This is a genomic window from Luteimonas sp. A478, from assembly GCF_054052025.1.
Window position 1 is genome coordinate 111,201 of record NZ_JBSVRF010000006.1, and the last position, 57,671, is coordinate 168,871.

The window sequence follows — 57,671 nt, forward strand, 5'->3', positions numbered from 1 at the left end:
GAAGCAACCACCCTGGATCGCATCGAGGTCACTGGCTCGCGAATCAAGCGCGCCGAGATCGAAGGTGCCGTACCGGTCACCGTGATCGACCGTGCCCAGCTGGAAGCCACCGGTGACATCTCCGTCGCCGACTTCCTGCGCGACACCACTTTCAACTCGTTCGGTTCGTACCAGTCGAGCTCCGGCTCCTCGTGGGGCGGCTTCACCGGCGTGAGCATGCGTGGTCTGGGCGAAGGCCGCACGCTGATCCTGGTCGACGGCCGCCGCGCTCCGGTTGCCCCGATGCACGGTTCGGCACAGGACCTGAACACCATCCCGATGGCGGCTGTTGAGCGCATCGAGATCCTGTCCGACGGCGCATCCGCGGTCTACGGTTCGGACGCACTGGGCGGCGTGATCAACATCATCACCCGCAAGGACTTCGACGGCGTCGAAATCTCCTACGGCCAGGGCTTCCCGACCCGTCAGGGCGGTGACACCCAGGAAGGCCACGTGGTGTTCGGCACCGCCGGCGACCGCGGCCGCATCCTGGCTGGTGCTTCGTACAACAAGCGTGACGAGCTCTACACCCGCGACCGCGATTTCTGGATGACCACCCCGGGCGCATCGGTCTACTCGAACAACTTCTGGCGTCCGGGTGTCAACGACGACGGTTCGAACTTCTTCGACGGGCGCGCGGTGATGCGTGACCAGATCCACCCGACCTACGGCGCCGCCGTACCGGGCGACTGCATCGACGGCACCAACCTGTTCTACACCAGCGGCAGCGGCTACGGCACCACCTGTCAGTACAACCACACCATGGTGTCGGCCACCGCCACCAGCGTGGAGAACAAGTCGGCCTTCATCCGCGGCGACTACCAGATCAACGACGACTGGAGCACCTACTTCAACGCCACGATCTCCGGCTCGGAATCCTTCGGCCGCTACGCCCCGGTGCCCTCCAGCCCGTGGCCGGGTGGTGCGATCGTTCTTGAAGATGGCAGCCCGAACCACCCCGGCACCATCGGCGGGAACAACCCGTACGCAGCTGAGTACGCGCACCTGAACGGTGCACCGGTGTACCTGACCCACCGTTTCGCCGCCGCTGGCGCGCGTGACGGCCTGGTCGAGAACACCGTGTACGACTACATGCTGGGCTTTGAAGGCCGCGCAGGCATCTTCGACCTGGAGTTCGGCGTGCGCCGCTCCGAGTCGCGCGCAACCGACATGGGCCAGAACTACGTGGTTGGCGGCCTGGCACAGAACGCGATCGATAGCGGTGCGTACAACGTCTACGATCCGATGAATGCCGATCCGGCCGTGGTCAAGGGCTTCACCTCCACGATCCTGCGTGACCTGAAGACCACCAGCAAGGAGTTCTTCGCCAGCGCCGCATTCGACATGTTCGAGCTTCCGGGTGGCACCTCCGCCGCCGTGGTCGGTGGTGAGTACCGCGAAGATTACTACCAGGACAACTACGATCCGCTGTCCGAAGCAGGCCAGATCGTGGGTTCGGCCGGCAACTCGGCCTCCGGTAGCCGTGACCTGTCCGCCGCCTACGTCGAAATGCTGTTCCCGATCGTCGACGGCTTTGAAGTCAACGTTGCGGCGCGTCATGACCGTTACAGCGACTACGGCAGCGACACCTCGCCGAAGGTCTCGCTGCGCTGGCACCCGATCGACAGCCTGACCTTCCGCGCCTCGTGGGGCGAAGGCTTCCGCGCGCCGGCCCTGGACATCCTGTCCGCCCAGCCGTCGTTCAGCGCTTCGTACGTCACCCACCCGGCCACCTGTCTGTCGCAGGGCCTCTCCGCCACCTGTGAGACCCAGATCAACGAGTGGCGCATCGCCAATCCGAACCTGGAGTCCGAGCAGTCCGAGCAGTTCGGCCTGGGCGTGGTGTGGGATGCCACCGACTGGCTGAACATGTCGTTGGACTACTACGACATCGAGATCACCAACCAGATCGCGTTCATCGGTGCTGGCACCATGATCGCCTGTCTTGAGGGCACCGGCACCCTGTGCCCGAGCGATCTGGCCGAGCTGCCGGCTAACGCCGGACTGCCGAACCAGCAGCTGGGCCTGGGCGTGATCTTCGGGCCGGACGGTTCGGTGTTTGCGGCGCAGGCCGGCTACACCAACATCGGCATGATCGAGACGTCGGGTTACGACTTCAACCTGCGCACCAACTTTGACCTCAATGACTGGGGCACGATGCGCAACCACCTGACCGCCAGCTACGTTGCCGAGTACTCCAGCAACGGCGCGCAGAGCATCTCCGGTCGTCCGGGCTACCCGCGCATCCGCGCCGGCCTGAACAACCAGTGGAGCTTTGGCGACTTCTCGGCCACGTGGAACATCAACTACATCCACGGCACCCAGTCGACCGCGTTCCGTCAGTTCCGCGCTGGCAACAATGACTTCGGTCTGCCGCACAGCCTGCCGTCCTGGACCACCCACGACGTACAGGTGACCTACAAGGCACCGTGGAACGCCGACATCACCCTGGGCGTCAAGAACCTGGGTGACAAGGAAGCTGTGATTGATCCGTGGTACGAGGACTTCGACGATTACGTGTATCACACGTGGGGTCGCATCCCGTACTTCCGCTACACCCAGCGCTTCTGATCCACGCTGGTATCTGCAACACGGAGGGAGGTCTCGCAAGAGACCTCCCTTTTTTATGCGCCCTCGCCGGCATCGGCACCGCGCCTAGCCAGGTGGCGCCTGTTCGGACAGCGCGCGTTACTCGCTTAGACTGTGCTCCCGGGCATCGCCCGGCAGACCTTTCCCAAGCTTGGCGTAACCGTGATCAATCCCGCTGACAGCAATCCGGCAGACCGTGCGCAGGCATGGTCGGACTACTGGCGCCATGGTGCGCTGCATTCGTTGCCCACCTCCTACGCGGGCAATTACGAGGGTGCAATCAGGCAGTTCTGGGCGAATGTGCTCGCCGGGACACATGCCGGGCAGCGACTGCTGGATATCGGCACCGGCAACGGCGCATTGCCGCTGCTGGCGCTGGAGCTGCGCTCGGGCGAGTCGCCCCTGGTGGATGCCGTGGATATTGCTACCGTGGCACCGGACTGGCACAGCGCCCTGCCTGCTGCACAGCGCGACCGGATTCACTTCCACGGATCAATCCGCGCCGAACACCTGCCGTTTGCCGACGCCTGTTTCGACCTGGCTTGCAGCCAGTATGGTTTCGAGTACACCGATACCACCGCGGCCGGCATGGAAGCAGCGCGTGTACTCCGTCCCGGAGGCACGCTGGCCCTGGTGATGCACCACGCCGACTCGCAGCTGGCCGCTGTTGCAGCTGCGGAAGCATCCGGGGCGGCAACTTTATGCGCTCCCGACGGCCTGCTGGAGCTTGCGCAGGCGATGGTGCCGTGGATGGGCATGGCAGGTCGGGGCGAGCTGGAGCAGTTGCGGGCTTCGGTCCAGGCGACGGAGGACCGGGAACGCTTCAATACACTTGCCCAGGAGCTGGCAACACGATCCCGATCCGAAGGCGGCCTGCTGGCGGAGGCGCTGCAGCGGGTCTTCGGACTCATGCAGGCATTGCAGCAGGGCCAGGTGGACACGGACACCGCCACGTCCCACCTCGCCAGCTATGAGGATCAGCTGCGCCAGGCACGGCTGCGCAGCGATGAGCTCTGCCATCATGCGCTGGATGATGAAGGAATGAGCCGGCTGCGGGAGAAGCTGGAAGCCTCCGGCTTCCGCGACATGGATCCAGGCCTGGTGCACCACCAGGACATGCTGATGGGTTGGACCCTGCGCGCCACCCGCGCCTGAGCACGGGCAGCGCTGGAAGGTCAGCCTTTCGCGAGGCTGGTCAGTTGGGCGGGCGCGCGCTCGCCCAACTCCCCGAAGTAACTGGAGATGGCTTTGAACTCGTCCGCCCAGCCGTCCTGGTCGATCGCAAACAGTTCGGCGTGGCTGACTTCCAGACCTTCGAAATTGATGTCCTGCCCGTCGGGAACCAGACCGACCCGGGTTTCCACCGCGCCGGCATCCCCATCCACCCGGCCGATGATCCACTCCAGCACGCGCAGATTGTCACCAAAGCCCGGCCACATGAAACGGCCGTCGGCGTCCTTGCGGAACCAGTTGACATGGAAGATCCCCGGCAGCTTTGCCCCCGGCTTGTCGAACGACAGCCAGTGGTTGAAGTAGTCGCCGAAGTGGTAGCCGCAGAACGGCTTCATCGCCATCGGATCGCGTCGCACCACGCCCACGGCGCCGGTGGCGGCGGCAGTGGTTTCAGAGGCCATGGCCGCGCCCACCATCACCCCGTGGGCCCAGTCGCGGGCCTGGAACACCAGCGGCACCAGTGAGGCACGGCGGCCGCCGAATACGATGGCCGAAATCGGCACGCCCTGCGGGTCCTCCGCATGCGGGGAGAAGGTGGGGCACTGGCTGGCGCTGACGGTGAAGCGCGCATTGGGGTGCGCGGCGGGGCCATTGGCGGGGTCGTACGGACGCCCCTGCCAGTCGAAGGCCGGCACGCGATCGTCCAGGCCCTCCCACCACGGCTGGTTGTCATCGGTGACCGCCACGTTGGTGAAGATGGTGTCGCGCTGGATCGAGGCCAGTGCGTTGGGGTTGGATTTGGCCGAGGTGCCCGGGGCCACGCCGAAGAAACCGGCTTCAGGATTGATCGCCCACAGCCGGCCGTCTTCACCGGGGTGCATCCAGGCGATGTCATCGCCCACCGTCCAAACCTTCCACCCATCCTGCCGGTAGCCTTCCGGCGGGATCAGCATGGCCAGGTTGGTCTTGCCGCAGGCGCTGGGGAAGGCGGCGGCGATGTAGTGCGTCTCGCCCTGCGGGTTCTCGATGCCCACGATCAGCATGTGCTCGGCGAGCCAGCCTTCCTGGCGTGCCTGCCAGGAGGCGATGCGCAGGGCGTGGCACTTCTTGCCCAGCAGCGCGTTGCCGCCGTAGCCGGAGCCGTAGGACTTGATCGCCAGCTCCTCGGGGAAATGCATGATGTAGCGGCGCTCCGGATCCAGCTCTCCGGTGGAGTGCAGGCCCTTTACGAACGGCTTGCCCTGGGCACCCTCGCGCTCGATCCGCTCCAGCGCAGCCGCGCCCATGCGGGTCATCAGGCGCATGTTGGCCACTACGTATGGCGAGTCGGTGATTTCCACCCCGCAGCGGGCCAGCGGTGAATCCACCGGACCCATGCAGTACGGGACCACATACAGGGTGCGGCCCTGCATGCAGCCTTCAAACAGCGCATCGAGTTTGGCGTGGGCCTCGTCCGGGGCCATCCAGTGGTTGTTCGGACCGGCATCTTCGCGCTCACGGCTGCAGACGAAGGTCAGGTGTTCCACCCGCGCCACGTCGTCCGGGTCGGACCGGTGCAGCCAGCAGCCTGGGTGTGTATCCGGGTTGAGCGGCAGCAGGGTGCCATCGGCTTGCATGGCCTCCAGCAGCGCCTGGTACTCGGCATCGCTGCCATCGCACCAGTGGATGGCATCCGGGCGCGTCAATGCGGCAACCTGCGCCACCCACTCGTTGAGCGCGGCAAGCGCGCTGGCGTTTGCAGGCATGGCCTGCGGGCTGGGAACTGCGTTCATCGAACCTCCGGAAAGCGGCACTGCTCCGCCCAACGGCGGAAAAGCGGCCAGTTTAGCCGCTGCGACCGGAGCTGGCCCCGCTGCAGCGCAACATTGCGCTGCGCTCAGACCGGGATCAGGGTTTCCATGACGTGGCCGATGTATTCCTCGTAGGTCTCGTGATCCAGCCGCGACTGCGGCAGCTGCGAGGAGAGCTGCAGGAAACCGACGTAGGCGCTGTAGGCCAGCCGCGCCCGGTGCTTCGCCTTGGACTGCGCAAAGCCGACCTGGCAGAACGCACTGGTCAGGTACTGCAGCCGGCGCTCGGACACGCGACCGATCACCGGCTGCACGATCGGATGGTCCAGCGCCTGCAGCAGCGCGCTGTAGATGACGTGCGACTGTATCTCCACCGCCACCATCTGGATCAGGTTGCGCAGCCGTTCGTGCGGATCGGTGATGCGCTCAAGCGCACCAAACAGGGCCTCCTGCTCCACGCTCTCCCAGCGCTCCAGCGCTGCCTGGAGCAGCGCATCGCGGGATGGGAAGTGCCAGTAGAAGCTGCCCTTGGTCACCCCGAGCCGGCGGGCCAGGGGCTCCACGGCCACGGCGGCCACGCCCTGCTCGGCGATCAGGTCGAGGGCGGCCTGGGCCCAATCATCGGTGCTCAATCGGGCATTGCGCTCCCGCGACTTTGATTTCGGCGCCTTGCCGGGAGCTGTTTTTTCCATGACGGCAGTGTATCCATACGCTGCCGTCTCGTCATGCGCACGCGGCTCCGTACCGCGCGATTGACACGGCCTGGCGGCATTCCCATACTGGCCCGTATGGTTATATTGCGGCGCGCAGGCACCCTGCCCGGCACGCCCTCCCCAGGAGTCCGTAATGAGCGTTGCAATGCCGTTCCTCGTCCTGATCCTCACCGGTGCCTTTGCCGCCTACCACCGCCTGCGGCTGGCCACGTGGATCGCCATCGGCGCCACCGGCCTGGTGGCCTGCTGGCTGCTGGGCAGCCATCCCGGCGCCACCGTGGTGGCCGCGGCGCTGCTCGCCCTGGTTGCGGCACTGCTGCTGATTGGTCCGGTGCGCAAGGCGCTGATCACCGCGCCGCTGCTGAAGTTCTTCCGCAAGGTGTTGCCGCCGCTGTCGCAGACCGAGCGGATCGCGCTGGAAACCGGCTCGGTCGGCTTCGAGGGCGAGCTGTTCACCGGCGACCCGGACTGGAACATCCTGCTGAACTATCCAAAGCCTGAGCTGACCGCCGAAGAGCAGGCCTTCCTGGACGGACCCACGGAAGCGCTGTGCCTGATGGTGGACGAGTGGCAGATCAACCACGTGCACGCGGATCTTCCACCGGAGATGTGGGACTTCATCAAGACCAACCGCTTCTTCGGCATGATCATTCCCAAGGAGTATGGCGGTCTGGGCTTTTCCGCCCTGGCCCACCACAAGGTGATCCAGAAGCTGGCCACGGCTTCCAGCGTGGTCAGCTCCACCGTCGGCGTGCCCAACTCGCTCGGGCCTGGCGAGCTGCTGATGCACTACGGCACCCAGGAGCAGAAGGAGTACTACCTGCCGCGCCTGGCGTTGGGAGAGGAAGTGCCGTGCTTTGCCCTGACCGGTCCGTTTGCCGGCTCCGACGCCACCTCCATCCCCGACTACGGCATCGTCTGCAAGGGCGAGTGGAATGGCGCCCAGGTGCTGGGCGTGCGCCTGACCTTCGACAAGCGCTATATCACCCTGGCCCCGGTGGCGACCCTGATCGGCTTGGCCTTCCGCATGTATGACCCGGACGGACTGATCGGCGACACCCGCGACATCGGCATCACCTTGGCATTGTTGCCCCGTGATACTGCTGGCGTGGAAGCCGGCCGCCGCCACTTCCCGCTCAATTCGCCGTTCCAGAACGGCCCGGTGCGCGGCAAGGACGTGTTCATCCCGCTCAGCCAGCTGATTGGCGGCGTGGAGAAAGCCGGCCTGGGCTGGAACATGCTCAACGAATGCCTGGCCGTGGGCCGCTCCATCACCCTGCCCTCGACCGCCAGCGGCGGATCCAAGTTCGCTGCGGTGGTGGTCGGCGCCTATGCGCGGATCCGCAAGCAGTTCGGGCTGTCGATCGGGCGTTTCGAGGGTGTGGAGGAGGCACTGGCCCGGATCGGTGGGCGCGCCTATGCCGCCAGTGCCCTGTCGCAGGCCACCGCCGCGGCGGTCGACCGCGGCGACGTGCCGTCGGTGCCTTCGGCGATCGCCAAATACCACTGCACCGAAATGGGCCGCCAGGCCGCCAGCGACTTCATGGACGTCGTGGGCGGCAAGGGCATCATCCTCGGGCCGCGCAACCTGGGCGGGCGGGCCTGGCAGGCCTCGCCGATCGCGATCACGGTGGAAGGCGCCAACATCATGACCCGCAGCCTGCTGATCTTCGGGCAAGGCGCGATCCTGTGCCATCCGTGGGTGATGAAGGAGATGAAGGCCGCCCAGGATCCGGACGAGGCCGCCGGGCTGCGCGAGTTCGACCGCAACCTGTTTGGCCATATGGGGTTCGCGATCTCCAACGCCGTGCGCTCGTTCTGGTTCGGCATCACCGCGGCCAAGATCGGCACGGCCCCGGGCGATGACTACACCCGCCGCTACTTCCGCAAGCTCGACCGCTACTCCGCCAACCTGGCGCTGATGGCCGACGTGTCGATGCTGATGCTCGGCGGCAAGCTGAAGTTCAAGGAGTCGCTGTCCGGGCGCCTGGGCGATGTGCTCAGCCACCTGTACATGACCAGCGCCATGCTCAAGCGCTATCACGACGAGGGCACTCCTGAAGCCGAGCAGCCGCTGTTGGCCTGGGCCTTCCACGACAGCGTGCACCGCATGGAAACCTCGCTGTCCGCGGCACTGCGCAACTTCCCGATCCGTCCGGTGGGCTGGCTGATGTGGCTGCTGGTGTTCCCGCTGGGCCGTCGCGCGGTGCCACCGGGTGATCGCCTGAGCCATCGCGTGGCCGCGCTGCTGATGTCGCCCAACGCCGCCCGCGACCGCCTGGCCAAGGGCGTGTTCCTCACTCCCGGCCCGAACAACCCGGGTGGCCGCATCAACAGCTACCTGGCCAAGGCCATCGCCGCCGAGCCGGTGGAACGCAAGCTGATGAAGGCGCTGAAGAACAGCGATATCGAGGCGCTGGACTTCGCCTCGCAGCTGGACGAGGGCTTGCGCGAGGGCTGGATCACCACGGAAGAGCGCGCCCAACTGGAAGAGCTGCGCGAGCTCACCCTGGACACCATCACCGTGGACGACTTCGATTCCGAAGAGCTGCGTTCAGCGGGCTACCGTGTGCAGCAGGAAAAGCGCGAGGCGGCCTGACGGGCGGGCCCTTTCGGCTTGGGTGAGCGCGCTGTGATCTGAAGGGCCCCTCCGCGACCGGGAGGCCTTTGCGCTCCATGTCCCCCGGCATCCGCCTTCCGGCGGTTGCCTCCTCCTTTACCTACGCGCAAAGGCCTCCCGGCCACGACGGGACTCGGCTTCGGCGCGCTGTGTCCGCGCCACCGCGGCTGGATTGACCCGCCGACGGGCAGGCCAACTTGGCGATACCGGACGTCGATCCCATTTTACGCAGGCGCGGTATTGACACGAACTGTTAAAAGTGGAACTTGATCGCCAGGAGGCCGGCAAACGGGTACGGTCATGCGTCAAGCCAACGCTACGGAAGGCCAAGGGGGAAGCGTGCGTCTCAATCTATTCGTCGGACTGGCGGCAATCGGATTCGCTTGCGTGGTGTCGAACAGTCACGCGCAGACCACCGTACGTTATTTTCATACTGACGCGATGGGCAGTATCGTCGCCGTTTCCGACGAGAGCGGGAACGTCGTGGAACGCCGGGAATACTAACCCTACGGTGCCCAGCTGACCCCTGCCCTGCAGGACGGCCCCGGATTCACTGGGCATGTGCAAGATGCGGCCACCGGCCTCACCTACATGCAGGATCGCTATTACGATCCAGTCTTGGGGGTATTCCTGTCGGTCGACCCAGTCACCCCATACAGCCGCCCCACGCAGTACTTCCACCGGTATCGCTACGCCGCCAACAACCCGTACCGCTATCATGATCCTGATGGCCGGGAGTTCCGATCAATCAATCCAGCCAACAATGCGAAGCTTGCGGGCTATATTAATGCGAGGGCCGCTGGGCACTATCGGTTCAATGAGACCAACTTGCTGGTCCGAACCGGTGACAACCCCGGGGGCGGAGGATCGGTAACTTACGATTCGGCGCTGCAGCATGGGATTGCCTCGGAAAAGACGATTCTGCTGGCCGTCCAGCAGATGGTCGGTAACGTCAACGTCAACGATCACGGGGGTGGGTTGACGGGTACGCAAGGCAACGACGTCGCCGCAGTCATTAGCGACAACGTCTTTAATACAGTCGACGCACAAGGGAACCTGTTGACCAATCTGCCGGCCTATATTCTGGCGCACGAGATTGCCGGCCATGCAGTACAGCAGGTACTCGGCAACCACGAAGCCAACGCAATCGACATTGACAACCAGATCCGGACGGAAATGAGAGAGCCTTCGCTTCCGCGCGACGAAAACCACCGGGCTTTCGACCCATGATCCGCATACTATTGGCCTGCATGATCGTGATCGTCCTGCTGTGCGGCAACGCGTTCGCCAGGGAACTTCGTGAGTACTCCCTGACCGAGAAAGTGGAAGCATCAGACCTGATCGTTGTCGGCCGGGTTGTCGGGGTCGAGCGCCCGGGCAGCATCGAGGGAGTGAGGGCGTTCGCCCGCGTGGAAGTGAGCGACGGCATCAAAGGGGCAACCGCGGGAGACGAACTGCGCTTCGTGATCCGCGGCAGCATTGCCGAGGCCGATCCGGATTGCTGCAAGGTGGGCTGTGAGTACCTCTTCTTTGCTGTTCGGGGGGTACAGGTCTTGCTCGTCGAGGGAACGGAGATCGGCGGCAAGATGAGCCGACAGGACCAATTCGCTTCCGCTACCAACGGCAGGTTCAGCACGTATCGCCTCGGGTTTGAAGGGGTCAAGGACTGGCCACGAGACGGTGAAGGCCCCACACCGCTGGCCGAGGTCCGCAGTGACATCGAATCGCTGCTTGGCCGGTAGCAGATTATTCAAGACATCTTGGGACGCCACCTGACTTGCAAGTGGCGCGGCTTCGAAGGTGTCGACGTTGTGACCGGAGCCGTTACAGCCGCGCTTCGCTGGACTTCTCGGGCAGCCGGCGCTGCTCGCGCACCACCCGCCAGGCGCTGAAGCTGAAGCCCAGCGCGACGCCGATGCCGGCCAGGAACACCACCCCCGAGCCAAACGCCGCCAGCCCCTTGTGCACCCACACGAAGGTGACGTCGCCACCGCGGTAGATCGCGGTGTCGATCACCGCCTTGGCCTTGTAGCGGGATTCGCGGTCCATGCGGGTGTACAGGGTCTCGCGCGCCGGCTTGTTGAGCGAGAACTCGCTCGCCCGGGTCATCACCTGCACCATCGCCACCAGCATGGGCAGCGGCGAGGCCGACAGCATGCAGAAGCCCAGCAGGATCGCCACCGCCGGCAACAGCAGCAGCGGCGCCACGCCGTAGCGGCGCAGCAGCCAGCGGGTGGCGAAGAGCTGGATCAGGATGGTCAGTCCGTTCACCGCCCAGTCCAGCGTGGAGTAGTAGCGGGTCGCGCCCTCGGCGGTCGGGAAGTACTGGCGCACGATCGCCGCCTGCTCGTTGTACAGCAGCGTGCCGATGCCCACGCCGAAGAACATCAGCATCGCCAGCGCGCGCAGCAGCGGGTCGTTCCACACCCGCACCAGCCCTGCCCACACCGAGCCGCCCATGGCCTGCTCGCCGCTCTGTTCGTCATGCTCGATTTCGCGCCGCATGGCCCAGGGCCGCAGCTTGATGATGCACAACACGCACACGCTGAGGAACGCGGCCGACACCAGCAGCAGGTTGGCTACGCCGATCTGCTCCACCAGAAGGCGGGTGATCGCCGGACCTGACAGCGCACCAATGGTGCCGCCCGCACCGATGTAGCCGTACACCAGCTTGGCGTGTTCGTTATCGAACACGTCGGCCATGAAACTCCAGAACACCATCACCGCGAACAGGTTGAACACCGCGATGAAGATGAAGAACACCGCGCCGCGCCCGGAAGCGCCGGTATCAAATGCCCACCAGAACCCCAGCAGGCACGTGATGAACACCAGATACACCACCGGCAGGAACACCCGCCGCGGAAACCGGGCCACCAGCCCACCGTAGACCGGCTGCAGCAGCAGCATGACCAGGAAAGTGCCGCTGAAAAGAGCCTGCAGGGTGTAGTCGCCAAGCGCTATCCCGCGCCCCGCCGTCCACTCCAGCAGCCAGGCCGGGAACACGGTGGCCGGATCGCTGGATGCGCCCATGGCGTCGCGCACCGGACGCAGTACGTAATAGCCGCACAGCAGGCAGAAGAAATACACCAGCGCCCACCACAGCGGCGGGGAAGCCGACAGCGCCGCCCGGAAGCGCGCAAGGCGTGAGGTCGAACTGGGGGGAGTGGTCAAGGCGCGGCAGTGCTGCTGATGCGATCCGGGCACGGTACCTGATGCACTGCACAATCGGCAATCATCCGCCCCTTCCGGCGTGCGGCCTGCCTGGTGTCGGGCGAGACTCAGACGCCGGGAGCAGCGTCGGCCTGATATTCCTTTTCGTCGATGAAGGTCGAGCCGACCAGGCGGTTGATATCGTTCTTCAGCCCCACCCGCACCGCATTTTCCCGGCCCACCGCACAGGCAAGACGGACGAACTCTTCATCGAAGTTCTTTGCTGCCTCGCGATCGCGCAGGCCGTCCTGCACGTCCCACATCGCCTCGTTGGCAACCTTGAGCTGCTGCTTGAGTTCCTCGACCCCGGGGTGACGGTCACGCAGGCCTTCCCAGATCGCGGTCAGCCCCTGCAGTTCAACCATCACGTTGCCGCGCTTTTCGGCGTCGGCGATGCGCTCGGACTTGATCTCCAGGATGGTGATCTTGTCCAGCAGCTCACCGATCGACATCGGCATCAGGATCGAACCCAACTTCATCTCCCAGGCAATACTGGAGCGGGTGAAGGGAATCGAACCCTCGTCTTAAGCTTGGGAAGCTTCTGCTCTACCATTGAGCTACACCCGCCTGTGGCCCGCAGTCTAGGGTGCGGGGCCAGTGTTTGCCAAGCGGCCGAGGCTCAGAATCCGCGGCCCAGGCTGAGGAAGACGGCGGTGTTGCCACCGCCCGCATGACTCACCGTACCGGTGACCCCGAAGTTGGCATCCAGCCCGAACAGCGCGGTACGTGCGCCCAGGGTTACGGTGCCGTAGCTGTCGTCGTGGCCGTAAGTGGGTACGGCGTACGGGCCGCTGCCGGCCAACGTCTGGGCGATGGCGAAGGCCTCCTCCGGCGCATCCTCCAGCTCGTTGTCCCAGGTGAATCGCGCATACGGGCGCAGCGCGCCCTCGCCTGTCACTGCAAGCTGCCAGCCCACGCTGGCGATGAGTGAATCGAAATCCTGGTCCGGATAGGCCAGCGAGGTGGACAGGGCCGGATCGCTCTCGGCAAAACCATCCATGTCGACCTGCTGCCACACCAGTCCCAGCACCGGGCCGTGGCGCAGGTTGCCGCGCTGGAAGTCCCAGCCCAGATGGGTGGCTACGGTCAGGATTTCGCCGTCGGTCGAGCCGCGATGGCTGCGCTCGCCCTGCCCCAGCCGCACCCGGCGGTGGCTGTCGAAATCCAGCTGCGACCAGCTCAGCTGGGTCACGCCCCAGCCGCCACCATCACTGAACCAGCCGGCGTAGCCGCCGATGGCAAGGTCTTCGTAGCGGAAATCACCGCGGTTCAGGCCCCACTGCTGGCGGGTCGTGCCATAGCCGCCAAAGGCGCCGAACACCGCATTGCCGCGCACCCAGTCCAGGCCCACGGTCAGCGCGGGCCCGAAGCCGTCGTGGAAGTCACCGTCATCGCGGCGCAGGTAGTTGCCAGCCACATCGACCCACCAGCCGCCGGTTTCCGGCCTGCCCTCGACGTGCCAGGCCACCCGTTCGGCGCGGGCGCGTCCGGTGGCTGCCGCAGCCTGGGGCAGTGCCGCCACCAGCGCCGGCGCCTCCAGCACCGAAGCAGCGAAATCCGCCAGCGCGGCGTGGCCTGCATCGGTCGGGTGCACGCCGTCGGCAAAGAGATAGGTCTTGGGCGCATCCGGATGGGTGTAGCTGGCCGGGCTGCAGGTCAGCGACTGGGCGGTGATCTGCGGCTCACAGGCAGTGCCGGTGACGTTCGAGAACCCGAACTCTCCCGGGCTGGCCGCTATTTCGCGCAGGAAACTGAAGGTATCCAGCGGGATCACCCGCAGCCCATTGGCAGCCAGCCCGCCGAACAGCGCATCGTTGTACGCCCCGGCCAGCGCGCTGAGCTGCGCCTGGGCCATTGGCCCCTGGGCGCGCGCAGCCGGGGTGATGCCCATATCGGGCAGCGCGGGCACCAGCACGTAACGCGCCCCGGCGCCCTGCAATGCGCCCACCAGGCCGATCTGCGTGCTTACCGCCGTACCGATGGTCTGCTCCGGCGGCGCGCCAGCCGCGATGGCGAACACATCGTTGGCGCCGCCCCACAGCGAGTACAGCGCATCCGGATCCACGCCGCCCGTTCCCATGAAGCGCTGGACCTGGCTGGCCATCGATGGCGTCGGCCCGAGCGCGCCGATCACGTCCGAGGCCACTAATGCACCACCCACGGCGTAGTTGTCACCCGACTGGCCGTTGCCGTTGGCCGAGGCATCGGTGCCCCAGCGCGCGCCCAGATGCTGCGCCCAGACCCAGCCCGGGTTGGTGGTGAACTGACCGGTGACCGCCTGCACTTCCGGCGGCAGCAGCGGACGGAAAAAGCCGGCGTCGGTCAGGCTGTCCCCAAAGAACACCGTGCGGGAAAACCGGTCGTCCTGCGCGAACGCCGGTGCGGCTGCCAGCGTGGCGGCGGCGACGGCGAGAATGGTCGGTACGAAACAGCGCAGGGTCATGGGATCCTCCTGATCAATGCGGCTGGCCTGGACGCGCTGCGGGACATACCCCGGCGCATGGGGCGTCATCGTTCCACGATCATTCGCAACCCTCACGCCGCAGTGCGTCATCAATCTGTCATCAATGGCCTCCGCAGGCACAAACGGCGACAATGGCGGCATGGAAATCGTACTCAATGGCGACACCGTATCGGTGGACGCGAACTCCACGGTGGCTACCCTGCTGCAGGCCAAGGGCCTGGGCGAGCGTCGCGTAGCGGTGGAAGTGAACGGAGAAATCCTGCCCCGCGGCCTGCACGCGGAACACGTGCTTGCCCCCGGTGACCGGGTCGAGATCGTGCACGCGCTGGGCGGCGGGTAAACCGACCCGCGCGCACGCGACACGTTCCGTTGGGTCGCATGAACCGACCTGCAGGAAGATGCAGCCGAAGCGCCCCATCTGCGCGATAATCGGGCGATGACCGCACAGCACACCTCCAACCAAGACGACGCCCTTGTCATTGCCGGCAAGGCCTATTCCTCGCGCCTGCTCACCGGCACCGGCAAGTTCAGGGACCTGGACGAGACCCGCCGCGCCACCGAGGCAGCAGGCGCCGAAATCGTGACGGTGGCCATCCGCCGCACCAACATCGGCCAGGATCCGGGCGAACCGAACCTGCTCGATGTGCTGCCGCCCGACCGCTACACCATCCTGCCCAACACCGCCGGCTGCTATACCGCCGAAGAGGCGGTGCGCACCTGCCGCCTGGGGCGCGAACTGCTCGACGGCCACCAACTGACCAAGCTGGAAGTGCTGGGCGACCAGCGCACCCTGTATCCGGACGTGGTGCAGACCTTGAAGGCGGCCGAGATGCTGGTGGCCGATGGTTTCCACGTGATGGTCTACACCAGCGACGATCCGCTGCTGTGCAAGCAGCTGGAAGAGATCGGCTGCGTGGCGGTGATGCCGCTGGCCGCGCCGATCGGCTCGGGCCTGGGCATCCAGAACCACTGGAACCTGCGCGAGATCGTGGACAACGCCAAGGTGCCGATCCTGGTCGACGCCGGCGTGGGCACCGCCTCGGACGCGGCGATCGCGATGGAGCTGGGTTGCGACGGCGTGCTGATGAACACCGCCATCGCCGGGGCAAAGGATCCGGTACGCATGGCCCGGGCGATGAACTACGCAGTGCGGGCCGGGCGCGATGCGTTCCTGGCCGGGCGCATCCCGCGCCGACGCTACGCCAGCGCCTCTTCGCCCGAAGACGGACTCCTCGGCTGATGGACCTCCCCTCCTCCTCCTCACGTAGGAGCGCGCCATGCGCGCGAAACCGCGTGATTTCCGGGATCACGCAGGGGCTCCGGTTGCGTCGCTCGATCCGAAGCCCCGCGGCGCCGATCGGTGTCACGCGGCTTCGCGCGCATGGCGCGCTCCTACGGGTCAGGGCATGAGCCAGGCGGGGCCCGGGAAGCCGTACACGCAGGACCCCGAGCGGCGCAGGATCCGCAGCTTCGTGCTGCGCCAGGGCCGCTTCACCGATGCCCAGCAGCGCGCGTTCGACGAGCTCTGGCCGCGCTTCGGGCTTGATTTCACTCCGCCTGGAAGCAGGGGTGCGCCGCGCGACTTCGACGCAGTCTTCGGCCGCGTTGCGCCGCGGGTGCTGGAAATCGGCTTCGGCAACGGCGAGGCCCTGCGCTGGGCCGCGGCCCGCTATCCGGAACGCGACCACATCGGCATCGAGGTGCACGCTCCGGGCGTGGGCCGGCTGCTGAACGCGCTGGCCGAAGACGAGGCGAGCAATGTGCGCGTCTTCCACCACGACGCGGTGGAAGTGCTGGAAAACGAAGTAGCCGACGCCAGCCTGGACGAGGTGCGCATCTGGTTCCCCGATCCCTGGCACAAGAAGCGCCACAACAAGCGCCGACTGGTGCAGCCCGCATTCGCCGACCTGCTGGTACGCAAGCTTGCGCCGGATGGCCGCTTGCACCTGGCCACTGATTGGCGGGACTATGCCGAACACATGTGGGACGTGCTCGAAGCCACCGAAGGACTGCGCAACCGCGCCGGCGAGCGGGGGCATGTACCGCGCCCCGAATGGCGCGCCCAGACCCACTTCGAGACCCGCGGCCAACGCCTTGGCCATGGTGTCTGGGACCTGATCTACGACCGCACCACCTGACCAGCTGAGACCAACAACCGGGCATGGACACCGCTCTCGCGCTCACCACCGATATGCAGATCGTTCTCGGTCTGGTGGCGCTGACCATGCTGCTGTTCCTGTTCCAGCGCGTCCGCGCCGACCTGGTGGCGCTGGTGGTGCTGGTGCTGCTGGGTCTGACCGGCCAGGTGGCGCCGGAAGACGTCTTCAACGGCTTTTCCTCCAACGCGGTGATCAGCGTGATCGCCACGATGATCCTGGGCCTGGGCCTGGACCGTACCGGCGCCCTCAACCGGCTGGCTGGCTGGCTGCTGCGCCGCGCGCGCGGAGTGGAGGAAAGACTGCTGCTGCTGACCGCAACCGTGGCCGGCCTCAACTCCTCGATCATGCAGAACCCGTCGGTGATGGCGCTGTACCTGCCGGTGATCTCGCGGCTGTCATCGCGCACCGGCATCAGCCTGGCGCGGATGCTGCTGCCGGTGGGGGTGGCGATCGTGATGGGCGGCACCCTGACCATGGTCGGCAACTCGCCCTTGATCATGCTCAACGACCTGCTGGTATCGGCCAACGCCAACCTGCCCTCGGGTGCGGCCACGCTGACCCCGCTGAACATGTTCGCCCCCGCGCCGATCGGCCTGGCCCTGCTGGCGGCGGGGCTGGCCTACTTCCACTTCCACGGCAACCGCCAGCTGCGCGGCGGCAAGGATGCCGGCGTGGCACCCGGGCGCACGCAGAGTTACTTTGCCCGGGTCTATGGCATCGACGGCGATATGTTCGAACTCACCGTCAGCGCCGACAGCCCGCTGGTGGGCATGACCTTCGGTGAAGCGGAATCGCTGCACAACGCGCCGGTGCTGCTGGCGCTGAAGGTGGAGGACGAAGCGCGCCTGGCACCGGCGGCCGATGTGCGCATCTGGGTGGGCAGCGTGATCGGGGCGATGGGCACCCGTGAACAGGTGTCTGATTTCGCCCAGAACAACTTCCTGCGCATGAGCACCCGCCTGCGCCAGTTCGGCGACCTGTTCAACCCGGCGCGCGGAGGCATTTCCGAGGCGGTGGTACCACCGAACTCGGATTACGTCGGCAAGACCGCCAATGAGCTGCAGCTGCGCCGCCACCACGGCCTGCGCCTGCTGGCCGTCAACCGCGACAAGGACAAGGTGATCCGCGAAAACGTGCGCGACCTGCCGCTGCGCGCGGGCGACATGCTGGTGCTGCACAGCTTCTGGAAGAACCTGGTGGAGGCCGCCACCGACCGCGACTTCGTGGTGGTGACCGACTATCCGAAGGGCGAGCAGCGCCCGCACAAGTTCAAGATCGCCATGGCGATCTTCGCGGTCACGATCCTGATTGCCGTGTCCGGCCGGGTGCCGACCGCGATCGCGTTGATGACCGGCGTGGCCGGCATGCTGGTGACCGGCGTGCTGAAGATGGATGAGGCCTACGGGGCGATCAACTGGAAGACAGTGTTCCTGATGGCCTGCCTGATCCCGCTGGGCTGGGCCATGGACCGCAGCGGCGCGGCGGCCTGGGTGGCCGGGGCCTCGATCGAACAGCTGCCCGACGGGCTGCCGGTGTGGCTGATCCAGGTGGCGGTGGCGATCCTCACCGCCGGCTTCTCACTGGTGATCAGCCACGTGGGCGCGACCATCGTGATGGTGCCACTGGCCATCAACCTGGCGCTGGCGGTAGGCGCGGACCCGACCTCGTTCGCACTGATCGTGGCGCTGGCGGCGTCGAACAATTTCATGACCCAGTCCAACCCGGTGATGTCGATGATCACCGGACCCGGCGGCTATCGCGCCAGGCAGCTGTGGATCGTGTGCGGACCGCTGTCGCTGATCTACATCGCGATCGTGGTGCTGATGGTCAACCTGCTGTTCTGAGCACGCCCCTCGTAGGAGCGCGCCATGCGCGCGAAGCCGCGTGACATCGACCCGCGCCGCGTGGCGCCGGTCACGGTCTACCGGCCGAAGCTTCGGCGCACATCACGAGTGACGCGGCTTCGCGCGCATGGCGCGCTCCTACAGGGTTGGGGCTTGCAATACGACCTGGCCATCCTGGACGGTGACCGGGATTTCACGCAGGCGGTCCCCGCGACAGGGGCCGGCGACGCATTCGCCGCTGGCAAGTTCGAAGCTGGCCCCGTGCACGGCGCACACCAATTGGCCTTCCTTCGACTTCAGGAACTGTCCCGGCGCGTAATCCAGCCGGCGCCCGGCGTGCGGGCAGACATTGAGCCAGGCGCGTACGGCATCGCCCTGACGATGGACGATCAGCGATTCAGCCGCGCCGTCAACGTTGGCTTCGATCTCAACCAGGCTGCCGTCGGGGATCTGCTCGAAGGAAATCAGGGACACGTCTTCACCGTCATTTAACAGTTACGTTACAAACCCGGGCGGCATGGGACCGATACTGTGCGTCCCGGCCGCGAGCCGCATTGTGTCACGCCGAAGTAACTGATGACTCCACGCTTCCTGCAAAACCTGCTGCTGCGCTACCGCGCCACCGGCTTCAACGCCGTTTTCGCACCGCGCAAACCCCGCCACCCACTGGTCCGGCTGCTGTTCGGCCTGGCTGGCGTTGCCCTGCTGGCAGTGCTGCTGGTGTTTGGCGTGGTGATCGGCGCGGCGATGCTGACAGCTGGCATGGCGATACGCCTGCTCGGCAAGCGCGGCGCCGCTGTGGGCAGCCGCACCGGCAGCAATGGCACGGTGCTGGACGGCGACTACCGCGTGGTCGACAAGCCGGTCCTGCGCTGAGTCCTTCATGGCAGACCTGATCGCTGCGTTCGAGCCGCCACGGATCCCGGTACGCGGCGGCGGCACGTTTCCCGTGCGGCGCATTTACTGTGTCGGTCGCAATTTCGCCGACCATGCCCGCGAAATGGGCGCCGAGGCTCCGGCCTCGCCCGAAGCCCGCGGGCGCCCGGTGTTCTTCAGCAAGCCCGCCGATGCGCTGGTGCTGGATGGCCAGGCGCCCTATCCGCCGGCCACTTCGGAACTTCACCACGAGGTTGAGCTGACCGTGGCGATCGGCCGCGACGCGGAGCCGGGCATCCTCGATCCCGCCCATGCGTCCGCGCTGGTGCTCGGCTATGGCATCGGGTTGGACCTGACCCGGCGCGACCTGCAGGCCCAGGCCAAGGCCGCCGGCCTGCCGTGGGACATCGCCAAGGGCTTTGATCATTCCGCCCCGGCAAGCGAGCTGGTACGTGCCGCCGAAATTGGCCCGCTGCAGGAGCGCACGCTGTCGCTGGAGGTCAACGGCGAGCTGCGCCAGTCCGCGCGCCTGGATCAGATGATCTGGAACGTGGCCGAGATCCTGCACGAGCTGTCGCAGCTGTATCGCCTGCGTGCAGGCGACCTGGTGTTCATGGGTACGCCTGCCGGCGTGGCAGCACTGCAGCCCGGTGACCGCTGCAGCGCGCGACTGGATGATCTGTTGTCGCTGGACTGCGTTATTCTCCCTGTGCTCGCCTGATCCCGGCTGCCCGCTTGGCGGTCCCGGATCAGCCCAATTTCTACGGCAGGAGTCCACCAGATGAGCATCGCTTCGGAGTTCAAGGAATTCGCCATGCGCGGCAGCGTCGTCGACCTTGCGGTCGGCGTGGTGATCGGCGCCGCATTCGGCAATATTGTCACCGCCTTCGTGGACAAGGTGATCATGCCGCCGATCGGATTGCTGATCGGCGGCGTCGACTTCGCCGAATGGGTGATCACCCTGCGCGAGGCCGCGGTGGACGCGGCCGGCGAGGAAATCCCGGCGGTGGTGATCGGCATCGGCGAGTTCCTCAACTCGGTGATCCAATTCGTGATCATCGCCTTCGCGATCTTCATGGTAATCAAGGGAATCAACCGCATGAACCGCAAGGCGGCTGTCGAAGATGAGCCCGCCGCTCCCGAAGCGCCTTCGGAAGACGTGCTGTTGCTGCGCGAAATCCGCGACTCGCTCAAGAGCCGCTGACCCGGCAGGCAGCGCCCCCGCGGCGCCCATGGCGGCCTGGGAGCCGCGCCAGCCGCTCCCGGGACAATGCCGCGGGCTGATAAGCTCGCGGCATTCTTTTTCCGTCTCGGGGTTGTCCATGCGCCTGGCCGCACTGCTGTTCGTACTTGCTGTCTCTCTGCCCGCCGCCGCGCAGGAGCCGACCCGCATCCCGGATGCGGCATTGGAGACTGCAGTCCAGCTGCGCGAGCAGGCGCTGGCCGACGCCACCTCCTGGCGGGTGACCGAATCACTGACCACTGAAATCGGCCCGCGCCTGCCTGGCAGCGAAGCCGACGCGCGTGCCGTTGCCTGGGCCGAGGCGAAGTTCGCCGAGCTGGGCTATGACCGGGTCTGGACCGAGCCGGTCACCTTCCCCAGGTGGGTGCGCCACAGCGAGAGTGCACAGGTGGTCGGCCAATACGCCCAGCCGCTGGTGGTGACCGCGCTCGGCGGCAGCCCCGGTGGTGAGGTTGAAGCGCCGATCATGCGCTTCGCCGACTTCGAGGCCCTGGACGCAGCGCCCGAAGGTTCGTTGGGAGGCCGCATCGCCTTCGTCGACTTCCAGATGGAACGCACCGCCGACGGCAGCGGCTACGGTGCCGCCGGCCCGGTACGCGGGCGCGGTCCTTCCGTGGCTAGCAGCAAGGGCGCGGTAGGCTTTCTGATGCGCTCGCTCGGCACCAGCCACGCCCGCGTTGCCAACACCGGCATCACCCGCTTCGCCGAGGGCGTGGAGCCGATTCCGGCTGCCGCGCTGTCACTGCCCGATGCCGACCAGCTGGGCCGGCTGCTGCAGCGCGGCGAGGTCACCGTGAACCTCGCGCTCGACGTCGGCTTCGACGGTGAATACACCTCGCAGAACGTGATCGGCGAGATCACCGGCAGCGGCGGCAGCGACGAGTTCGTGGTGATCGCTTCGCACCTGGATTCCTGGGACCTGGGCACCGGCGCGATCGACGACGCTTCCGGCGTGGGCATCACCATGGCTGCCGGACACCTGATCGGCCAGCTGGAGCAGCGCCCGGCGCGCAGCATCCGGGTGATCGCCTTCGCCAACGAGGAGCAAGGCCTGATCGGTGCGCGCCAGTACGCAGAGCGTCACGCCGGCAACATCGGACTGCACCTGGTCGCTGCCGAAAGCGACTTCGGTGCCGGCCGCATCTACGGCTTCAACACCGGTGCGCCCGAGCACGCACGCGAGGCGACGCGCCAGATTGCTGAGGCACTGGCACCGCTGGGCATCGAGTACATGCCGGAAGCGGGCGGCCCGGGCCCGGACATCATCCCCATGGCCCAGGCCGGGGTGAGCTGGGCCTGGCTGGGCCAGGACGGCACGGAGTACTTCGACCTGCACCACAACGCCAACGACACCCTGGACAAGGTCGATCCGCAGGACCTGGCCCAGAACACGGCCGCCTACGCGGTGTTCGCGTACCTGGCCGCACAGGCCGAGGGCGACTTCGGCAGCGCACCCGCCACCGACTCCCCGTAGGAGCGCGCCACGCGCGCGAAGCCGCGTGACAGTGATCAGCTTGCGCAGGCGGGCCGTCGGGACATTGTGGCAATCCATAGGAATCGCAGGTCACGCGGCTTCGCGCGCATGGCGCGCTCCTACGGGTGGGGACGTCCTACGGGCGGGGGCGGGACCAGGCGGCGAGGAGGACGGCGGTGGCGGCAGCCACGTTGAGGCTCTCCACGGCGCCAGTGCCTGGGATCGACAGACGCAGGTCGCAGGCCTCGGCCAAGCCGCGATCCATGCCCTCGCCCTCGGCACCAATCACGTAGACCAGGCGTTGCGGCACGGCCGTAGCGAACAGGTCCTGTCCGCCTTCGACCACGGTGGCGGCAAGTGCGAAGCCAGCGCTGCGCAGCTGTTCGATCGAGGTCTCCCTCGGGCCCATGCGTACCAGCGGCAGCGCCTCCGCACCGCCCTCGGCGACGCGGGCTGCCGCCCCTGAAAGCGCCAGGTCGGAACCCTCCGGCAACAGCACCGCTGCGACGCCGAAGTGGGCGGATGAGCGCAGGATCGCACCCAGGTTGTGCGGATTGCCGACACCATCCAGCCACAGCAGGCACTGTGGGCCGGCCGCCAGCGTGGGCAACCAGTCGCCAAGGGGCGGTTCGGAAGCGCGCAGAACGTCGGCCACCACGCCCTCGTGGTGCCCGCTGCCGGCAAGCCGTACCAGCTCGCCTTCGTCTTCCACCACCCGGTAGCCGACCCGGTTCGCCACACACCACTTGAGCAGCGGCTGCAGGTCCGGGATACGTGAGCTGGTCAAATACAGCTTGCGGATCGCCTGCGGACGGCTGGAAAATACGGCCCTGATCGCGTTGAGCCCGTGCAGACGCTGCTCGGCGCGTCGGTCCGGCCGGTTTTCACCGGGCCCCGACACTTGGGTGGGTGCCGGGCGCGGGGGCCCTTCGGGGCGCCTCCGCGGTCGTTCGCTTCCAACTTTCCCGTCCGGACGTCGGCCGCGCGGCTTCCAGGGTCCACCGTCTCCGCCGCCACCCGTTGTGCTCACTTTCCGGCTGCCTTGCCGACCCAGAAGTCGGCGTTGCGGATTTCCAGTTTGAGCGGGTCGAAGGTCGGGTCCAGCCCCAGCTTCTTCTGCGCCTCGTAGTCGCGCAGCGCCAGCAGCGCCGGCTTCTGCAGGATCAGGATGGCGATCAGGTTCAGCCACGCCATCAGGCCAACGCCAATATCGCCCAGGGTCCAAGCCATGCCAGCGGTGCGCACGCAGCCGAAGGTCACCGCCGCCAGGATGGTGATCCGCAGCGCGAAGATCATCCACGGCCGGTGGATCTTGCGGTTGATGTAGGCGATGTTGGTTTCCGCCATGTAGTAGTAGGCGATGATCGTGGTGAAGGCGAAGAAGAACAGCGCAATCGCCACGAAGCCGGCGCCGTAGCCGGGCATCACCGCTTCCACCGCAAACTGGGCGAAGCCCGGCCCCGGTTCCACGCCAGGCAGGGCCTCGGCCAGCATCTCGCCCCCGCGCCCGACTACGTTGTACATGCCGGTGGAAAGGATCATGAAGGCGGTCGCCGAGCACACCAGCAGGGTGTCCACGTAGACCGAAAATGCCTGCACGTAACCCTGCTTGGCCGGGTGCGACACCTCGGCCGCCGCGGCGTGATGGGGCCCGGTGCCCTGACCGGCCTCGTTGGAATAGATCCCGCGCTTGACGCCCCACTCCACCGCCAGGCCCAGCATCGCGCCAAAACCGGCGTGCATGCCGAACGCGCTTTCGAAGACCAGCACGAACATCGCCGGGATCTGGGACATGTTGAGGAACATGATCACCATCGCCATCAGCATGTATGCCAGTGCCATGAACGGCACTACCAGCTCGGCGAAGCGGGCGATGCGGGTGACGCCGCCGAAGATGATGAAGCCCAGCCCGATCACCAGCACCGTCGCGGTGACGGTGGTCGGCACTTCCCATGCATTGAAGACCGCGGAGGAAATCCCGTTGGCCTGCACGCCCGGCATCAGGAAGCCCGCAGCAACAATGGTCACCAGCGCGAACAGCCACGCGTACCACTTCTGGCCCATCGCCTTTTCAATGTAGTAGGCCGGCCCACCCCGATAGCGGCCCTGGTCGTCCTTTTCCTTGTAGATCTGCGCGAGGGTGGATTCGATGAACGCGGTGGAAGCACCCAGGAAGGCCATCACCCACATCCAGAACACCGCGCCGGGCCCGCCGAACGCGATCGCGGTGGCCACGCCGGCGATGTTGCCGATGCCCACGCGTCCTGACAGCGACATCGCAAGCGCCTGGAACGACGACACCCCGGCATCGGACTTGGTGCCGCTGAGCAGCAGCCGCACCATTTCCGGCACCTGGCGGAACTGCACGAACCGGGTGCGGATGGAGAACCACAGGCCCGCCCCCAGGCACAGGATGATCAGCGGCATGCTCCACACATACCCGTTTACGGCTTCAACGAACTGCTCCACGCATTTCTCCCCGAACGTATGATTCCCCGACCCGCGACATGGCGGACTGGTCGATTCTCACCGATCAGCCAGCGTGGCGAAACCGTCCGCCTCACCTGGCGCCCTCAGCCGTGCCCGCTGACCGGTGGCGTGGCGGCTTCCAGTGCTTCCAGTTTCCTGGCCAGCGCGTCGGGCGAGCGGGTGTAAGGCGCCAGCAGCGCGTACAGCGCCGGCACCACGAACAGCGACAACAGGGTGGCGAAGGCCACGCCGGACATGATCACCACGCCGATCGTGGCGCGGCTGGCCGAGCCGGGACCGCCAGCGGTCACCAGCGGAATCGCGCCCATGATGGTGGCCGCCGCCGTCATCAGAATCGGCCGCAGGCGCACTGCGGAAGCCTCCTCGATCGCCTCGCGCACGCTGCGGCCCTCGTCGCGCAGCTGGTTGGCGAACTCGACGATCAGGATGCCGTTCTTGGCCGCCAGTCCCACCAGCATCACGATCCCGATCTGGCTGAACAGGTTGAGCGTGCCGCCAGTGGCCCACAGCCCCAGCAGCGCGCCCAGCACCGCCAGCGGCACGGTGAGCATGATCACCAGTGGATGCAGGAAGCTTTCAAACTGCGCCGCCAGCACCAGGTACACGATCACCAGCGCCAGGGCGAAGGTGAGGATGATGGCGCCGCCGGCTTCCTGGAACTCGCGCGTCTCGCCTTTCCAGTCGATCTGGGCATGGCCCGGCAGCTCCTCCGCGGCAACCTGGTAGGTCCATTCGATTGCCTCACCCATGGTGTATCCCGGCGCGAGACCGGCGCTGATGGTGATGGCACGCAGCCGGTTGAAGCGGTTGAAGCTGCCCGGCTCGGCCACTTCGCGCAGGGTCACCAGGCTGGACAGCGGCACCTGCGTGCCGTCATCGCCGCGCACCCAGGTATTGGCCAGGTCATCCGGCTCCATCCGGTTTTCGCGCCCGGCCTGGAGCATCACGTCGTACTCTTCGCCATCGTCGATATAAGTGGTGACCTGGCGCGAGCCCATCATGGTTTCCAGGGTCCGCCCGATCTCCTGGACCGATACACCGAGGTCCGCGGCGCGCGCGCGATCGATCTCCACCCGCATCTGCGGCCGGGTTTCCTTGTAGTCCGAATCCGGATCCTGGATGCCGGGGTTGCCTTCCATGCGCACCAGCATGCGGTCGCGCCATTCGGCCAGGTCCTCGTAGTCGGGCCCGCCGAGCACCAGCTGGTAGCGCTGGCCGCGCGAACCGATCAGGCCGCCCGGCACGTTGGCGCGCACCTCCACGCCCGGCAGGTCGACGAAACTGTCGCGCAGCGAGGCGACCACTTCGGCCGTGCTTTCCTCGCGCTCGCGCCAGTCCTTGAGGAACACGATCACCGCACCCGAATGCATTTCCTCGGTGCCACCCCAGCCGCGCGGCACCCGTGAATTGGCTCGTTCGATCGGCCCGTCACCGCCCACGTAGTCGGCAAAGATCCGCTCCACGCCCTGGATCTGGGACACGGTGTAATCAAAGCCCGCACCCTCGGGGCCATCTACCGCAACGAAGAAGCGACCGCGGTCCTCGGCCGGCGACAGCTCGCTGGGTACGTGCCAGAACAGCACTGCCGCCGCTGCCAGGCAGGCCAGCATAGCCAGCGACACCAGCACCGCAAGGCGCAGCGTGGGCATGGCCACCATCCGTCCGATCCCGCCGCCATAGACACTGCTGGTGCGCTGCAGCAGCCGGCTGATCCAGGCGTTGAACCCGGTGGGTTTGACGTTCGCCCGCACCAGCTTGGAGCACATCATCGGCGTCAGGGTCAGGGCCACGAACGCCGACAGCGCCACCGCCGCGGCCAGCGCCACGGACAGCTCGCGGAACAGGCGCCCGCTGTTGCCCTCCATGAAGCCGACCGGCAAGAACACCGCCACCAGCACCGCGGTGGTCGCGATTACTGCGAATGCCACCTGCGCGGTGCCGCGCTTGGCCGCCACCAGCGGCGGCTCGCCCAGATCGGCCCGGCGCTGCACGTTTTCCAGCACGATGATGGCGTCGTCCACCACCAGCCCGATACACAGCACCAGGGCGAGCAGGGTCAGCAGGTTGATCGAGAATCCGAACGCATACAGCGCAATGAACGCCGCTACCAGGCACACCGGTACCGTGATCGCCGGGATCAGCGCCGCGCGCAGTTTGCCCAGGAACAGCCAGATCACCAGGAACACCAGCAGCATGGCCTCGGCCAGGGTCCAGTACACCCGGTCCACCGCAGCCTCGATGAACTGCGTGTTGTCCGAGGCGACGAAGATCTCAGTGCCCTGGGGCAGGCTGTCCTGGATCCGCACCGCCTCCTCGCGCGCCGCGCGGGCCACGTCCAGCGCATTGGCGGTGGAGGTGCGCACGATCCCCAGACCCACGTTCGGGATCGAATTGCTGCGCATGTAGGAACGGCGCTCGCGCGGCCCGATCTCGACCTCGGCCACGTCGCCCAGGCGCACCACGTAGCCATCGCTGCCGCGCCGGAGCGGCAGCGCGGCAAATTCCTCTGGCGTCTGGTAACCACGCTCCACCCGCAGGGTGAAGTCGCGCGTTTCCGATTCGATGCGCCCGGCCGGCAGCTCCACGTTCTGGCTGCGCAGCGAGCCCTCCACGTCCGCGGCGGTGATCCCGCGGGCGGCCATGGCGTCGCGGTCCAGCCAGATCCGCATCGAATAGCGCTGGCTGCCGCTCAGCTGCACCCGGGCCACGCCGTCGAGCGCCGACAGGCGGTCCATCACGTAGCGGTCCGCGTAGTCGCTCAGCTCCAGAGTATCCATCGTGGCCGAGCGCATGTTCAACCACAGGATCGCGTCGGCGTCGGCTTCCACCTTGGAAATATCCGGCGGGTCGGCCTCGATCGGCAGGCGGTCGGCCACCCGGCTGATCGCATCGCGCACATCGTTGGCCGCAGCCTCGATGTCGCGGGAAATATTGAATTCGAGGGTCACGTCGGAGCGGCCGTTGCGGCTGCGCGACTGGATGGTGTTGATGCCCTCGATCCCTGCAAGGGCGTCTTCCAGGATCTGGGTGATGCGGGTTTCCACCACCGCCGCTGACGCGCCCGGGTAGGTCACATCCACCGATACGATCGGCGGATCGATGTTCGGCATCTCGCGCAGGGTCAGCCGCATGAAGGCCATCAGGCCCAGCACCACCAGGAGCAGGCTCATCACCACCGCGAAGACCGGGCGTTTGATGGAAAGATCTGAAATGCGCATCGAGTGGCTGGATCCGGTGGGGTCGGGAGGGTAGCGGGCTACTGGATGACCGCGTCGTCGTAGGCGCGGTCGTCACTGGAAGACGACGGCTCCACATAGGCGTCGGGGCTGACATCCATGATCGCCAGGCCCGGCCGCAGCTTGCCGGTGCCGTCCACCACGATCCGGTCACCCGGCTCCAGGCCGTCAACCACTTCGGCCCGCCCGGCCACGCGTGCGCCCACCTGGATCCGCACCTGCTCCACGGTCTGGTCTTCACGGACCCGGTAGACGAAGGTATCGCGGCCCACCTGCACCACCGAGATTTCCGGGACCACCAGCGCTTCGCGCGCCGGTCGGTCCAGACGCACCCGGATCAGCATGCCCGGCCGCAGTTCGCGATTGGCATTGGGGAAGCTGCCGCGCACGGTCACCGCGCGCGTGCTGGAGTCCACCCGCGAATCAATCATCGCAACCTCGCCTTCGAAGTCTTTCCCAGGCCACGCCGAGCTGCGCCCGGTCAGCTGCTGGCCCTCGGCCAGATGGGCCAGCTGCACCTCGGGCACGGGAAAGTCCACGTACACCCGGGAAATATCATCCAGGGAGGCGATCTCGGTACCGGGCTGCACCAGCGCCCCCGGGCTGACCCGGCGGATGCCCAGCACCCCGGCGAACGGCGCGCGGATGGAACGGTCGCCCAGGTTGGCCCGGATCTCGGCCACCCTTGCGCGGGCGGCATCGCGGGTCGCACGCTGGGTATCCAGCATGGCGCTGGCGATCAGCTGCTGCTCGGCCAGTTGCTCCTGTCGACGGTACAGCCGTTCGGCCTCGTTCTCGGAAGCCACGGCCGCGTTCAGCGCCGCCTGCTGCTGATCGCCGCTGAGGGTCACCAGCACCGAGCCCGCCTCCACGATGTCGCCGCTTTCAAAGTGCACCTGCTGCACGGTTTCGCTGACCTTGGCGGTCACCACCACCGATTCACGCGCCGCCACCGTGCCCAGCGCATCGATGGTGTCGCTCCAGGCCTCGTTGGCGACCACGGCGGTAGTGACGGTGGCGGCGGAAGCCTGCCTGCCGCTGGCGGGGGCTTCACTGCCGCCACAGGCGGCCAACATCAGGCCAGTGACCAGGAGCGCAGCGAACGGGAGGATTGGGCGGAGGCGTTGGATAGGGGGAGTCTGCATACCAGGGGGATGGATACGGCAATCCAACCGATTCTAGAGGTTGCAGATGTCATCGCCCCGTGTCGTCAGGCACAGACGCCTGCCAGTGGACCCTTGTCAACGGGCATCCCACCTGCGCGTTACACTCGGGTGCGCCCCGCGGGCGGCCCTCGCTCCGCCCGGATCCCCCACTGCAACCGGAGCTCCCCCCATGATCCATGAATCCATCCTGGACACGATCGGAAAGACCCCGATCGTGCGCCTGCACCGCCTCGCCCCCGACCACATCAGCCTGTACGCGAAGGTTGAAAGCTTCAACCCCGGCGGCTCGGTCAAGGACCGGCTGGCGCTGGCCATCATCCTCGATGCCGAGGAAAAAGGCCTGCTCAAGCCCGGCGATACCGTGGTCGAAGCCACTTCCGGCAACACCGGCATCGCCCTGGCCATGGTCTGCGCAGCGCGCGGCTACAAGTTCGTGGCGACCATGGTGGAGACGTTTTCGGTCGAACGGCGCAAGCTGATGCGCGCCTACGGCGCCCGGGTGATCCTGACCCCGGCGGCCGAGCGCGGCAGCGGCATGGTGCGCCGTGCGCGTGAGCTGGCCGAGGAGCACGGCTGGTTCCTCGCCAGCCAGTTCAGCAATCTTGCCAACCCTGCCTGGCACCGCCAGACCACCGCGGCGGAAATCCTGCTGGCATTCGCCGGGCGCCGGCTCGACCACTTTGTCACCGGCTGGGGCACCGGCGGCACCCTGACCGGCGTGGGCGAAGTGCTCAAGGTGGCCCGCCCGGAAGTGAAAGTGGTCGCGGCCGAGCCCGCCAAGGCGGCGATGCTGCAGGGACAGGAGTTCAACTCGCACAAGATCCAGGGCTGGACGCCCGACTTCGTGCCCGAGGTGCTCAACCGCGACGTCGCCGACCGCGTGGTGTCGGTGGACGACGACGAGGCCATCACCATCGCGCGCCGGCTGGCGGCGGAGGAAGGCATCTTCTGCGGCATCTCCGCCGGCGCCACGGTGGCCGCGGCGCTGGAGGTGGCCCGCGATGCCGAAGAAGGTACGGTGATCCTGGCCATGCTGCCGGACACCGGGGAACGCTACTTCTCCACCCCGCTGTTCCAGGACGTCATCGAAGGTTCCGACGACGAGTGGCTCGCCGGCCTGTAAGGCCGGCCTTCGTCGAACGAATCCCGTAGGAGCGCGCCACGCGCGCGAAACCGCGTGAATCGTCGCGATGCGGCGGGGCGTCGGACAGGCTGATCTGACCGGTGCCACGCGGCACGGATCAACGTCACGCGGCTTCGCGCGCATGGCGCGCTTGTATGGTGTGCCTGTCGGGGCGAGGGACCAGACGCTTGGTCGCCCCCGCGCAGGTCAGTTTTCGCCGTCCCACTCTCCGAGCGCGGCCATGCCGTTGGCCCGGGCGCGACCGAGTACGACTTCCTGGGCCCGTGTGACGTTCGCTGCCGGGTCCTGCGCCCACACCTTGAGCGCCGCCTGCTGCATCGCGCGGCCGTAGGAAAACGACAGCGGCCACGGGTGCGGGCGCAGGCGGTTCATCGCGTCCAGGTGCGCGGTGGCATCCTCGTCGGACTGGCCGCCGGACAGGAACACGATGCCCGGCAGGATCGCCGGCACCGCCGAACGCAGGCACATCAGGGTGGCCTCGGCGACTTCGTCCACCGCGGCCTGCTCGGCGCAGTCGCTGCCGGGCAGCACCATCGACGGCTTGAGGATCGCGCCTTCGAACATCACCTGCTGGCTGTAAAGCGCGTCGAACACACCGCGCAAGGTGATCTCGGTGACTTCGTAGCAGGCCTCGATATCGTGATCGCCTTCCATGAGAATTTCCGGCTCCACGATCGGCACCAGGCCCTGCTCCTGGCACAGCGCGGCATAGCGCGCCAGCGCATGCGCGTTGGCGTCGATGCAGGTTCCGGAGGGGGTCTCTTCACCGATATGGATCACCGCGCGCCACTTGGCGAAGCGCGCGCCCAGCCGGTAGAACTCCTTGAGGCGCGCGCGCAGGCCATCCAGGCCCTCGGTGACCGTCTCACCGGGGAAGCCCGCCAGCGGGTGGGTGCCGGCGTCCACCTTGACGCCGGGAATGATGCCGGCCTCGTCCAGCAGCCGGGAAAACGGCACGCCCGCGGTGGTTGATTGACGCAGCGTTTCCTCGTGCAGGATCGCGCCACTGATGTAATCGCCCAGGCCCGGGGTGGTCAGCACCACTTCGCGCCACGCACGGCGGTTGTCGCCGGAGTTGGCCACGCCCACCGCGTCAAAGCGCTTGCCCAGGGTGCCGGGCGATTCGTCCAGGGCAATGATGCCCTTGCCCGCGGCCATCATGGCCTGGGCAGTCAGTGCAAGATCTTCGATGCTCATGGGGGAGGTTCCGGTAACGTCGCGTGGCGGACCGCCAGTATAGGCCCGCGGCCAACCGCTAAAGCTCGCCCAGCCCTTCCGCCCGGCCGCCCTCGCCTACCCGCAGCAGGCGCAGCGTGTTGGTCGCGCCCAGGGTTTCCATGTGCTCGCCGCTGGTAAAGATGATCCGCTCGCCGTCGGACAGCAGCCCGTCTTCGACCAGCCGCGACACGCTGCCGCGCGCCGCCTCGCGCGGGGTCTGCCCACGGGTGTCGTAATCGATCGGGAACACCTCGCGCATCAGCGACATGCGCCGGCGTGCACCGGCGTGGCGCGAGAAGGCATAGATCGGTGCGCCCGCGCGGAAACGCGACAGGTAACGGGCGGTGCCGCCGGATTCGGTCATGGCCACGATCGCGCGGACGCCGATGTGCTCGCTCAGGAACATGGCCGCCATGGCGATGGCCTGATCGGCACGCTCCAGGTTGCGCCCGGTCGGGCCGAAATCGATCTCATGGGTGAACTGGCGTTCGGCGCCCACGCACACCCGAGCCATCGCCTCCACCGCGCGCACCGGGTACTGGCCGGCGGCGGTCTCGGCCGAAAGCATCACCGCATCGGTGCCGTCGATGACCGAGTTGGCCACGTCCAGCACCTCGGCCCGGGTCGGGATGGGGCTGTCCACCATGGACTGCAGCATCTGGGTGGCGGTGATCACCAACCGGTTGCGGGCCAGCGATTCACGGATGATCTTCTTCTGCAGGCCCGGCAGTTCGGCATCACCAATCTCCACGCCAAGGTCGCCGCGGGCCACCATGACCACGTCGCTGGCATCGATGATCTCGCCCAGGTTGTCGATCGCTTCGGCCCGCTCGATCTTCGACACCATGAAAGCGTCCGAGCCCGCCGCACGGGCCAGGCTGCGGGCCTCTTCCATGTCGGCCGCGCTGCGGCAGAACGACACCGCAATGAAGTCCACGCCCAGCTCGGCGGCAAACCCGATCCACTCGCGGTCCTCATCGGTCAGCGCGCCCAGCGACAGCCCTCCGCCCAGGCGGTTCAGCCCCTTGCGATCCGACAGCGGGCTGTCGTTGAGCACCCGGGTGATGATGCGCGAACCCTCGATCGCCTCCACCCGCATCTGCACGATGCCGTCGTCGAGCAGCAGGATGTCCCCTGTCACCAGGTCCTGCGGCAGCTGCGCGTAGCTCACGCCTACCTGGTTGGCATCGCCGTGTTCCACCGATCCATCGGCCACCAGGTCAAAGCGCTGGCCAGCCTGCAGCTCCACGCGTGAATCGCGGAAGCGGTCGATGCGGATCTTGGGGCCCGGCAGGTCGGCCAGGATGCCGACTTCCTTGCCGAGCCGGGCCGCTGTTTCACGCACGGCGGCGGCGCGGGCCCGATGTTCGTCACGATTGCCGTGGGAGAAGTTGAGCCGCACCGCGTCAACGCCCGCCTTGAGCAGGTCCTCGAGCACGCCCGGCCCGTCACTGGCTGGGCCAAGGGTGGCAAGGATGCGGGTACGACGCTGGTGTGTTGTCACATTCGGTCTCCGGTGATCGCCCGGAAACCTAGCACAAAGCCGCGCCCCACCGGCGCGGCATACGCCTCAGCTTTCCGGACTGCGCTGTTTGAGCGCCACGACCGCCGGCAGCTGGCGACCTTCAAGGAACTCCAGGAACGCGCCACCGCCGGTCGAGATATAGCCGATGTCACCACCGATGCCGTACTTCTCCACCGCGGCCAGGGTGTCGCCCCCACCGGCAATCGAGAACGCATGCGACTTGGCGATGGCACGGGCCACCACCTCGGTGCCGCGGCCGAAGGCATCGAACTCGAACACGCCCACCGGGCCGTTCCACACCAGGGTGCCGGCCTGGCCGATCAGCTCGGCATAGCGTTTGGCGGTTTTCGGCCCGATATCCAGGATCATCTCGTCCTCGGCCACCTGGTCGAGCAGCTTCACCACCGGTTCCGCATCGGCCGAAAACTCCTTGGCCACCACCACGTCCACCGGCAAGGGGATATCGGCATGCTGCGTGCTGGCGCGCCCCATGATCTCGCGCGCGGTCTCGATCAGGTCCGGCTCGTGCAGCGACTTGCCGACGGGATGGCCTGCCGCGGCGATGAAGGTGTTGGCGATGCCGCCGCCGACGATCAACTGATCCACCCTTTCGCACAGGTTGGTCAGCAGCTCCAGCTTCGACGACACCTTGCTGCCGGCCACGATCGCCAGCAGCGGGCGCTCGGGATCGTCCAGCGCCTTGGCCAGCGCGTCGAGCTCGGACATCAGTAGCGGACCGCCGGCAGCCTCCGCCGCCTGCTGGATCACACCGTGGGTGGAGGCCTGGGCACGATGTGCGCAACCGAAGGCGTCCATCACGAAGACATCGCACAGCGCGGCATACTTCTTCGCCAGCGCCGGGTCGTCCGCCTTCTCGCCCACGTTCATGCGGCAGTTCTCGAGCAGTACGATCTGCCCGGGCTGCACTTCCACACCGTCGAGCCAGTCGCGCACCAGCGGGACTTCGATCTCCAGCAGCTCAGACAGCCGCCTGGCCACCGGGGCGAGGGAAAACTCCGCGGACCACTCGCCTTCCACCGGCCTGCCCAGGTGCGCCATCACCATGACCGCCGCGCCCTGCTCCAGCGCGCGACGCAGGGTCGGCAGCGAAGCCACGATGCGCTGATCGGAGGTGATGCGGTCGCCGTCGAGGGGCACGTTCAGGTCCTGCCGGATCAGCACGCGCTTTCCGGACAGGTCGAGGTCGGTCATTCGCACGATGGACATAGGGAATATCTGCTCACGATCAGTGGGTTGAGCGCCCGCAGACCTTGCTTTTTCCGGTCCACGTGCATGTGGCTGCTGCCACAGGCCGCGCATTGTCCGCCTGTTGTGCCTGAGTGGCAAACCCTTACCCGTCCGGCGCGCGCGGGTGCCTGCGCCGCTGCGCGCCGGGCCACCGGACAGGCCCCGCTCGCTGAACCCCGTACAAACAGGAAGCCCCGCACAGGGCGGGGCTTCCGGGACAGCGGGTTGCAGCGAGGGCTTACTTGCCAGCCACCACGCGGACCATCTCCAGGCACTTGTTGGAGTAGCCCCACTCGTTGTCGTACCAGGCCACCAGCTTGACAAAGGTATCGTCGAGCTGGATGCCGGCGTCCACGTCGAACACCGAAGTGCGGGCGTCGCCGCGGAAATCGGTGGCGACCACCTTGTCTTCGGTGTAACCGAGGATGCCCTTCAGCGGGCCTTCGGCCTGGGCCTTCATTTCGGCACAGATTTCCTCGTAGCTGGCGCCCTTCTCCAGCTCAACCGTCAGGTCCACGACCGACACGTTGGAGGTCGGCACGCGGAACGACATGCCGGTGAGCTTGCCATTCAGCTCCGGAATCACCTTGCCCACTGCCTTGGCGGCGCCGGTGGAGGACGGGATGATGTTTTCCAGGATGCCGCGGCCGCCGCGCCAGTCCTTGGCAGAAGGACCGTCGACGGTCTTCTGGGTTGCCGTAGCGGCGTGCACGGTGGTCATCAGCCCGCGCTTGATGCCCCACTTGTCATTGAGCACCTTGGCCAGCGGGGCCAGGCAGTTGGTGGTGCACGAGGCATTGGAGATGATGGCCTCGCCGTCGTACTTCTCGTGGTTCACGCCATAGACGAACATCGGCGTGGCGTCCTTGGACGGCGCCGACATGATCACCTTCTTCGCGCCGGCGTCGATGTGCTTCTGCGCGCCCTCGGCGGTGAGGAAGATGCCGGTGGATTCGATCACCACATCCACGCCCACCTCGCCCCACTTCAGGTTGGCCGGATCGCGCTCGGCGCTCAGGCGGATGCGCTTGCCGTTGATGACCAGGTGGCTGCCGTCCACCGAAACGTCACCGTCGAAGCGACCGTGCACGGAGTCGAAACGCAGCATGTACGCCAGGTAATCCGGCTCCAGCAGGTCGTTGATGGCCACGACCTCGATGTCGCTGCCGAAATTCTGCACCGCAGAACGCAGCACGTTGCGGCCGATGCGGCCAAACCCGTTGATGCCAACCTTGATCGCCATGAGTAACTCAACTCCTGACCACCGCACCGGGCGGCGGATTATGGGTGGGGGGAATCCTCATATTTTAGCAGCTGCGCAGAAAATAAATCCGCGGTCGCCTTGATCACGGTCAACGACACGCTGTTTTGGAAACGCGACAGTAGCGGGGTGTTTCAACCAAAGGAAAAACATGAAACTGCTCTCCCCCACTTTGCTTGCCATTGCAGCGGCCTGTTTTGCGCTGCCCGCCGCCGCCCAGTCCGCGGGCGACTGGACCCTCGCCATCGGTGCCCATCAGGTGGCGGCCAAGAGTGACAACGGCTCGCTGGCCGGCGGCACCATGGACCTGGACATCGGCAACAGCATTCGCCCGACCATCGCTTTCGAATATTTCCTGGCCGATGGCTGGGGCCTGGAAGTGCTGGCGGCCGCTCCGTTCAGCCACGACATCAACATCGACGGGCTGGGCAAGGTCGGCAGCACCAAGCACCTGCCGCCCACCGTCAGCCTGCAGTACCACTTCAACCGCGAGGGCACCGTGCGTCCGCTGCTGGGGCTGGGCCTGAACTACACCACTTTCTTCAGCGAAGGCACCACCGGCGCGCTGTCGGGTTCCGAGCTGGACCTGGGTGATTCCTGGGGTCTGGCTGCGCACGCCGGCATCGATTTTGACATCGGCGAGCGTGGTGCGATCCGTCTGGACGTGCGCTGGATGGACATCGAGAGCGATGTGAAAGTGGACGGCGTGAAGCTCGGCACCGCCAATATCGACCCGCTGGTCTACGGCGCGGCCTACGTACTGAAGTTCTGACCTCCCGCCGGGGCTCCATCCCCGGCACCCCGGCGTCGCCGCGGCCCTCCCGCGGCGGCGCTTCTTTTTGCGCGCGGCTACAATCCCATCCATGAGAACCCTCCTGCTTGCCGCACTGCTGTGCGTGATCGCTGCCCCGGCCCACGCCTGGGGCGGACGTGGCCACCGTCTGGTGGGCCATGTGGCCGAATCAGGCCTTGCTCCGGCCGCACGTGCCCAGGTCGACGCGCTGTTGCAGGGCGAAGAGGATCCGGAGAATCGCTCCCTGGCCGGCATCGCCACCTGGGCCGATGAACTGCGCGGCTCCGACCCTGATCTGGGCCGCCGCAGCGCGCGCTGGCATTACGTCAACATCGGTGAGGACGACTGCAGCTACCAGGCAGACCAGCACTGCCCCGACGGCAACTGCGTGGTCGCAGCGATCGACGACCAGGCCGCCATCCTCGGCGACCTCAACCGCAGCAATGCGGAACGCCTGCAGGCGCTGAAATTCGTGGTCCATTTCGTCGGCGACGTGCACCAGCCCATGCATGCCGGCTACGCCCATGACCGCGGCGGCAACGATGTGCAGCTGAATCTGCGTGACGGCACCCGCAATGGTTATGGCACCAACCTGCACGCACTGTGGGACGGCAGCCTGTTCTACAGCCTGCGTGAATCCGAAGAACGGCACCTGCGCGAGCTGGGCAAACTGCAGGTTGCGGTGCCGCCGGGGGATGCACCCGGCACCTGGGCCGAGGAGTCCTGCCGCATCGCCGTGGACCCGTCGGTGGCTCCCCAAGGGGCGCGGGTCGGCATGGACTACGTGTACCGCTGGCGGCCGGTGGCCGAGGAGCGGGTCGTGATCGCAGGCCAGCGGCTGGCCGCGCTGCTGAACCGCGTGCTGGGCGACGGACCCTGAGGGTCCTGCCCCTGCCGGTGATGCATGGTCGGCGCCAATCGACGCGCGGCAATGCGCTACCTTTCCAGTCATGGACCTCTCTGGCCGCCCCCTGCTGACCCGCCTGCGCTTGCTGCCGCTGACGCTGGGCCTCATCGGCATGCTCGTCGCCTGTGGCGGGCGCGGCGAGCCGCAGACCCCGCAACAGGAAGCGCTGGTGGTATTCGCCGCTGCCAGCCTCAAGGAGTCCCTCGACGAAGCCGCCGATGCCTACAACGCCGCCGGGGGACCACAGCTGCGGGTGTCCTACGCCGCCAGTTCAACCCTGGCCCGGCAGGTTGCCCAGGGCGCACCGGCCGACGTGTATATCTCTGCCGATCAGGAATGGATGGACTGGCTTGAGCGCCAGCAGCTGGTCGATTCCGGCACTCGCCGTGACCTGCTCGGCAATGACCTGGTGCTGGTGGCACCCGCCCGTGGCGACGTGACGCCCGTGGCACTGGAAGCCGGGACCGACCTGCTGCCACGACTGGGAGAGGGACGCCTCGCCCTGGCCCTGGTCGACAGCGTCCCGGCGGGAAAATATGCGCGCCAGGCCTTTGAATCGCTGGACATGTGGCCGGCGCTGGCACCCCGCGTGGCCGAGGGCGACAGCGTGCGCGCGGCATTGATGCTGGTCGTGCGCGGCGAAGCCCCGCTGGGCGTGGTTTACGGCAGCGACGCCCTGGCCGAGCCGCGGGTGCAGGTGGTGGCCACCTTCCCGGCCGACTCGCATCCACCGATCGTGTACCCGGTTGCGCGGGTGGCCACGAGCAGCCACCAGGACGCATCCGGATTCATCCAATGGCTGTCCTCGCCCCCGGCCGGAGACATCTTCCGCCGCCATGGCTTCACCCACCACTGAGTCAGCCGCGAGCATGTTCACGCCCGAGGAACTGACCACCATCGCCCTGAGCGTACGGGTGGCCAGCGTTGCCGCGCTGGCCAGCCTGCCGCTGGCAGTGGCGGTCGGCTGGCTGCTTGCCCGCAAGCGCTTCCCCGGCAAGGCCCTGCTCGATGCGCTGGTGCACCTGCCGCTGGTGCTGCCTCCCGTAGTAGTGGGCTATGCGCTGCTGGTCACCTTCGGCAGCCAGGGCGCGGTTGGCCAGTTTCTCGGGCGCTTTGGGCTGGAGTTCGCCTTCCGCTGGACCGGCGCCGCGCTGGCCGCGGCGATCATGGGCTTCCCTCTGATGGTGCGCACCATCCGCCTGTCGATCGAGAACGTCGATCGCCGGCTGGAACAGGCCGCGGCCACCCTCGGGGCCTCGCCCTGGCGCCGGTTCTACACCATCACCCTTCCGCTGGCCTGGCCCGGCTTGGTGGCCGGCGCGGTGCTCGGCTTTGCCAAGGCGCTGGGCGAATTCGGCGCCACCATCACCTTCGTGTCCGCCATTCCGGGGGAGACGCGCACGATTTCCACGGCGATCTATGGGCTGATGCAGGTACCGGGCGGCGAAGCCGCGATCTGGCGCCTGGCGGCGATCTCGGTGCTGATCTCGTTCGCCGCCCTGCTCGCCTCAGAGTGGCTGGTGCGCCGCCAGCGCGGCCGCGAGGACGAGCCATGAGAGTTTCCGTAGGAGCGCGCCATGCGCGCGAAGCCGCGGAAAGTAATTCCGCCAGCGCAGCGTCATTCGCGGCATTGCTCCCGGAAACGCGGCTTTCCCCTGCCACCAGAATTCACGCGGCTTCGCGCGCATGGCGCGCTCCTACAGGGGGGAGCCCATGTTGAGCGTGGACATCCAGCTGCGTCGCGGGGGCTTCGAGCGCCACGTGCGGATCGAGGAGGATGCGCGCATCCTCGCCCTGGTGGGGCCTTCCGGTGCTGGCAAGACCTCGGTGCTCAACGCCATCGCCGGCCTGCTGCGCCCGCAGGCGGGACGCATCGAAGTCGATGGACGGGTGCTATACGACAGCGCGCGCGGCATCAACCTTCCTGCCCACCGCCGCCAGGTGGGCTATGTGTTCCAGGATGCGCGCCTGTTCCCGCACCTGGATGTGCGCGGCAATCTGCTCTATGGCCGCCACGCCGCGCGCGGGCAGGCGCGGCGGTTTGACCTTGATACGGTCGTCGGGCTGCTCGGCATTGGCAGCCTGCTCCAGCGACGCACCGCAAACCTTTCCGGCGGTGAGGCGCAGCGGGTGGCAATCGGCCGTGCCCTGCTCTCGCAGCCGGAGCTGCTGCTGTTTGACGAGCCTCTTTCGGCCCTTGACGAGGCCCGGCGCGAAGAACTGATCCCGTGGCTGCTGCGGGTGCGTGACGAGATCCGCCTGCCGATGCTCTACGTCAGCCATCACGCTGAAGAGGTCCGGCGCCTGGCTTCAGCCATCCACAGGCTCGACTGAAGCCAGGCTCTGGGCCTACTCGTCCAGCGGCCCCCACTCGTAAGCCCGCGCCGGACCGCCGGCACCCATGGGCGATAATGGCGCCATGAAAACCAAGCTTGAGCAGATCCAAAACGCCCTGCAGGCCCTCACCCCCATCCATCTGGAGGTGCTGGACGAGAGCCACATGCACAGCCGCGGGCTGGAAACCCATTACAAAGCGGTCGTCGTCAGCGATGCGTTTGCCGGAAAGATGCGCGTGCGCCGCCACCAGGCTGTTTACGCCGCGCTCGGCCCGCTGATGCAGGAGATCCACGCGCTGGCCCTGCACGCCTACACCGCCGAAGAATGGGCCGCCCAGGGCGCGGCGCCCGAGTCCCCGCGCTGCCGCGGCGGCAGCCAGCACGACGCCAAGTCCTGATACGCCAATAGAAAAGGGCCGCACGTGGCGGCCCTTTCCGGTACTGCTTCGTACCGGGCTCAGAGCGCTTTGGCGGCCTCGACGATCGCCTCGGCGGTGAATCCGAAGTGTTTGAACAGCACCCCGCCAGGAGCGCTGGCGCCGAAGCGGTCGATGCCGATCACCGCCCCGTCCAGACCCACGTACTTGCGCCAGAAGTCGGTGATCCCTGCTTCCACCGCCACCCGCTTGCGCACCGCGTTGGGCAGCACCGATTCGCGATACGCCGCATCCTGCCGGTCGAACACGTCGGTGGACGGCATGGACACCACCCGGGTGGGCGTGCCGGCGGCGTCGAGCGCGGCCTTGGCCTCCATCGCGATGCCCACCTCCGAACCGGTGGCAATCAGGATGACCTCCGGCTTGCCGCCTTCGGCATCGGCCAGCACGTAGCCGCCGCGGGCGATCTGCTGGACCTGCTCGTCGGTGCGGGCCTGGTGGGCCAGGTTCTGGCGCGAGAACACCAGGCAACCGGGTCCGTCGTGACGCTCGATAGCCGCCTTCCATGCCACCGCGGATTCCACCGCATCGCACGGACGCCAGACGTCGTTGTGCGGAATGGCCCGCAGCGAAACCAAGTGCTCCACCGGCTGGTGGGTCGGGCCGTCCTCGCCCAGGCCGATCGAGTCGTGGGTATAGACGTGGATCGCCCGGGCACCCATCAGCGCGCTCATGCGCACCGCGTTGCGGGCGTAGTCGGAGAACACCAGGAAGGTGGCGTCATACGGCAGGAAGCCGCCGTGCAACGCCAGGCCGTTGCTGATCGCGGTCATGCCGAACTCGCGTACGCCGTAGTACACGTAGTTGGCGTCCCGGCCCTCATCGGGTCCGTAGCTGCCGGCCACGTCCTTGCTGCCGCTCCACATGGTGAGATTGGAGCCGGCCAGGTCGGCCGATCCGCCCACCAGTTCGGGCAGGTGCGGGGCGTAGGCTTCAATCGCCATCTGCGAGGCCTTGCGCGATGCCACCGTGGGGCCTTCTGCCTGCAGCTTGGCGATGTAGGCATCGGCCGCGGCGGCGAACCCTTCCGGCAGATCGGCACGTGAGCGGCGCAGCAGCTCGGCGGCAAGTTCCGGATGGGCCTTGGCGTAAGCGTCGAAAGCACTGTTCCAGCGCGCTTCACGCTCGCTGCCGGCCTCACGCGCGTCCCAGCCTTCGGCGACCGGCTGCGGGATCTGGAACGGACCGTGTTCCCAGCCCAGCTGCTTGCGCGTGGCGGCGATCTCGTCCGCGCCCAGCGGCGCGCCGTGGGTGGCTTCGCTGCCGGCCTTGTTGGGCGAGCCAAAGCCAATCGTGGTGCGGCAGCAGACCAGCACCGGGCGGTCATCGTTGGCGGCCGCAGTCTGGATCGCGGTGCGGATGGCCTCCGGGTCGTGGCCGTCAACGCCACGGATCACGCGCCAGCCGTAGGCTTCAAACCGGGCCGGGGTGTCATCGGTGAACCAGCCGGCGGTGTCGCCGTCGATCGAAATACGGTTGTCGTCCCAGAACGCCACCAGCTTGCCCAACCCCCAGGTGCCGGCCAGCGAGGCGACCTCGTGCGAGATGCCCTCCATCAGGCAGCCGTCGCCGAGGAACACCCAGGTGCGGTGATCGACGATCTCATGGCCCGGCCGGTTGAAACGCCGGGCCAGCAGCTTTTCAGCCAGCGCGAAACCAACCGCGTTGGCGAGCCCCTGGCCGAGCGGCCCGGTGGTGGTTTCCACGCCGTCGGTGACGAAGTTTTCCGGATGCCCCGGGGTACGGTGGCCGAGCTGGCGGAAATTCTTCAGCTCCTTGATCGGCAGGTCATAGCCGGTCAGGTGCAGCAGGGCGTAGATCAGCATCGAGCCGTGCCCGTTGGACAGCACGAAGCGGTCGCGGTTGAACCACTTCGGGTTGGCCGGGCTGTGGCTCAGGTGATCGTTCCACAGCACCTCGGCGATGTCGGCCATGCCCATGGGCATGCCGGGATGGCCGGAGCTGGCGGCCTCGACCGCATCAATGGCGAGGAAACGGATGGCGTTGGCGAGTTCGCGGCGAGTCGGCTGGGTCATGGAATCCGGCAGGTAGTGGACGGCGCCCCGGGGGTTCGGGGGCGCATATTGTCCCATGAGCGCCGGTCGCCTGCCCTGCTGCAGGTGCAACCGCCCGGAGGCGCAGGACCCGGTCCTGCGCTCAAGCCTGACCGGATTCGGCCGGAGCGGGGTCGACCTCATCCAGGCTGATGTCATCCTGGTCGTAACGACTCTCGCTGTGCCCGATCACCACGGCCCCGGCCATGTCGCCGCCGATGTTGACCGCAGTCCGGCACATGTCCAGGAACCGGTCCACGCCGAGGATGATCGCCAGACCCTCGGCCGGGATGCCGAACATGACCAGGATCGCCGCGATCACCGGCAAGGACCCGCCTGGCACGCTGGCCGCGCCGATCCCACCCATGATGCACATGATCAGGATCATGACCTGCTGGGTCATGGTCAGGTCCACGCCGAACAGCTGGGCCAGGAACAGCACCGTCACGCCCTCGTAGAGCGCGGTGCCGTTCATGTTCACGGTACTGCCCAATGTGCAGACAAAACGGGCCACTCGCCGGGGCACGCCGAGGTTGTGCTCGGCCACCTTCAGCGAGGTTGGCAGCGTTGCCGCACTGGATGACGTGGAGAACGCGGTCAGCAGCGCAGGCTGCGCGCGCTTGAACACCTCGATCGGGTTGCGCCTGCCAAGCGTCGCAATCAGGATCGAGAACGTGCCGGTGAAGTGCAGACCCAATGCCACCACCACGGTCAGTACGAACCAGCCCAGCTGCACCATCAGGTCCAGGCCCATGCGCGCGGTCAGGGTGAACAGCAGCGCGGCGACCGCATACGGGGCGGTGCGGATGACCCAGTCGATCAGCTTCAGGCTGATGTCGAACACGCCCTGCACCGCGCTGACGAAGCTGCGGGTGCCGACGCTGTTCACCACGGTGGCGGCCACGCCGAACATCAGTGAGAAGAACATCACCGCGATCAAGTCATTGTCCGCGGCCGCCTGCACCGGGCTGCGCGGCACCATGTTCAACAGCATGTCGACCACGCCGACGGGCTGCGTGCCGATGGCCACCGACCCGGTCTGCGCCGCATCGGCCATGAAGGCGTCGCGCAGTGCGGGATCGATGCCGGAACCCGGCTGCATGATGGTGGTTACCACCAGGCCGATGACCACCGCGATGGTGGTGGTGCCCAGCACCCACAGCAGGGCCTTGCCGCCCAGCCGCCCCAGCGAACGCGGATCGCCGATTTCCACCACGCCCAGGATCAGCGCCGAGAACACCAGCGGCACCACCAGCATGAACAACAGGCGCAGGAACAGCTGGCCGATCGGCTCGGTCACGTACTCGATCGTCCCCTGCAGCCAACCCGCCTCGGCGCCGACAAACACGTTGGCCGCCAGACCCAGCACGGCACCCACGGCGAAGCCGATCAACATCTGGGTGTGCAGCGGCATGCTGCGACCGGGCGCCTTGGTTGAGGTCATTGGCACTGCACTCCGGAAACTCGGGAATCGGGCAGCTTAACAAAGCCGCAACGGTATCCGGCACTGCACATCATGCCCATGACTTTGGTCACCCTGTCGCTTTAGGGGCGCACGGCGCGATCATTCCGGATACAGCGGGGGCACCGGATCGGACGGGCGCTGCACGGTGTCAGCGCTGGCCCAGCGCGGCCCTTTGGCAAATGCCGTACGTACCCCGGCACGGGCCTTGGCCGGCTCCCCATCGGCCCAGCGGGCGCGCTGCAGGCCTTCGATGGCGGCCACCTGGGCGGGATCGCCCAGACGCGTGCGAAGGGCGTCCAGATCCGCCGCCGGTGGCGATGCCAGCCCGCACAGCGCCTGTTCCACTTCGCCAAGGTCGCCGGTGTCCAGGCTGAGCCTGAGCCGACGCATCCCGGCCCGGTTCGCACCTCCCAGCGTCGGCAGCGCAGCAGAGCCGCCCTTCCGGGGGAGGCTGGGCACCGGCCGCCGGTGCAACGCCCACATCAGCGTCACCAGCCACAGGAGCGCAAAGGCCGCCGTCGCCACCGCCCAGGACCGTACTTCGCCCTGCACGCCGGGCACCCGGATCCAGCGTTCGTCACCGGCAACGTAAGCCGGGCCGCCACCCGCCACACCGGGCTCCACGGTGATGACCAGCGGAGGCAACGCCACGGTGCGCGCGACACCGGCCTGTGCGTCCCACCACTCGAACGGTTGCACCTCCACCTGCAGGCGTCCGGCCTGCCGGGGCAGGATCGAAAAGCGCCTGGTCAGCACCACCTGTGGCCGCCCGCGGTCAAAGTGCTCCTGCATCGCGGGCGGCTCGGCGAACACCTGGGCGCCATTGTCCGCCCGCAGCGCGGGCTGGGGCATCTGCGCCGCGGTGGCGCCATCTGCACGCAGCTCCACCACGACTTCCAGCGCTTCGCCCGCCCGTGCCGTCTGCGGCGCTTCCAGGAACCGGGCCTCCAGCCCACGCAGCGGCAGCCATGGGGTGGGAGCCGCGTCCGGCATGGGCCGCACCTGCAGCCGCTGCGGCTCGCCGGTGGCGCGCAGGCTGCGCGGACCGCTGCCGAACATGTCATCGAAAAACCCCCCGGTCCCGCGTCCGCGAAAACGCGCCGGCGGGATCTCCAGCATGCCGCTGCGCTCGGGCACCAGCAGGAACCTGCGCTCGACCACGCTGTAGCGCCTTCCGGCGATCTCACGGCTGTACTGCAGGTCGTCACCAATCCGTTGCAGGGCGGCCCCCTCGGGCTGCGACTGCTCCAGCTGGCCCGATACCAGCGGCGTGGCGTAGTACAGCCGCAGCGTGTAACCCACCGCCTGCTGCACCCACGCCTGGCCGGTATCCAGCTCGGCCTCGATGAAGGCATCGGCCCCGGCCTGTGCGGGAACATTCTCCGCCGGCACAACGGTCAGGGTCAGCGCAGCGGTGCGTTCCTGATGCACCTGCAGCGGGGCAATCGTGAACACGCCCTCGCGCCTCGGCCGCAGGGCCACGGCGAACAGCGACTGCGTCCGGGCCTGGCCATTCACCTCTTCAACCCGCCGCGTGCTGGTGTGGCCGCTGACTTCAAAGTCCGCATCCAGCGGCGACCAATCCGGCGTGGTCACTCCGTCCTGGTCGGTCTCCACATTGAGGGTGGCCGTTTCCCCGAATGCGATCCGGTCGCGGTCCAGCCATGCGCGGGTATCCGCGCGCGCCGGCAAAGCCGACAGTAGCGTCAGCAGGGCGATCAACAGGAGGGCGGTAGGCAGCGGGCGAAACATGGGTTCAGTCTGCCCCCTGACGGACGCGGCGTTCATGCTCGAGCCTGAACCGCGCACGCAGCAGGCCACCGGGGTCATCCGGAATGCGGCGCAGCCAGGCTTCGGCGGCCTCGCGGCGCTCCTGCTCGCGGGTATCGTCCAGCGCCTCGTGCGCATCCCGTGGATCCTCCTCCAGTGGCTCTTCCCCTGCCAGCGCCTGCTGGATCTCATCGCGCAGGGCCTGATCCGCTGCCCGCTGGGCATCGGCATCGGAAGGACCCGGGTCTGCTTCCTGATCCTGCGTCCCGCCCTGCTGGCCCTCACTCCCGGATTGCCGGGATGGCTGCGGCGGCGGCTGCTGACCATCCCCACCACCTTGCTCAGGGTCCGCTTCGTTGCCCTGTTCATTGCCTTGATCACCAGACGGGGGCGGCTGGTCCTGCAGCGCCTCCTCAACCACCCGGCGATTGGCCAGTGCGTCCTCCATACCAGGCTCCCGCGCCAACGCCTCGTCATAGGCTTCAAGCGCTTCTTCCAGACGCCCCGCCCGGGCCAGCGCGTTGCCGCGGTTATAGGCGTCGTCGACCCCGGGCAATTCGGCCCAGATTCGGGCGGCGGCTTCGTATTCCCCGCGGCGGTAGGCATCCACTGCGGCCATGCCGCGCTCATGACCGATCTGGTCGGCGCGGCGCCACAGACTGCCTGCCAGGGGACCGCCTTCAGGGACCCTGCCTTCCGGAATCGGGGCCTGGGCTTGTGTCTCGGTTTGGGTCTGGGTCTGGGCGTGGACTGGAGCCGGGGCCAGCGGCAGGCCCAACATGAGAACCACCAGCAGCAGGCCGCCACCGCGACGGAAGGCCAGCGCCGCCAGCAACATCAGCGGCAGCAGCAGCCAATAACCCTGATCGGCCCGGATGCTTCCCGTTGCGCCGGTCCCCGCACTGTCCACCCGGCCCCCGCTTCCCAGGCCGGCGAACTCCTGCGCCCCGTCGCCTCCGGCCAACGCCGCAAATCGCCCGGAGCCCGCATCGGCCAGCGCCTGCAGTGCCGCTGCCTCCATGCGGCTGTGCACCAGGCGACCACGCGCATCGCGATGCATGGCACCTTCGCCGGTCCCCAATCCAAGCACCGACACGGTGTAACCCGCCCGCGAAGCCGCGGCGGCGGCGCGTCGGGCGCCCCCGTCTGCATCGTGGGTCAGCACCAGGATGTCGCCACGCTCCAGCCCCGCCTGCTCCAGCAATTTAGCCGACCAGGCGATAGCCCGCGCCGGGTCGCTGCCGTCGGTGGGCATGATGTCCGGCGCCAGCGCATCCAGAAAAATTGCCACGTTGTCCACATCTCCGGTCAGCGGCGCCACCGTATGCGCACTGCCGGCAAAGGCCACCAGCGCCACCTGTCCGCCTGTCCTTGCTTCAAGCAGGCTGCCGATGGCAGCGCGCGCCTGCAGCAATCGCGATGGCTGCAGGTCCGCCGCGCCGGTGGCGCTGGACAGATCCAGGGCGATCACCAGCGGCGATGCTTCCTGCCACAGCTGCTGCGGCTGCACGCGCCACCCCGGTCCGGCCAACGCCAGGATGGCCAGGCCGAATGTGGATATGCCCAGCACCACGCCTGCCACCCGCCGGCGCACCGATCCGGGCGCCAGAAGATGCGGCAACAGGTGCGGGTCAACCCGGCGGTGCCATGCATCCTGGCGACTGCGCCGTCGCAGCCACCACAGCGCCAGCAGCGGCAGGGCAAGCAGCAGCCACAACCACTGCGGGCGCATGAACTGCACATCGGCCAGGGCCTGGATCATGACCCGGCCTCGGCGATCGAAGCCGCTGCGCGCGATGCGAGGGGCCGCAAGCGGCCATGCCTGCCCAGCATCGCCAGCAGCGCACAGGCCAGTGACAGGCCAAGCGGCCATGGATAGGCCTCCACGCGGGGGCGCGCTGCGGGCCCCGGCCGCTCGACCGGCTCAAGCCGATCGATTTCGGCATAGATTCCCGCCAGTTCCTGCGCGTCACGGGCGCGGAACATGCGCCCGCCGGTGGTCTCGGCAACGGCCTGCAGGGTGGCTTCATCGATGTCATCGCCGCCACCCGGCATCGGCAGGCGATAGCCGAACATCGACAGTTCGCCGCCGGCACCACCGAAGGCCACCGTATGTACCCGCACGCCATAGGCCCGGGCCAGCTCCGCCGCCTTCAGCGGCTCCAGCAGTCCCGCCGTGTTCACGCCATCGGTCAGCAGCACCAGCACCCGCTCGCCGGCTTCACCGTCCGCGGCGTCGCGGTCGCGCAGCCGCTTGACCGCCAGGCCGATGGCGTCGCCGATCGCGGTTTCACGGCCGGCCAGCCCGACGGCGCTGTCGATCAGCTGCTGGCGGACCGTATCCAGATCGTGGGTGGGCGGTGCCAGCACGTAGGCGCGGCGACCAAAGACCAGCAGCCCGACCAGATCGCCCTCGCGCCGGTCCAGGAAGTCGGCAAGCACCGCTTTCGCCGCGGTCAGGCGGTCTACCGGGCGACCCCCAAGCAGCATGTCTTCATCACCCATGCTTCCCGACAGGTCCACCGCCAGCATCAGCTCGCGCCCGATCCGCGGTGGCTGCTGGGGATCACCCAGCTGCTGCGGACGCGCCGCCGCCAGGCACAGCAGCACCCACGCCAGGGCGGCAAACGCCAGCGGCCAGCTCCACACCCGCTGTCCCCGGCGTCCGGGCGTGCCGGACGCCGCAGCCAGCCGCGCGGCATGGGGCATCCGCAGCGCGGCACCGGACGACCGGCGCGGCGGCAGCAGGCGCCAGGCCAGCCACGGCAACGGCAGCGCCAACAGCGCCCAGGGCCAGGCGAATCCGGCGAAGGCCGCAGGCAGCCAGGCGCTCACTTTCGCCCTCCGGCCAGGCGCAGGAAGCAGTCCCGCGCCGCCTCATGCAGCGCCTGCAGGTCCACATCACCCAGGTCGCGGCGGTAGCCTCCCTCCAGCAGCATCCTGCGTGACTCCCCATCAAGCTGGAGGATGGCGGGGTCACGCTCCAGGTAGGCAAGCCAGGCGTCTCCCTGCAGCGTGGCGGCAGCCGGATCGCGCTCCAGCACCGCGCGACGCAGCAATGCGGACATCGCCGCGATGCGCTCCGGCGCCGTGTCGGCGATGGCCACGTGACTGTCGAACATCCGCCGCAGACTCCGCCGGCGCCGCACCCGGCGCCACAGCAGCACTGTGATCACTGCCGCGACAGCCAGCACAAGCAGCGCCAGCAGCCACCAACCGGGGGCGGGCGGCCACCAGCCGGGGACGGACGGAACATGGATGTCACGCAGCGGGAGCGCGTCGCCGGGAATCATGCGCGGGCGGCCCCTGGAACGGAGAACAGCGGCAGCCACTCGTCCCCTGGGCCGTCGCAGGGCAGCGCCATCGCCCGTACGCCGTACCGGGGCAACTGGGTGAGCGCGGACTCAAGCGGCGCGGCGAAGGCGCCGTCCCAGGCAGCACGCCCGGACCTGCTGCCCAGATCAACATCCCGCCGCCCGCCGTCTACCTCCAACGCCAGCGTTTCCGCAGGCGGGTCGGACTCCAGCGGGTCCACCGGCAGCAGCACCACCACCTGGTTGTGCATGGCCAATGCCGGCCAGCGTCGATCGGGAACGGCCGCCAGACTGGCCGGGTCGGCCAGCACCAGCAGCCGCGAACCCGGTCGCAACACCCGCGCCGCGTGTTCCAGAGCGACATCCAGGCCTTCGTCATCCGGCGGCGGCTGTGCGTACCAGCGCACCAGCGCATCCAGCACCCGCAGCGCGCCGCGCGGGCCGGCGGCCGGTTTCACCGGAGGCTCCGTGGAACTGCCGCGCAGGGCGGCCACGCGATCGCCATCACCCACTGCCGCCCACACTGCCAACGCGCCCGCACGTGCGGCCTGCACCGACTTGAAGCGCACCCGAGTACCGAAATACAGGGCCGGTGCGGTATCCGCCACCACCAGGGTCACCCGCTCACGCTCGGCCTGGAACAGCTTGGTATGTGGCTTGCCACTGCGCGCCGTGACCCGCCAGTCGATGTGGCGGGCATCGTCGCCGACGGCATATTCCCGGGATTCCGCATATTCCATCCCCCGCCCCCGCAGCGGCGAGGGTGCCTGGCCAGCTCCCAGCTGTCCCCGGCGCGGCGGCCTGCGGGCAAGTGCGGCCGCGCGCAGCGCCACCAGTTCGGCCAGCGTGGGCTGCACCCCGCTGTACGCTTGCTCCGGCTTCGATTTTTGCTTGCTGTGCATCCGTCCGCCCCTGCAAGGCCCGCCCTCAGGGCAGCGGAACCTTTTCCAGCAGTTCGGCCACCAGGCGGTCACCATCCCAGCCTTCGGCCGTGGCTTCGTAGCTGGGCAGCACCCGGTGGCGCAGCACGTCCGGCGCAACCTGCTGCACATCCTCCGGGGTGACGAAATCACGACCCGCCAGCCAGGCGCGGGCGCGGGCGCAGCGTTCAAGCGCGATGGATCCGCGCGGGCTGGCACCCCAGGCGATCCGCCTGGCCAGCGCCTCGTCGTAGCGGCCGGCATCCCGGGAAGCCAGCACCAGCTCAATCAGGTAGCGCTCCAGCTGCGGGGCCATGTGCACATCAAGCACGGCGCCGCGCGCGGCAAACACATCCGCCTGCGGCATACGCACCGGCGCCGGCGCTTGGTGATCGAGCACGCGCCGCGCCCGCGCCCGCTCCAGGCGCAGGATCTCCGCTTCCGCCGACGCGTCCGGATAGCCCACGCGCACGTACATCAGGAAGCGGTCCAGCTGCGCTTCGGGCAGGGGAAACGTACCCTCCTGCTCGATCGGGTTCTGGGTGGCCATCACCAGGAACAGCTCCGGCAGCGGCCAGGTCTTACCGCCCACGGTCACCTGGCGTTCGCCCATCGCCTCCAGCAGTGCGGACTGCACCTTGGCCGGGGCGCGGTTGATCTCATCGGCCAGCAGCAGCGGGTGGAACACCGGGCCCGGCTGGAACTCGAACCGGCCTTCCTGCGGCCGCCACACATCGGTACCGGTCAGGTCGGCGGGCAGCAGGTCGGGGGTGAACTGCAGCCGCGCGAAATCCGCATCGATACGCGCGGCCAACGCGCGGATGGCGCTGGTCTTGGCCAGGCCGGGCGCCCCTTCCACCAGCAGATGGCCGTCGGCCAGAAGCGCCACCAGCAGGCGCTCGATGAGGTCCGCCTGGCCGACGATCTCGGCCGAAAGCGCGGCGCGCAGGGCAACGAACGCGTCGTGCAGGCGGGGAATGTCGGACTGTTCTGGAAGGGAGTCGGGCATTTGTTACCGGAGGCTCGCGGCGCCGTTCGCACCATGGTCCAGTTTGACCCAAAGCGCCGGGCGAGGTTCACCGGCAGGTGAACCGCCGGCCATGCAGCGGCGCGGATGGTGGGCCGCGGCGGCGCAAAAGGAAACGGGGCCGACGGGCCCCGTTTCGATCCAGCTTTGGCAACGCTCAGCGCTGGCTGACGCGCATCACCTTGGGAGTGACGAAGATCAGCAGCTCAGCCTTTTCGCGGTCGCGGCCGCGGCGCTTGAACAGGTTGCCGATGACCGGCAGGTCGGCCAGGAACGGCACCTTGGACATGTCGCTGCGGTCACGGAACTCGTACACGCCACCGATCGACACCGTCTGGCCGTCGTCGATCAGGACGGCCGTGGTGATCTCGCGCTTGTTGAGGTTCGGTACCGACCCGAAACCAGCCATTTCGGTAAATCCGGCGATTTCGTCTTTCTTGATCTCCATCGCCAGGAACACACGGCCATCGTTGGTAATAGTGGGCGTGACCTTCAGCTCCAGCAGCACATCCTTGAACTGTACGGTAGGCACGTTGTTGCTCTGCCCGCCGGTCACGGTCATGTAGCCGACCTCCTGGCCCTGGCGAATCACCGCCTCGCGCTGGTTGCTGGTGACGATGCGGGGATTGGAGATCACCTCACCGCGGCCTTCCTGCTGGAGCGCGGAGATCTCCATGTTCCAGTTGATCGCGTTGCCGAGGATGGTCAGCGCCAACGAACCGGATCCCAGACCAGCCGGGTTGTTGAAGTTCAGGCTGCCAGGAAGATCCCAGGCCGGTTCGCCGTCAATGACCGAATTGATGAATCCGGCGTTGGCGTCCAGCGAGCCGGACACCACACTGCGATCGTGCGCCCCGGCCACCCCGAACCGCGCACCGATATCACGGGCAAACGATTCGTTGGCGATCACAATGCGCGCTTCGATCACCACCTGGTCGACCGGCTTGTCCAGCTCCTGCACCAGGCGGCGGATCTCGGCCACCCGCGTCGGGATGTCGATCACCAGCAGGGTGTTGGTGCGCCGATCGAAGCTGAGGCTGCCGCGCTGGGACAGGAAGCCGCGACTCTGCGATGAACCGCTGCCTCCGCCCGCGCCCTGCCCGGTCTTGCTTTCATCGGTCAGCAGGGTGGCGATGTCCTCGGCATTGCCATAGCTGATCGGGATGTACTCGGTGACCATCTCGACCCGGTCCTGGAGGTTGGCGCGCGCGTCTTCACGGGCCTGCTCGTAGGCGGCGATCTCGCTCTGCGGCGCGATCCAGATCACGTTGCCGTCGCGGCGCTTGTCCAGCGAATTGGCCCGCAGGATGATGTCCAGCGCCTGGTCCCACGGCACGTTGTCCAGGCGCAGGGTGACGTTGCCGGTCACGCTGTCGGAGGCGACGACGTTGAAGTCCGACTCCTCGGCGATCATCTGCAACACCGTGCGCACCGGCACGTCCTGGAAATTGAACACCACCGGGTGCCCGGAGTAGGTGCGCTCCTCCCCGGCGGACGCGGCACTGGCCTGCCCTGTGGCCACCGCGCCGGCGGCGCCGACCGCGCGTCCCGGCACAGCGGCGCGGGGAACCAGCTCGACGATGTACTCGCGTCCGGCCTGGTAAGCCATCGGCTCGAACTCGCCGTGCGCGGTCAGCACGATGCGGGTATTGGTGCCGCTCTGCACGGCGTCGATGCGCCGCACCGGGGTGGCGAAGTCCGACACGTCCAGGGGACGCTGCATGGCGCTCGGCAGGTTGACGTTGCCAACCTCGATCACCACGCTCGCACCATGCATGCGCATGTCCGGAACCGCGCCTTCACCGTCAAAGCGCAGTACCAGCTTGCCCGACCCGCCTTCTCCCCGATGGAAGTCGATGTCATCGACCGCAATCGCTCCGGGGAGCTGCTTGGCCGGGTCGCTTCCCGTCATGGCAACCTGCAGGGCTGCCATCCGTGGCGCGATGCCGGGCGACTGCGCGGCGTGCACTCCGGACGTCGCCGCCAGCAGGCCCACCGCCAGGCCCAAGGTGGCCGAACGGACCGGCTGGATGCGACGCGTCGCACGAGAATCTTGCCCGTTGCTCATCATCTGACTTCCCCTAATCCCTAATCGATTTGTTGTTCAAGGGCGTGTTATTCAATTGAAATTGCGGCAGGGCGTTCCAGCCAGCCGCCGGCACCGTCAGGTACCAGTTCCACGAGTTCAATGCGGTCTTCGGCGATCGAGGTGATCCGGCCGTCGGCCTGGCCCATGTAGTCGCCAGTGCGGATCCGGTGGGTCACCTTGTTCGGTGCCATCACCAAGCCGATGATCGAAGCGCCGCGACCGATGGTGCCAACCATTTCCAGGCTGTCGAGCGGGAAATCCTCCAGCTCATGCTTGCGGCGGTCCGAATCCGGCCGCGGGCCGACCCCGCCGGTATCGGCGAACGCGTCGCTGAAGGGATCACGCAGGTCCTGGGCCGCGTATTCGAAGGTTTCGAACTGCTGCATGACCGGCAGCGGCTCCAGCGGCGGCGCAGGACGCGCACGCACGTTGGCCACCCACTCCTCCAGGTTCGGCGCATCACCAGGTTTGCTGGTCACCCCGCGACCGCAGCCGGCAACGCCAAGTACGAGCATCGAGACCAGCGCGATCCGCGCCCCATGTCCAATCCTGCGCATGTCAGCGTTCCCCCGCGGCCTGGGCGGCCTGCTGTTCGGCCGTCTCTTCATCGTCGAGATAGCGGTACGTCTTGACCGTGCCAGCCAGCTCCAGGCTGGCCCCCGGCCGGATCGCCCCGCCGTCGCGCGGCTGCAGCGAGATATCGTGCATGGTCATGATGACTACCCGCGGCAGGGAAGCCACACCGCTGACGAAGGCTCCGAACTGGTGGTAGCTGCCGCGCATCCGCAGCGAGATCGGCTGCTCGGCGTAGAACTCCTTGGGCGCCTCGGGGCCGGGGCGGAACAGGTCGTTCTGGATGCCGGTAGCGACCGCGGTCTGCGAAATATCGGTGATCAGGTCCGGCATCTCGGTCCGGCTCGGCAGCTGCCTGAGCATCTGCTGCAGCTGCTGCTCCATCTGTGCCAGCTGCTGCTTGAGCGGGTCGAGGTTGGTGGCCCGGCCCTGCTTCTCTTCGAACTCGGCGCGTTTCTGCGACTCCTGGCGCTCGAGTCCTTCCAGCGCGCCGAGCTTGTCACGCACGACCAGCCACCAGAGCAGGCCGAAAACCAGCAACCCGATGAGCACGCAGAAGCCGATTTTGTACTCCTTCGGCCACGAGCCCATGTTGTTGAAGTCGAGCTCGCGCAGCGACATCTTGCGTTTTGTACTCACGATGCGGCTCCTTCTTCACCGGCCGGCGTTTCAGCCACGTCGGCGTCCGCGTCCGCCTCTGTTCCCACCTCTGTGCCCACTTCTGCGGCTGCCTCGGACTGGCCGTCCTCCTGTTCCTGCGCCTCGGTGGCATCCTGGGATGGAGTGGTCAGGGTCACCGAAAGGTTGAACACGTAAGGCAGCGCGGCGCTGTGCACCCCGGCCCCTTCCGGCCGCGCCTCGATCACCGCCAGGCGCGGATCGGCCATCCAGCCTGCCCCCTCGAGGTTGCGCATGTAGGTACTGACCCGGGCGTTGGACTGGGCGCGCCCTTCCAGGGTCAGCTTTTGACCTTCCTGCTTGAGCGTAGTCAGCATCACCCCGTCAGGGATGGTGCGCACCAGCGCGTCAAACAGATGCACCATCTGCGAGCGGCTGGCCTGCAGCTCCTCGATCACTTCCTTGCGTGCCAGCAGGCGGGCGCGCTGGCGGTCGAGCTCCTCGATCTCCTTGATGGTCTCGTCGACCTGGGAAATCTGCTGGTCCAGATAGCGGTTGCGGGTCTGCTGGCCCTCGACCTGGGCGTTGTAGTAGCCGTTGACCAGGAACCAGAGCAGCGCCCCGGCCACCACGGACAGGGCCACCATCAGTCCGAATTCTTTCTGCCGCTGGGCCCGGCGTTCGGCGCGCCAGGGAAGCAGGTTGATCCTGGCCATCAGTCGAAGCTCCTGAGTGCGAGCCCGCAGGCGATCATCAACGCCGGAGCGTCCTGGGCCAGCGCATGGGCCTGGACCCGGGAGCCCAGGGTCATGTGCGCCAGCGGGTTGGCCACCGTCGTGGGCACCCCGAGCTGCTCCTCCACCATCTCGGACACGCCGGGAATCGAGGCGCAGCCACCGGCCAGCACGATCTGATCAACGCGGTTGAACTCGCTGCCTGCGTAGAAGAATTGCAACAGCCGGCTGATCTGCTGCACCAGCGCCTCCTTGAACGGCTCCAGCACCTCGATCTCGTAGCTCTCGGGCAGTCCGCCCTGGCGCTTGGCCAGGCCGGCTTCCTCATAGCTGAGACCGTAGCGACGCATGACTTCGTCGGTGAGCTGCTTGCCGCCGAAGACCTGCTCGCGGTTATACAGGCTGCGGCCTTCGCGGATGATGTTGAGGGTGGTCATGGTGGCACCGATGTCCACCAGGGCCACGATGCCGTCGTGCGGCGCGTTCAACGTTCCGGCCAGCAGGCTGTATGCGTTCTCGATCGCGAATGCCTCCACGTCGATCACCTTGGCTGTCAGCCCGCCAAGCTTGAGTGCGTCGGCACGCGTCTCCACGTTCTCCGAGCGTGACGCTGCCAGCAGCACCTGGACCATCTCCTCGTTGCCCGGCATGGGGCCGAGCACCTCGAAGTCGAGGTTCACTTCCTCGATCGGGTAGGGAATGTAGTTGACCGCTTCCAGCTCGACCGCCGACTCCATCTCTTCCTCGTCCAGATCGGCCGGCATCGGGATGGTCTTGGTGATGATGGCCGAACCGGCGACGGCGGCGGCGGCGTGCTTGGCCTTGCTGCCCGAGCGGGCCATGGCGCGGCTGATCGCCTCGCCTACGGCTTCCACTTCGACAATGTTCTTTTCCACCACCGCATTGGGTGGCAGCGGCTCGACGGCATAGTGCTCAACGCGGTAGCGCTCACCGTTGCGGGACAGCTGCAAAAGCTTCACTGCAGTCGAGCTGATGTCCACGCCCACGATCGGCGGCTGGCTTTTTGTGAATAAACCCACGGTTTTCCCCTATTGTCACGGGCGCTTGGACGCGCAACGTGCCCCGACGGATTAGATAACGGACTTTTCACCCCTTGGCAACCTTGGATGACCCGAAACCGTGTCCCAGTGCCCTGTTCTGTCCGACTCTGCCCCTGAACAGTGAACCCGTCCCCCACGGGACAGGGTGTCCAGTCATCTATAATCCGCGCCTCCCCTGCTGCCACTTGACCACACGTCCGCATGCCCACCTTCAAACGCGTGTTGCGCTGGCTCGCCGTAGCGGCCCTGGCCCTGAGCGTGCTTGGCGCCCTGACCCTGGCCACCCTGTACTACGTCGTGTCAGCGCGCCTGCCCGATGTCCAGACCCTGCGCGACATCGAAATGCAGGAGCCATTGTACGTTTATTCCCGCGACGGACGGCTGATGGCCCTGTTCGGCGAAACGCGCCGCTACCCCGTGCAGATCGACGAGGTGCCGGACCAGGTGAAGCAGGCGTTCATTGCCATCGAGGACGCCCGCTTCTATGACCACCACGGTGTGGACCCCCGCGGGGTGGCGCGCGCCATCTGGCTGCTGGCCACCACCGACGACCAGCGCGTGCCGGGCGGATCGACGATCACCCAGCAGGTGGCGCGCCAGTTCTTCCTCAGCTCGGAATACAGCTACACCCGCAAGTTCGCCGAGATGCTGCTGGCGCTGAAGATGGAGCGCGAGCTGACCAAGGACGAGATCCTGGAGCTGTATCTCAACAAGAGTTTCTTCGGCAACCGCTCCTACGGGGTGGCCGCGGCGGCCGAGTTCTATTACGGCAAGTCGCTGGATGACCTGACCCTGGAAGAAGCGGCAACCCTGGCGGCGATCCCCAAGTTCCCGTCCAGCGGCAACCCGGTCACCAATCCCGAGCGCGCCCGGATCCGGCGCGACTACGTGATGCAGCGCATGCGTGAGCTGGGCTACATCGAGCAGGCTGCGGAAATGGCCGGCAAGGCCACACCCATGCACGCCCGCCCGCACGAGCGCCCGGTGGAAGTGTACGCACCCTACGTGGCGGAAATGGTGCGCCAGGAAATGATCGCCCGTTACGGCGGCGACGTGCTGACCAAGGGCTACCACGTCACCACGACCATCGATCCCGACTACCAGGCCGCTGCCGAGCGCTCACTGCGCGACGGCCTCACCGTGTATGACCGCCGCTATGGCTGGAGCGGTGCGGAGCAATCATTCGAACTGGCTGCCGACGAAGACGCCGCCACCGCGGCGGCGCGGCTGCGCGGCATCCCCGCCCAGGCCGGACTGCGGCCGGCGATCGTGCTGCGCAGCGGCGAGGGCACCGCCGACGTGGTGATGGCCGACGGCACCACGACCACCCTGGATGCCAAGGCCAGCAGCTGGACCCAGCGCGCGCCATCGGCCCTGATGGAGCGCGGCGACCTGGTCCGGGTGCAGCGGATCGAGACGCCCGCCAAACCCGCCTCAGGCGCCGCCGAAGACGCACCTGCGGAGCCGCCGGTGGTCAGCTACCAGCTCGGCCAGATACCGCGCGGCCAGGCCACGCTGGTGTCCATGGAATACGACACCGGCGCCCTGCGTGCGCTGGTGGGCGGCTTCAGCTTCGCCGGGCAGAAGTTCAACCGCGCCACCCAGGCCCGGCGCCAGCCGGGGTCGGCGTTCAAACCCTTCATTTTTGCGGCCGCGTTCGAGCGCGGGTTCAATCCGGCCTCGATCGTGCCCGACGCGCCGGTGGTGTTCCGCATGCGCCGCGGCCAGGACTGGCGCCCGCAGAACGCCGACGGACGCTTCATGGGGCCGATGCAGCTGCGCAACGCGCTTGCGCTGTCGCGCAACCTGGTCTCGGTGCGGCTGCTGGACGCGATCGGCGTGGATTACGCCCGCCGCTACATCAGCCACTTCGGCTTCGACGAGTCCGAGCTGCCGCCCAACCTGTCGATCTCGCTGGGCACGCCTTCGCTCACCCCTCTGGACGTTACCCGCGGCTATGCGGTGTTTGCCAATGGCGGCTTCCGCGTCACGCCCTGGTTCATCGACGAGGTGCGCGATCGCAACGGCGAGCTGATCTTCAAGGAAAACCCCGCCCGCGCCTGCCGCGGATGCGCCGGCGGGGCGCGTCCC

Annotated in this window: 47 protein-coding genes, 1 tRNA gene and 1 pseudogene (2 of these 49 cut by a window edge); 21 read left to right on the forward strand and 28 right to left on the reverse strand. The window is 67.3% G+C overall.

Features of this window, described 5'->3' with window-relative positions:
- Together ACW7G3_RS12295 and ACW7G3_RS12300 are read left to right on the forward strand one after the other, a co-directional pair.
- Window positions 1–2,610, forward strand: partial view of a TonB-dependent receptor plug domain-containing protein gene (locus tag ACW7G3_RS12295; protein WP_456983052.1) — the 3' portion only. Its footprint begins 108 nt before the window's first position; 2,610 of the gene's 2,718 nt are visible here — the last part of the coding sequence; its start codon lies off the left edge, out of view; it ends in the stop codon at window positions 2,608–2,610.
- A gap of 180 nt (window positions 2,611–2,790) precedes the next feature.
- Window positions 2,791–3,783, forward strand: a complete 993-nt coding sequence (locus tag ACW7G3_RS12300; RefSeq protein WP_456983054.1) for a class I SAM-dependent methyltransferase — start codon at window positions 2,791–2,793, stop codon at window positions 3,781–3,783.
- Window positions 3,784–3,803: 20 nt separating this feature from the next.
- Here ACW7G3_RS12300 and ACW7G3_RS12305 read toward each other — a convergent pair whose 3' ends face one another.
- The gene (locus tag ACW7G3_RS12305) at window positions 3,804–5,573 is read right to left on the reverse strand and encodes a phosphoenolpyruvate carboxykinase (GTP) (protein ID WP_456983056.1); all 1,770 of its coding nucleotides are present in this window, start codon (window positions 5,571–5,573) and stop codon (window positions 3,804–3,806) included.
- Between the two features lie 104 nt (window positions 5,574–5,677).
- A complete protein-coding gene (locus ACW7G3_RS12310; RefSeq protein ID WP_456983058.1) occupies window positions 5,678–6,283 on the reverse strand; it encodes a TetR/AcrR family transcriptional regulator in 606 nt (201 codons plus the stop codon).
- Window positions 6,284–6,437: 154 nt separating this feature from the next.
- Between ACW7G3_RS12310 and ACW7G3_RS12315 the strand changes: the two genes are divergently transcribed.
- The 3 genes and pseudogenes from ACW7G3_RS12315 to ACW7G3_RS12325 all read left to right on the forward strand — a co-directional run bounded on the left by ACW7G3_RS12315 (window position 6,438) and on the right by ACW7G3_RS12325 (window position 10,666).
- Window positions 6,438–8,903: an acyl-CoA dehydrogenase gene (locus ACW7G3_RS12315; protein ID WP_456983060.1), complete on the forward strand. Its 2,466-nt coding sequence runs from the start codon at window positions 6,438–6,440 to the stop codon at window positions 8,901–8,903.
- Window positions 8,904–9,440: 537 nt separating this feature from the next.
- A pseudogene (locus tag ACW7G3_RS12320) lies at window positions 9,441–10,154 on the forward strand (RHS repeat-associated core domain-containing protein); the annotation flags it as partial.
- A gap of 20 nt (window positions 10,155–10,174) precedes the next feature.
- Complete coding sequence (locus tag ACW7G3_RS12325; protein ID WP_456983062.1) at window positions 10,175–10,666, forward strand: hypothetical protein; 492 nt, start codon at window positions 10,175–10,177, stop codon at window positions 10,664–10,666.
- An 82-nt stretch (window positions 10,667–10,748) separates the two neighbouring features.
- Here the strand turns inward: ACW7G3_RS12325 and ACW7G3_RS12330 are convergent, their stop codons facing one another.
- From ACW7G3_RS12330 to ACW7G3_RS12345, 4 genes are all read right to left on the reverse strand, one after another.
- A complete protein-coding gene (locus tag ACW7G3_RS12330) occupies window positions 10,749–12,095 on the reverse strand; it encodes an NTP/NDP exchange transporter (RefSeq protein WP_456983064.1) in 1,347 nt (448 codons plus the stop codon).
- A gap of 107 nt (window positions 12,096–12,202) precedes the next feature.
- A complete protein-coding gene (locus ACW7G3_RS12335; protein WP_456983065.1) occupies window positions 12,203–12,613 on the reverse strand; it encodes a DUF6165 family protein in 411 nt (136 codons plus the stop codon).
- Between the two features lie 14 nt (window positions 12,614–12,627).
- Window positions 12,628–12,701, reverse strand: a tRNA-Gly gene (locus ACW7G3_RS12340).
- Between the two features lie 52 nt (window positions 12,702–12,753).
- The gene (locus tag ACW7G3_RS12345) at window positions 12,754–14,577 is read right to left on the reverse strand and encodes an autotransporter domain-containing protein (protein ID WP_456983066.1); all 1,824 of its coding nucleotides are present in this window, start codon (window positions 14,575–14,577) and stop codon (window positions 12,754–12,756) included.
- A gap of 160 nt (window positions 14,578–14,737) precedes the next feature.
- On the opposite strand from ACW7G3_RS12345, the gene thiS reads away from it, so the two are divergent.
- From thiS to ACW7G3_RS12365, 4 genes are all read left to right on the forward strand, one after another.
- Window positions 14,738–14,938: a sulfur carrier protein ThiS gene (gene thiS, locus ACW7G3_RS12350; RefSeq protein WP_456975109.1), complete on the forward strand. Its 201-nt coding sequence runs from the start codon at window positions 14,738–14,740 to the stop codon at window positions 14,936–14,938.
- 96 nt (window positions 14,939–15,034) lie between these two features.
- Window positions 15,035–15,838 carry a thiazole synthase gene (locus ACW7G3_RS12355; RefSeq protein WP_456975111.1) on the forward strand — a complete coding sequence of 268 codons (804 nt, stop codon included), beginning with the start codon at window positions 15,035–15,037 and terminating at the stop codon, window positions 15,836–15,838.
- Window positions 15,839–16,004: 166 nt separating this feature from the next.
- Complete coding sequence (gene trmB / locus ACW7G3_RS12360; RefSeq protein ID WP_456983068.1) at window positions 16,005–16,736, forward strand: tRNA (guanosine(46)-N7)-methyltransferase TrmB; 732 nt, start codon at window positions 16,005–16,007, stop codon at window positions 16,734–16,736.
- 23 nt (window positions 16,737–16,759) lie between these two features.
- On the forward strand, window positions 16,760–18,601 hold the full coding sequence (locus tag ACW7G3_RS12365) for an SLC13 family permease (RefSeq protein WP_456983069.1): 1,842 nt from the start codon (window positions 16,760–16,762) through the stop codon (window positions 18,599–18,601).
- Between the two features lie 138 nt (window positions 18,602–18,739).
- Here the strand turns inward: ACW7G3_RS12365 and ACW7G3_RS12370 are convergent, their stop codons facing one another.
- On the reverse strand, window positions 18,740–19,075 hold the full coding sequence (locus ACW7G3_RS12370) for a Rieske (2Fe-2S) protein (protein WP_456983071.1): 336 nt from the start codon (window positions 19,073–19,075) through the stop codon (window positions 18,740–18,742).
- A gap of 102 nt (window positions 19,076–19,177) precedes the next feature.
- On the opposite strand from ACW7G3_RS12370, the gene ACW7G3_RS12375 reads away from it, so the two are divergent.
- The 4 genes from ACW7G3_RS12375 (at window position 19,178) to ACW7G3_RS12390 (ending at window position 22,194) form a co-directional block, all read left to right on the forward strand.
- Window positions 19,178–19,477: a hypothetical protein gene (locus ACW7G3_RS12375; protein WP_456983072.1), complete on the forward strand. Its 300-nt coding sequence runs from the start codon at window positions 19,178–19,180 to the stop codon at window positions 19,475–19,477.
- Window positions 19,478–19,484: 7 nt separating this feature from the next.
- The gene (locus tag ACW7G3_RS12380) at window positions 19,485–20,198 is read left to right on the forward strand and encodes a fumarylacetoacetate hydrolase family protein (RefSeq protein ID WP_456983074.1); all 714 of its coding nucleotides are present in this window, start codon (window positions 19,485–19,487) and stop codon (window positions 20,196–20,198) included.
- Between the two features lie 60 nt (window positions 20,199–20,258).
- Window positions 20,259–20,681 (forward strand): large-conductance mechanosensitive channel protein MscL, encoded by a 423-nt coding sequence (gene mscL / locus ACW7G3_RS12385; RefSeq protein ID WP_456975123.1) that lies wholly within the window; start codon window positions 20,259–20,261, stop codon window positions 20,679–20,681.
- Between the two features lie 118 nt (window positions 20,682–20,799).
- Window positions 20,800–22,194, forward strand: a complete 1,395-nt coding sequence (locus ACW7G3_RS12390) for a M28 family peptidase (protein ID WP_456983076.1) — start codon at window positions 20,800–20,802, stop codon at window positions 22,192–22,194.
- A 136-nt stretch (window positions 22,195–22,330) separates the two neighbouring features.
- Here the strand turns inward: ACW7G3_RS12390 and ACW7G3_RS12395 are convergent, their stop codons facing one another.
- From ACW7G3_RS12395 to ACW7G3_RS12410, 4 genes are all read right to left on the reverse strand, one after another.
- Window positions 22,331–23,095, reverse strand: coding sequence for a TrmH family RNA methyltransferase (locus tag ACW7G3_RS12395; RefSeq protein WP_456983077.1), 765 nt, complete (start codon window positions 23,093–23,095; stop codon window positions 22,331–22,333).
- Between the two features lie 125 nt (window positions 23,096–23,220).
- Window positions 23,221–24,663 (reverse strand): alanine/glycine:cation symporter family protein, encoded by a 1,443-nt coding sequence (locus ACW7G3_RS12400; RefSeq protein WP_456983079.1) that lies wholly within the window; start codon window positions 24,661–24,663, stop codon window positions 23,221–23,223.
- 104 nt (window positions 24,664–24,767) lie between these two features.
- The gene (locus ACW7G3_RS12405) at window positions 24,768–27,902 is read right to left on the reverse strand and encodes an efflux RND transporter permease subunit (protein ID WP_456983081.1); all 3,135 of its coding nucleotides are present in this window, start codon (window positions 27,900–27,902) and stop codon (window positions 24,768–24,770) included.
- A 38-nt stretch (window positions 27,903–27,940) separates the two neighbouring features.
- A complete protein-coding gene (locus ACW7G3_RS12410; RefSeq protein WP_456975131.1) occupies window positions 27,941–29,065 on the reverse strand; it encodes an efflux RND transporter periplasmic adaptor subunit in 1,125 nt (374 codons plus the stop codon).
- A 190-nt stretch (window positions 29,066–29,255) separates the two neighbouring features.
- Between ACW7G3_RS12410 and cysK the strand changes: the two genes are divergently transcribed.
- Window positions 29,256–30,209: a cysteine synthase A gene (cysK, locus tag ACW7G3_RS12415; protein WP_456983082.1), complete on the forward strand. Its 954-nt coding sequence runs from the start codon at window positions 29,256–29,258 to the stop codon at window positions 30,207–30,209.
- Window positions 30,210–30,416: 207 nt separating this feature from the next.
- Here the strand turns inward: cysK and ACW7G3_RS12420 are convergent, their stop codons facing one another.
- The 4 genes from ACW7G3_RS12420 to gap all read right to left on the reverse strand — a co-directional run bounded on the left by ACW7G3_RS12420 (window position 30,417) and on the right by gap (window position 35,464).
- On the reverse strand, window positions 30,417–31,427 hold the full coding sequence (locus ACW7G3_RS12420) for a class I fructose-bisphosphate aldolase (RefSeq protein ID WP_456983083.1): 1,011 nt from the start codon (window positions 31,425–31,427) through the stop codon (window positions 30,417–30,419).
- 58 nt (window positions 31,428–31,485) lie between these two features.
- Window positions 31,486–32,952, reverse strand: a complete 1,467-nt coding sequence (gene pyk / locus ACW7G3_RS12425; RefSeq protein ID WP_456983084.1) for a pyruvate kinase — start codon at window positions 32,950–32,952, stop codon at window positions 31,486–31,488.
- A 66-nt stretch (window positions 32,953–33,018) separates the two neighbouring features.
- Entirely contained in the window at window positions 33,019–34,200 is a 1,182-nt protein-coding gene (locus ACW7G3_RS12430) for a phosphoglycerate kinase (RefSeq protein WP_456983086.1), read from the reverse strand.
- A gap of 259 nt (window positions 34,201–34,459) precedes the next feature.
- The gene (gene gap / locus ACW7G3_RS12435) at window positions 34,460–35,464 is read right to left on the reverse strand and encodes a type I glyceraldehyde-3-phosphate dehydrogenase (protein WP_456975139.1); all 1,005 of its coding nucleotides are present in this window, start codon (window positions 35,462–35,464) and stop codon (window positions 34,460–34,462) included.
- 169 nt (window positions 35,465–35,633) lie between these two features.
- Here gap and ACW7G3_RS12440 point away from each other — a divergent pair, with 169 nt between their 5' ends.
- The 6 genes from ACW7G3_RS12440 to ACW7G3_RS12465 all read left to right on the forward strand — a co-directional run bounded on the left by ACW7G3_RS12440 (window position 35,634) and on the right by ACW7G3_RS12465 (window position 39,916).
- Window positions 35,634–36,254, forward strand: coding sequence for an OmpW/AlkL family protein (locus ACW7G3_RS12440; protein ID WP_456983088.1), 621 nt, complete (start codon window positions 35,634–35,636; stop codon window positions 36,252–36,254).
- 91 nt (window positions 36,255–36,345) lie between these two features.
- A complete protein-coding gene (locus ACW7G3_RS12445; protein ID WP_456983090.1) occupies window positions 36,346–37,155 on the forward strand; it encodes a S1/P1 nuclease in 810 nt (269 codons plus the stop codon).
- A gap of 139 nt (window positions 37,156–37,294) precedes the next feature.
- Window positions 37,295–38,038 carry a molybdate ABC transporter substrate-binding protein gene (gene modA, locus ACW7G3_RS12450; protein WP_456983151.1) on the forward strand — a complete coding sequence of 248 codons (744 nt, stop codon included), beginning with the start codon at window positions 37,295–37,297 and terminating at the stop codon, window positions 38,036–38,038.
- Window positions 38,039–38,051: 13 nt separating this feature from the next.
- Window positions 38,052–38,738, forward strand: coding sequence for a molybdate ABC transporter permease subunit (gene modB / locus ACW7G3_RS12455; protein WP_456983092.1), 687 nt, complete (start codon window positions 38,052–38,054; stop codon window positions 38,736–38,738).
- Between the two features lie 157 nt (window positions 38,739–38,895).
- A complete protein-coding gene (gene modC, locus ACW7G3_RS12460; RefSeq protein ID WP_456983093.1) occupies window positions 38,896–39,516 on the forward strand; it encodes a molybdenum ABC transporter ATP-binding protein in 621 nt (206 codons plus the stop codon).
- An 85-nt stretch (window positions 39,517–39,601) separates the two neighbouring features.
- Window positions 39,602–39,916, forward strand: coding sequence for a BolA family protein (locus ACW7G3_RS12465; RefSeq protein WP_456983094.1), 315 nt, complete (start codon window positions 39,602–39,604; stop codon window positions 39,914–39,916).
- Window positions 39,917–39,975: 59 nt separating this feature from the next.
- Here the strand turns inward: ACW7G3_RS12465 and tkt are convergent, their stop codons facing one another.
- From tkt to ACW7G3_RS12530, 13 genes are all read right to left on the reverse strand, one after another.
- Window positions 39,976–41,991, reverse strand: a complete 2,016-nt coding sequence (gene tkt / locus ACW7G3_RS12470) for a transketolase (protein ID WP_456983095.1) — start codon at window positions 41,989–41,991, stop codon at window positions 39,976–39,978.
- 121 nt (window positions 41,992–42,112) lie between these two features.
- On the reverse strand, window positions 42,113–43,453 hold the full coding sequence (locus ACW7G3_RS12475) for a dicarboxylate/amino acid:cation symporter (protein WP_456983097.1): 1,341 nt from the start codon (window positions 43,451–43,453) through the stop codon (window positions 42,113–42,115).
- A gap of 120 nt (window positions 43,454–43,573) precedes the next feature.
- Window positions 43,574–45,226, reverse strand: a complete 1,653-nt coding sequence (locus tag ACW7G3_RS12480; RefSeq protein ID WP_456983099.1) for a BatD family protein — start codon at window positions 45,224–45,226, stop codon at window positions 43,574–43,576.
- Window positions 45,227–45,230: 4 nt separating this feature from the next.
- A complete protein-coding gene (locus tag ACW7G3_RS12485) occupies window positions 45,231–47,006 on the reverse strand; it encodes a VWA domain-containing protein (RefSeq protein ID WP_456983100.1) in 1,776 nt (591 codons plus the stop codon).
- On the reverse strand, window positions 47,003–48,079 hold the full coding sequence (locus tag ACW7G3_RS12490; RefSeq protein WP_456983102.1) for a vWA domain-containing protein: 1,077 nt from the start codon (window positions 48,077–48,079) through the stop codon (window positions 47,003–47,005). Before ACW7G3_RS12490 ends, ACW7G3_RS12485 begins: the two co-directional genes overlap by 4 nt.
- On the reverse strand, window positions 48,076–48,537 hold the full coding sequence (locus ACW7G3_RS12495; protein WP_456983103.1) for a DUF4381 domain-containing protein: 462 nt from the start codon (window positions 48,535–48,537) through the stop codon (window positions 48,076–48,078). The genes ACW7G3_RS12490 and ACW7G3_RS12495 overlap by 4 nt, the downstream gene beginning before the upstream one ends.
- Entirely contained in the window at window positions 48,534–49,460 is a 927-nt protein-coding gene (locus ACW7G3_RS12500; protein WP_456983105.1) for a DUF58 domain-containing protein, read from the reverse strand. The genes ACW7G3_RS12495 and ACW7G3_RS12500 overlap by 4 nt, the downstream gene beginning before the upstream one ends.
- A 25-nt stretch (window positions 49,461–49,485) precedes the next feature.
- The gene (locus ACW7G3_RS12505; RefSeq protein WP_456983106.1) at window positions 49,486–50,487 is read right to left on the reverse strand and encodes an AAA family ATPase; all 1,002 of its coding nucleotides are present in this window, start codon (window positions 50,485–50,487) and stop codon (window positions 49,486–49,488) included.
- 175 nt (window positions 50,488–50,662) lie between these two features.
- Complete coding sequence (locus ACW7G3_RS12510) at window positions 50,663–52,573, reverse strand: type IV pilus secretin PilQ (RefSeq protein WP_456983108.1); 1,911 nt, start codon at window positions 52,571–52,573, stop codon at window positions 50,663–50,665.
- 47 nt (window positions 52,574–52,620) lie between these two features.
- Window positions 52,621–53,109 carry a pilus assembly protein PilP gene (locus ACW7G3_RS12515; RefSeq protein ID WP_456983152.1) on the reverse strand — a complete coding sequence of 163 codons (489 nt, stop codon included), beginning with the start codon at window positions 53,107–53,109 and terminating at the stop codon, window positions 52,621–52,623.
- A gap of 43 nt (window positions 53,110–53,152) precedes the next feature.
- The gene (locus ACW7G3_RS12520) at window positions 53,153–53,788 is read right to left on the reverse strand and encodes a type 4a pilus biogenesis protein PilO (protein ID WP_456983154.1); all 636 of its coding nucleotides are present in this window, start codon (window positions 53,786–53,788) and stop codon (window positions 53,153–53,155) included.
- 14 nt (window positions 53,789–53,802) lie between these two features.
- Window positions 53,803–54,501 carry a PilN domain-containing protein gene (locus tag ACW7G3_RS12525; RefSeq protein WP_456983110.1) on the reverse strand — a complete coding sequence of 233 codons (699 nt, stop codon included), beginning with the start codon at window positions 54,499–54,501 and terminating at the stop codon, window positions 53,803–53,805.
- On the reverse strand, window positions 54,501–55,559 hold the full coding sequence (locus ACW7G3_RS12530; protein ID WP_456975169.1) for a pilus assembly protein PilM: 1,059 nt from the start codon (window positions 55,557–55,559) through the stop codon (window positions 54,501–54,503). Before ACW7G3_RS12530 ends, ACW7G3_RS12525 begins: the two co-directional genes overlap by 1 nt.
- Before the next feature lie 222 nt (window positions 55,560–55,781).
- Between ACW7G3_RS12530 and ACW7G3_RS12535 the strand changes: the two genes are divergently transcribed.
- Window positions 55,782–57,671, forward strand: partial view of a penicillin-binding protein 1A gene (locus ACW7G3_RS12535; protein ID WP_456983111.1) — the 5' portion only. It continues 663 nt past the right edge of the window; 1,890 of the gene's 2,553 nt are visible here — the first part of the coding sequence; it begins with the start codon at window positions 55,782–55,784; its stop codon lies off the right edge, out of view.

Excerpts from the sequence above, each read along its gene's own strand:
- ACW7G3_RS12440 (WP_456983088.1), top strand. The coding sequence starts at position 35,634 with ATGAAACTGCTCTCCCCCACTTTGCTTGCCATTGCAGCGGCCTGTTTT.
- ACW7G3_RS12305 (WP_456983056.1), bottom strand. The coding sequence starts at position 5,573 with ATGAACGCAGTTCCCAGCCCGCAGGCCATGCCTGCAAACGCCAGCGCG.
- ACW7G3_RS12380 (WP_456983074.1), top strand. The coding sequence starts at position 19,485 with ATGGCAGACCTGATCGCTGCGTTCGAGCCGCCACGGATCCCGGTACGC.
- ACW7G3_RS12335 (WP_456983065.1), bottom strand. The coding sequence starts at position 12,613 with ATGAAGTTGGGTTCGATCCTGATGCCGATGTCGATCGGTGAGCTGCTG.
- ACW7G3_RS12485 (WP_456983100.1), bottom strand. The coding sequence starts at position 47,006 with ATGATCCAGGCCCTGGCCGATGTGCAGTTCATGCGCCCGCAGTGGTTG.
- ACW7G3_RS12495 (WP_456983103.1), bottom strand. The coding sequence starts at position 48,537 with ATGATTCCCGGCGACGCGCTCCCGCTGCGTGACATCCATGTTCCGTCC.
- ACW7G3_RS12505 (WP_456983106.1), bottom strand. The coding sequence starts at position 50,487 with ATGCCCGACTCCCTTCCAGAACAGTCCGACATTCCCCGCCTGCACGAC.
- gap (WP_456975139.1), bottom strand. The coding sequence starts at position 35,464 with ATGGCGATCAAGGTTGGCATCAACGGGTTTGGCCGCATCGGCCGCAAC.
- ACW7G3_RS12500 (WP_456983105.1), bottom strand. The coding sequence starts at position 49,460 with ATGCACAGCAAGCAAAAATCGAAGCCGGAGCAAGCGTACAGCGGGGTG.
- ACW7G3_RS12510 (WP_456983108.1), bottom strand. The coding sequence starts at position 52,573 with ATGAGCAACGGGCAAGATTCTCGTGCGACGCGTCGCATCCAGCCGGTC.
- tkt (WP_456983095.1), bottom strand. The coding sequence starts at position 41,991 with ATGACCCAGCCGACTCGCCGCGAACTCGCCAACGCCATCCGTTTCCTC.
- ACW7G3_RS12365 (WP_456983069.1), top strand. The coding sequence starts at position 16,760 with ATGGACACCGCTCTCGCGCTCACCACCGATATGCAGATCGTTCTCGGT.
- ACW7G3_RS12465 (WP_456983094.1), top strand. The coding sequence starts at position 39,602 with ATGAAAACCAAGCTTGAGCAGATCCAAAACGCCCTGCAGGCCCTCACC.
- ACW7G3_RS12325 (WP_456983062.1), top strand. The coding sequence starts at position 10,175 with ATGATCGTGATCGTCCTGCTGTGCGGCAACGCGTTCGCCAGGGAACTT.
- ACW7G3_RS12375 (WP_456983072.1), top strand. The coding sequence starts at position 19,178 with ATGACTCCACGCTTCCTGCAAAACCTGCTGCTGCGCTACCGCGCCACC.
- ACW7G3_RS12480 (WP_456983099.1), bottom strand. The coding sequence starts at position 45,226 with ATGTTTCGCCCGCTGCCTACCGCCCTCCTGTTGATCGCCCTGCTGACG.
- trmB (WP_456983068.1), top strand. The coding sequence starts at position 16,005 with ATGAGCCAGGCGGGGCCCGGGAAGCCGTACACGCAGGACCCCGAGCGG.
- thiS (WP_456975109.1), top strand. The coding sequence starts at position 14,738 with ATGGAAATCGTACTCAATGGCGACACCGTATCGGTGGACGCGAACTCC.
- ACW7G3_RS12420 (WP_456983083.1), bottom strand. The coding sequence starts at position 31,427 with ATGAGCATCGAAGATCTTGCACTGACTGCCCAGGCCATGATGGCCGCG.
- mscL (WP_456975123.1), top strand. The coding sequence starts at position 20,259 with ATGAGCATCGCTTCGGAGTTCAAGGAATTCGCCATGCGCGGCAGCGTC.
- ACW7G3_RS12515 (WP_456983152.1), bottom strand. The coding sequence starts at position 53,109 with ATGCTCGTACTTGGCGTTGCCGGCTGCGGTCGCGGGGTGACCAGCAAA.
- cysK (WP_456983082.1), top strand. The coding sequence starts at position 29,256 with ATGATCCATGAATCCATCCTGGACACGATCGGAAAGACCCCGATCGTG.
- ACW7G3_RS12445 (WP_456983090.1), top strand. The coding sequence starts at position 36,346 with ATGAGAACCCTCCTGCTTGCCGCACTGCTGTGCGTGATCGCTGCCCCG.
- ACW7G3_RS12310 (WP_456983058.1), bottom strand. The coding sequence starts at position 6,283 with ATGGAAAAAACAGCTCCCGGCAAGGCGCCGAAATCAAAGTCGCGGGAG.
- ACW7G3_RS12315 (WP_456983060.1), top strand. The coding sequence starts at position 6,438 with ATGAGCGTTGCAATGCCGTTCCTCGTCCTGATCCTCACCGGTGCCTTT.
- ACW7G3_RS12430 (WP_456983086.1), bottom strand. The coding sequence starts at position 34,200 with ATGTCCATCGTGCGAATGACCGACCTCGACCTGTCCGGAAAGCGCGTG.
- ACW7G3_RS12520 (WP_456983154.1), bottom strand. The coding sequence starts at position 53,788 with ATGTCGCTGCGCGAGCTCGACTTCAACAACATGGGCTCGTGGCCGAAG.
- modA (WP_456983151.1), top strand. The coding sequence starts at position 37,295 with ATGCTCGTCGCCTGTGGCGGGCGCGGCGAGCCGCAGACCCCGCAACAG.
- ACW7G3_RS12405 (WP_456983081.1), bottom strand. The coding sequence starts at position 27,902 with ATGCGCATTTCAGATCTTTCCATCAAACGCCCGGTCTTCGCGGTGGTG.
- ACW7G3_RS12410 (WP_456975131.1), bottom strand. The coding sequence starts at position 29,065 with ATGCAGACTCCCCCTATCCAACGCCTCCGCCCAATCCTCCCGTTCGCT.
- ACW7G3_RS12345 (WP_456983066.1), bottom strand. The coding sequence starts at position 14,577 with ATGACCCTGCGCTGTTTCGTACCGACCATTCTCGCCGTCGCCGCCGCC.
- ACW7G3_RS12390 (WP_456983076.1), top strand. The coding sequence starts at position 20,800 with ATGCGCCTGGCCGCACTGCTGTTCGTACTTGCTGTCTCTCTGCCCGCC.
- modB (WP_456983092.1), top strand. The coding sequence starts at position 38,052 with ATGTTCACGCCCGAGGAACTGACCACCATCGCCCTGAGCGTACGGGTG.
- ACW7G3_RS12355 (WP_456975111.1), top strand. The coding sequence starts at position 15,035 with ATGACCGCACAGCACACCTCCAACCAAGACGACGCCCTTGTCATTGCC.
- ACW7G3_RS12475 (WP_456983097.1), bottom strand. The coding sequence starts at position 43,453 with ATGACCTCAACCAAGGCGCCCGGTCGCAGCATGCCGCTGCACACCCAG.
- modC (WP_456983093.1), top strand. The coding sequence starts at position 38,896 with ATGTTGAGCGTGGACATCCAGCTGCGTCGCGGGGGCTTCGAGCGCCAC.
- ACW7G3_RS12525 (WP_456983110.1), bottom strand. The coding sequence starts at position 54,501 with ATGGCCAGGATCAACCTGCTTCCCTGGCGCGCCGAACGCCGGGCCCAG.